The organism is Pseudomonas sp. CH235 (genome assembly GCF_004368175.1).
GTDB lineage: Bacteria > Pseudomonadota > Gammaproteobacteria > Pseudomonadales > Pseudomonadaceae > Aquipseudomonas > Aquipseudomonas paraglycinae.
The window spans coordinates 1-56,576 of record NZ_RRZJ01000031.1; the positions used below are offsets into that span (position 1 = coordinate 1).

Consider the following 56,576-nt stretch of genomic DNA (forward strand, 5'->3'; position numbering starts at 1 on the left):
CATCGCCTACGGTTTGCTTCGCTGCACCTCCTCTCGATGCATGCGGCTTCGCCGCACGGTCGCTGCGCTCCCACCCCCGGATAAATCCCTCCACTCAGCCTTCCGATGGGGCCGGCACGTCAAAAGCGGTACTCGAGCTAACGCTCATCGTGTTGAGTGGTGGGAAGCCAAAGCAGAGACGGAATGTGTGCTTTTTTAAAACCCGAATTCACCTCGGTGTGTCATATCGGCGTACTTCTCCCAAACAACTCGGTCGGTCCCCTCTCCCTTGGGAGAGGGCTAGGGTGAGGGGTTGGCGCCCTCCGTATTCCCCCATTTTTCAGGCCGGCCAAATCAATTCGCCATCCGCCCCCCCGCCAGACTCCCACTCATCTCATAAGCCGCCAACTCCGCCTGATGCCCCGCCAATATCTCTGGCAACGATCCACGCAGGTATTCAACCCAGGTCTTGATCTTCGCATCCAGATACTGCCGCGACGGGTAGATCGCGTACAGGTTCAGTTCCTGCGAGCGGTAGTTGGGCATGACCCGCACCAGCGAGCCATTGCGCAAGCCTTCAATCGCGGCGTACACCGGCAAAACACCGACACCCATGCCACTGGTGATCGCGCTTTTCATCGCGTCGGCGGAGTTCACCAGGAAGGGGGAGCTGTTGATGGTGACCATTTCCTGGCCGTCAGGGCCGTCGAAGGCCCATTTTTCCAGGGGGATCACCGGGCTCACCAGGCGCAGGCAGGCGTGGTTCAGCAGGTCGCTGGGTTTTTGTGCACAGCCGTTGGCTTTTACGTAGGCCGGGGAGGCGCAGACGATGCTGTAGGTGATGCCCAGGCGTTGCGAGACGAAGCCCGAGTCCGGCAGTTCGCGGGCGAGGACGATGGACACGTCGTAGCCTTCGTCGAGCAGGTCCGGCACGCGGTTGGCCATGGTCAGGTCGAAGGTCACGTCGGGGTGGGTCTTGCGGTAGCGGGCAATGGCGTCGATCACGAAGTGCTGGCCGATACCGGTCATGGTGTGCACTTTCAACTGTCCGGCCGGGCGGGCGTGGGCTTCGCTGGCTTCGGCTTCGGCCTCTTCGACGTAGGCGAGGATCTGCTCGCAGCGCAGCAGGTAGCGCTTGCCGGCTTCGGTGAGGGCGATCCGGCGGGTCGTGCGGTTGAGCAAGCGGGTTTGCAGGTGGGCCTCAAGGTTGGAGACCGCGCGCGAGACGTTGGCGGTGGTGGTGTCGAGTTGCACGGCGGCGGCGGTGAAGCTGCCGGCTTCGGCTACACAACTGAAGGCGCGCATGTTTTGCAAAGTGTCCATGGGGTGCTCTCAAGGGAGATGGCAAATTGTGACACGAAGTTTCAGGGGCTGAGACCCCCGACCAAGGGATTATCTCGTTAACGGTAACAAAGATTCACAGGATTCCCAGCTTATCGCCGTCATGGCACCCCCCTAGAATTGCGCCCACCTCGAAACATCTCCCACCTCAGGAATTCGCAGCAGTGCCGCGTCGCATCAACAGAGCGCTTTTGCCGCTCAGTGTTCTGGCTCTTTCGTTAGGTCTCGGCGGCTGCATTGGAACCGGAGGAATTGCCCCGCAGGGCAAGGCTCTGGAGGCCAATGAACTGGCCACCGACGAGGCCATCGCCCACGCCGCCCGTGACGCAAACTGGCCCACCGCCCAATGGTGGCAAGTCTACGGTGACCCGCAACTCAATCGCTGGATCGACCTTGCCGTGCAAGGCAGCCCGACCCTGGCCATGGCCGCCGCGCGCGTGCGTCAGGCCCGGTCACTGGCCGGTGTCGCCGAAGCCGCCGAGTCGTTGCAGATCAATGGCGAGTCGACCCTCAAGCGCCACAACTGGCCGACCGACCAGTTCTACGGTCCCGGTGAGCTGGCCAACAGCACCACCTGGGACAACAACGCCGCGCTGGGTTTCAGTTATGCCCTCGACCTCTGGGGGCGTGAAAGCAACAGCACCGAGCGGGCCGTCGATCTGGCGCACATGAGCGCGGCCGAGGCGCGTCAGGCGCAGCTCGAATTGCAGAACAACATCGTGCGCGCCTACATCGAGCTGTCGCTGCATTACGCCCAGCGCGACATCGTGGCGGCGACGCTCAAGCAGCAACAGCAGATTCTCGAGCTGGCGCAGAAACGCCTGAACGGCGGAATTGGTACGCACTTTGAAGTCAGCCAGGCCGAAACCCCGCTGCCGGAAACCCATCGGCAACTGGATGCACTGGACGAAGAGATCGCTCTGAGCCGCAACCAGATCGCGGCATTGGCCGGCAAAGGCCCGGGCGCCGGTGCGCAGTTGCAGCGTCCGACCCTGTCCCTCGGCGCGGCGTTGAAACTGCCGTCGGCATTGCCCGCCGAACTGCTCGGCCAGCGTCCCGACGTGGTCGCCAGTCGCTGGCAAGTGGCGGCGCAGGCGCGCGGGATCGAGGTCGCGCATGCCGGGTTCTACCCCAACGTCGATCTGGTCGGCAGCCTCGGCTACATGGCCACCGGCGGCGGGGCGCTGGAGTTCCTGACCGGCAAGAAGCTCAACTACAACGTCGGGCCGGCGATCTCGCTGCCGATCTTCGACGGCGGGCGACTGCGTGCCGAACTGGGCGAAGCCTCGGCGGGTTATGACATCGCCGTCGCGCATTACAACCAGACACTGGTCAATGCGCTGAAGAACATCTCGGACCAGTTGATCCGCCGCGAGTCGATGGACAAGCAGCAGACGTTCGCCGCCGAATCGGTGGCCACCGCGCAGAAGACTTACGACATCGCGATGATCGCCTACCAGCGCGGCCTCACCGATTACCTCAACGTGCTTAACGCCCAGACCCTGCTGTTCAAACAGCAGCAGGTCGAGCAGCAGGTGCAGGCGGCGCGCTTGAGCGCCCATGCGGAACTGGTGACGGCATTGGGTGGTGGCCTTGGTGCGGGTAAAGACGTACCGACAGCCGAGCAGACCGCTGCACCGAAAACCCCGGCCCTTCTTCAAGCCCTCGACCACTGAGCAAGACTTAATGACTCCCTTGCCCGCACCTTTGCGCTGGCTCTACTCCCTGGAATGGCGCCGGGGTTTCTTCGACTGGGCGCGCAGCGATGGCGTGACCTGGGTCTACATCTTCAAGGTGTTGATTGCCGCGTTCCTGACCCTGTGGCTGGCGATGCGCCTGGAATTGCCGCAACCGCGCACGGCGATGATCACCGTGTTCATCGTCATGCAGCCGCAAAGCGGTCAGGTGTTCGCCAAGAGTTTCTATCGCTTCCTCGGCACTCTGGCCGGGTCGGCGATGATGGTCACGCTGATTTCGCTGTTCGCCCAGAACACCGAACTGTTTCTCGGTTCGCTGGCGATCTGGGTCGGCATCTGCTCGGCCGGCGCCGCCCGCTGCCGCAACTTTCGCGCCTACGGTTTTGTGCTGGCCGGATACACCGCCGCGATGGTCGGTCTGCCGGCGCTGGCCCATCCTGACGGTGCGTTCATGGCGGCGGTGTGGCGGGTGCTGGAAATCTCGCTGGGTATTCTCTGTTCGACCCTGGTCAGTGCCGCGTTCCTGCCGCAAACCGCCAGCGCCGCGATGCGCAACGCCTTGTATCAGCGCTTCGGTGTGTTCGCGTTGTTCGTCACCGATGGCCTGCGCGGGCGCAGCAAACCGGAGTCGTTCGAGGCCAGCAACGTACGCTTCATCGCCGAAGCGGTAGGGCTGGAAGGGCTGCGCAGCGTGACCGTGTTCGAAGACCCGCACATGCGTCGACGCAACGGCCGGCTCAGTCGCCTGAACAGCGAGTTCATGGGCATCACCACCCGTTTCAACGCCTTGCACCAGTTGCTCGAACGCCTGCGCAACAACGGTGCCGATCATGTGGAAGCGGCGATCAAACCGGGCCTGCAGGACTTGGCCGAAGTGCTCGACGGCTTCAGTGGCCGCGCCCTGACCAGCCCGGATGCGGCGCGTCTGGTGCTGGCGCTGGCGGCGTACAAGGAAGGCTTGCCGGCGCGGGTGCGCAGTCTGCGGGCGATCTTCCAGGAGAGTGAACCGAGCGACGCCGAGCAACTGGATTTCCACACCGCGTATGAGCTGCTCTATCGCTTCGTCGACGACCTGCACAGTTATGCACAGACCCACGCGTCGCTGGCCGATCACAGCCACGAACGCGAGCGCTGGGACGAGCCGTTCACTCCGCAAACCAGTTGGTGGGCCGCAGCGGCTTCGGGGATTCGTGCGTCATTCATCCTGATCGTGCTTGGCAGTTACTGGGTCGCTACTGCGTGGCCGAGCGGCGCGACCATGACCCTGATCGCCGCGGCCACCGTGGGCCTTTCGGCGGCGACACCGAACCCGAAACGCATGGCCTTCCAGATGGCCTGCGGCACGTTCCTCGGGGCGTTGATCGGCTTCGTCGAGATGTTTTTCATCTTCCCGTGGATCGACGGTTTTCCGCTGCTGTGCATGATGCTCGCGCCGGTGATCGTGCTTGGATCGTTCCTCGCTTCGCGGCCGCAATACGCCGGTGTCGGCCTCGGGCTGCTGATTTTTTTCAGTACCGGTTCGGTGCCGGACAACCTGACGATCTACAACCCCTACACCTTCATCAACGACTACATCGCCATGGTCATGGGCATGCTGGTCTGCGCAGCGGCGGGCGCGATCATTCTGCCGCCGAACAGCCGCTGGTTGTGGCAGCGCCTGGAGCAGGACCTGCGCGGGCAAGTGGTGTACGCGATCAGCGGCAAACTCAAGGGCCTGGCGTCGAGTTTCGAAAGCCGTACCCGCGACCTGATGCATCAGGCTTATGGGCTGGCGGCCGGTCAGCCGCAGGTGCAGAAAAACCTGCTGCGCTGGATGTTCGTGGTGCTGGAAGTCGGCCACGCGATCATCGAGTTGCGCAAGGAACAGGCGATCCTGCCGGTGCATCCGGCGTATGCCGAATCCCAGCCATGGCGCCAGGCAATCCGGGTCATGGGGCGCTCGCTGGTGCGGCTGTTCCTGCAACCGAATTCGAGCAATCTCGAACGCGCGCTGGTCGCGGTCGATCACGCGATCAGCCGTGTCGCCGCCACCGACGAGCCGTTCGCACCGCACTTCGATACCTCGGCACTGCGGCGGGTGAAAAGCTACCTGCACTTCATCCGCACCTCATTGCTCGACCCGCAATCGCCCCTTGCTGCCTACGCCATCGCCAAGCCCGAAGGACTTGCCCATGCCTCGTGAAATCGCCTTCCACGGCGTGTACATGCCGACCATGACCCTGATGTTTTTCGTCGCTGCGGCACTGGCCTGGGCGCTGGACCGGTTTCTGTCGGGGTTCGATCTGTATCGCTTCTTCTGGCACCCGGCGCTACTGCGCCTGAGCCTGTTTACCTGTCTGTTCGGCGCGATGGCGCTGACTGTCTACCGTTGAGAACGTTCTGATGAAAAAGTTTTTCAGCCTGCTCGCGACCCTGCTGGTGCTGGCCCTGGCGTTGTGGATCGGCCGCACGTTGTGGGAGCACTACATGAACACGCCGTGGACCCGCGACGGCCGGGTCCGCGCCGACATCATCAACGTCGCGGCCGACGTCACCGGTGAAGTGGTCGACGTGCCGGTGCACGACAACCAGTTGGTGAAGAAAGGTGATCTGCTGATGCAGATCGACCCCGAGCACTATCGCCTGGCGGTGAAACAGGCGCAGTCGCTGGTCGCTTCGCGCAAGGCCACGTGGGAGATGCGCAAGGTCAACGCCCATCGCCGCGCCGACCTCGACAACCTGGTGATCTCCAAGGAAAACCGCGACGACGCCAGCAACATCGCCGACTCGGCGCTGGCCGATTACCAACAGGCCCAGGCACAACTGGAAGCCGCCGAACTCAACCTCAAGCGCACCGAAGTGCGGGCGGCGGTGGACGGCTACGTGACCAACCTTAACGTCCATCGCGGCGATTACGCCCGCATCGGCGAAGCGAAAATGGCTGTGGTCGACATGAACTCGTTCTGGGTCTACGGCTTCTTCGAAGAAACCAAACTGCCCCACGTGCGCGTCGGCGATAAAGCCGACATGCAGCTGATGAGCGGCGAAGTCCTCAAGGGCCACGTGGAAAGTATTTCCCGCGGCATCTACGACCGCGACAACCCGGAAAGCCGCGAGCTGATCGCCGATGTGAACCCGACCTTCAACTGGGTGCGTCTGGCCCAACGGGTGCCGGTGCGGATACACATCGATGAAGTGCCGGAAGGTGTGTTGCTGGCGGCGGGGATTACCTGCACCGTTGTTGTGAAGCAGGACACTGTCGAATGATTCGTTGGCGAGGGAGCAGGCTCCCTCGCCATAACCGGACGGTGTCAGCCCTGGCAAAACGTCTCGTGCAGATGCCGCCAGATCACCCGCCCGGATTCGGCTTTTTCAAACACCACGGTTGAACGCCGATCCGTGTGCAATCCGCTCGCATCGGTCTGCTGTTCGCGATAACTCACTGTCGCGCCGCGTTCATGCAAGGCAATTCCTTGAAGCTCGCCGAGCTCGATCCTGAACCCGCTCTTCTTGCCGCCCGCCATTTGAAACAGCGCACGCAAGGCCTCGAAATCCAGCACTCGCCCCAGTGGCGTCACCATGGAAAACCGGGGCGAAAACCGCGTCAGCAATCGCTCCAGTGCGGCCTCTTCTTCCTCCACGGCAAACCATCGTTCGATGGCCTCATGGGCCTGGATCACTTCGTCAAAATAGTCGGCGTAGTCAGTCATGTGGATTTTTCCTGAAGGTGAGATGAGCGCAGAAGGGCGAGTAATTTTGTCGAGTCGAAACGCAGCACGGCGGCCATCGGCAACAGCGTGAGCAGTGCAGCGGCGAGAAAGCAGTATTTGAAACCGTTGGCCCCCAACGCGCCCAACAATGAGCTGAGCAGCGCCGCGCCGAGGCAGAAACCGAGTTGGCGGTTGATATTCCACAGAGCGCTGGAGTGGCCCATTTTTTCCGGCGTGATACCGACAAACGCCAGGGTCTGCGCGGTGACGCTGCACAGACTGCCGCCCAACCCCATCAGGGCATAGGCGAGGATCAGCGGGCCGTTGGCGGGTTGATCGATCTGCATCAGCACGACGATGCCAAGGCATTGCAGCAGCATGCCGGCGATCAGCAATGGCTTGGGGCCGATCCGGTTGAAGCTGCGTTTACCCAGCATGATCGCCACGCCCGAAGCCGCCGCCCAGGACAGCATCAGCGCCCCGGTTTGTGCTGCACCGAAACCGAGGTCGTGCAGGTACAACACGGCGATCATGTTGGTGCCGGTAAAGATGCCGGGCACGAACAGATAGATCAGCATCGCCAGGCGCAATGATGGGTTCCTGATCAGTTGCAGATCAAGGACTGCACCCGGTTTGTTCCAGCCATCGCGCAGGTAGATCCAAAAGGTTATGGCACTGAGCAGCAGGACACCCATCGAGAGATGTCGGGTAGCGGATTCACTCGCCAGACTCACCGCAATCAATAACAGACTCAACGCAGACACGGCCAGCAGCAGACCGCGGGCGTCCAGTGTCGGGCGCTCACTCGCTGTCTGATCCGCTTTCAACCAGAGCAGGCCAAGACCGAAAGCGAAAAGCGCCACCGGCATGTTCAGGTAGAAAATCCAGCGCCACGACAGCGCCTCGACGATCAGACCACCCGCCGCCGGCGACAGGGCCGGCACCATCAGCGCCACCAGCAAAACCACGCCAGTGAAGTGTGCACGTTGTGTTGCCGGAAACTCCCGATAGGCCAGCGCCTGACCAACCGGAAGCAGCAACCCGCCACCCAACCCTTGCAGCAGTCGCCAGCCGATCAGGCTTTCAATCGACCCCGCCTGAGCGATAAGCCCGGAGGCAATCCCGAACACCAGCAGCGAACCGAGGATCAGCCGCCGCTCGCCAACCTTTGCCGCCAGCCAAACGCTCATCGGAATGATCAGCGTCAGCCCGAGCATGTAGGCGTTGGTAATCCACGCCAGTTGCGTCACCGAGGCCTGCAACTGCGCGGCAATGTCCGGGTAGGCAATGCTCGCGGCGAACATGTTCAGCAGGTCGAGGGCGAACCCCAACAGATACACCAGCGCGACTTTCGAGCGATAGGCCATGGCAGCTTCCCTGTGATGAGGCGTGCAGGGTAGGGCGTTGGTGGCGATAGAAATACGCTGGTTTGGCTGCTAGTTTGTCAAAATAATTTTGACAGGGGGCGCTGCGAAAATGGTCAGCCTGGATCGATTCGATACCTTCAAGGCCGTGGTCGAGGCCGGCTCGCTGACCGCCGCCGCTGACACGCTGGGGCAGACGCGGGCGGTGGTGAGCTTCAACCTCAAACGTCTTGAGGAAGAGTTGGGCGTCACCTTGCTCACCCGTAACACCCGGCAACTGGCCCTGACCGATGCCGGCGAACGTTTTTATCGGCGCTGCCTGCGCACGCTGGACGAAGCACGGTTGGCAATCGAGGAAGCACGTTCGGAGCACTCGCAACTCAAGGGCACCCTGCGCATCACCACGACCGTGGAGTTCGCGCTGGCTCAGGTGGTGCCGGCGCTTGAGGTGTTTCGACAGCAACAGCCGCAACTGAACATTCACCTGTCCACGTCCTCGACCCATGCCGATCTGATCTCCGAACGCTTTGACATGGCGATTCGCCTGGGACGCATGCACGACTCCAATCTGCGGGCGGTGCAGTTGTCGACGTTCGAGGTGTTTGCCGTGGCGGCGCCGGGGCTGGTCGAGCGATTTGTGCCGGTCGATACGCTGGCGGTGCTGGAGTCGATGCCGACGCTGGGGCATGGGCGAGTGCCGGAAATGACGGTCAGTGACCCGGCCGGCACCGAGCATGTCTACGAGCCGAAACCGGGAAACACTGCCATTGTTGCCGACAACTCCGCGACCCTGCGTGCCTTTGCACTGACCGGGCAAGGCGTCGCGATTCTGCCGCAGTGGCTGATTCAGGAAGACCTCGATGCCGGGCGATTACAGCGTTTGCTGCCGGATTACCGCTTCGCCCAGCAAGGGGTATACGCGTTGTACCCGGACACCCGGCACCTGCCGTTGAAGGTGCGGGCGTTCATTGATTTCATGAAGGGCTGGGGGTGAAGCTCTGCGGTGTCTGCACTGGCGCCATCGCGGGCAAGCCACGCTCCCACAAGTTTAGCGGGGCACTCAGATATCCAGTACGACACGAAAACCTGTGGGAGCGGGCTTGCCCGCGATGGGGCTGACGCGGTTTCAGAGTTGCCCGCGCAAGCCGAAGCGCTTCATCAACGTCGATTCCAGCAACCCTTTCGGCAGCAACGTCGCCAGCAGCGGCAACGCCCGGCTGCCATTGCCGATGCGGATCAGGCGTGGCGGCTTGCTCTGCTGCACAGCCTTGAGCAACTCGGCGGCAAAGTCGCTGGCCGGCGTCGGTTTGTCCTGCGAGGCCTTGGCCCGCGCCCGAATGCCTTCACGCAACGGAAACCACGGCGATTGTTCGTTGATCAGTTGTTCGGCTTCATGCCCGGCATTCTTGGCGAAGCTCGATTGAATCGCCCCCGGCTGCACTTCCAGCACGCGAATCCCGAACGGCGCCAGCTCCATGCGCAACGCATCGCTCAACGCGTGTACCGCCGCTTTCGACGCGCAATAGGCGCCGGCGAACGGGGTGACCAAAACTCCGGAGACGCTGCCGACATTCACCACCAGTCCCTTCGCCCGGCGCAGCACCGGGAACAGCGCACGGGTCACGCCGACAATCGAAAACACGTTGGTTTCAAACTGGCGCTGCATGGCCGGAACGCCGCCGTCGAGCAGCGGCCCCATGGCGCCGTAACCGGCGTTGTTGATCAGTACATCGAGGCCGCCATGTTGCTGGTTGATCCGTTCGGCGAGTTGTTCCAGCGCCGCGCTGTCATTGACGTCGAGCTGCACCGCCGTGAACCCGGCCGCGGCGAGTGCCGCGACATCTTCAGCCTTGCGCGCACTGGCCCAGACCTCGTAGCCGGCGCCTTTGAAGGCATCGGCGAGGGCGCGGCCGATGCCGCTGGAACAACCGGTAATCAACGCAACGGGCATGGCGCATTCCTTGTGCAAAGTGTGAGGGGAGGGATCAGTCGGAGAAACTACCCTGCAATCGCTCGGCGCGAAACTCCAGGGTCTGCGGGCGATAACCGGGACGCAACGGCGGCATCGGCAGACAGTCTTCCCAGTTGCCGCCGGGCTGCAATTCACCGGGGCCGCGATAGCGCGGGGCGGCGTATTGGTTGTCGGCCAGGTTCACGGTGTCGCCCGGCGCGTACGCCGCGATGCGCCAGCGCAGTTCGGTCAGCGGCACGTCGTTGCCGTTGTTCATCTTGAGCAGCAGCGGGCGGTCGGCGGGGCAGTGTTCGGGGGCATAGACGATGCGCAGTTCCAGGCGCGCCAGTTGCTTGACCTCGCGGTTGTCCAGCCACACCACCCACATCGCCACCAACCCGAGGCCAACGGCGGCGGCCATGGACACCGGCAAGGCCTTGGCCGGGTAGCGCAACAGCAGGATCAGCCAGGTGATGACCAGCAAGACGCCGATGAACATGTCGCGAAACCTCGTGGGCAGGGAAGGTTCATCCTACCTAAGCCTGGAGGCGGTTGGCGAAAAAAAAAGCCCCCGCCCAACCCGCTGCGGATAGGGGACGCAGCGGGCTGGACGGGGGACTTCTTGTTTTACGGAACGCTTACTGCGCGATGGTTTTCACCGACACGCCGCGTTCGATCGGGGTAGAGCGACCGTAGATATCTTCGAAGCGCTCGATATCGTCTTCGCCCAGGTACGAGCCCGACTGCACTTCGATGATTTCCAGCGGGATCTTGCCCGGGTTGCGCAGGCGATGCACCGAGGCGATCGGGATGTAGGTCGACTGGTTTTCAGTGAGCAGAAACACGTTCTCGTCGCAGGTCACTTCGGCGGTGCCGCTGACCACGATCCAGTGTTCGGCGCGGTGGTGGTGCATCTGCAGCGACAGGCATGCGCCCGGCTTGACCGAGATGTGCTTGACCTGGAAGCGGCCGCCCATGTCCACCGAGTCGTACGAGCCCCACGGACGGTACACCTCGCAGTGGTTCTGGGTTTCGCTGCGGCCCTGGGCGTTGAGGGTGTTGACCATCTGCTTGACGCCTTGGACCTTATCCTTGTGGGCGATCATCATGGCGTCCTTGGTTTCGACCACCACGATGTTTTCCAGACCGATCACCGACACCAGTTTGCCGTTGCCGTGGATCATGCAGTTTTTGCTGTCCTGGATCACCACGTCGCCCTTGCTGACGTTGCCGTTGGCGTCCTTCTCGTTGACTTCCCACAGCGACGACCAGCAGCCAACATCGCTCCAGCCGGCAGTCAGCGGCACCACGCAGGCGCGCTGGGTTTTTTCCATCACGGAATAGTCGATGGAGTTGTCCGGGCAGCAGGCGAAGGTGGCTTCGTCCAGGGTGACGGTGTCGGCATCCTGCTGGCTGCGCTCGAGGGTCAGCAGGCAGGTGTCGTAGATGTCCGGATCATGCTTTTTCAGCTCTTCGAGGAAGCGGCTGGCGCGGAACAGGAACATGCCGCTGTTCCAGTAGTAACCGCCGGACTCAACGTACTCGGTGGCGCGTTTGACGTCGGGTTTTTCCACGAAGTGCGAAACGCGGCTGACGCCTTCCGGCAGCAGCGAATCACCGGTGGACTTGATGTAGCCGTAACCGGTTTCCGGTTTGGTGGCCGGCACGCCGAACAGCACCATCTCGCCGTTTTCGGCGGCAACGGTGGCCAGAGCGAGGGCACGTTGCAGGGCTTTCTGGTCTTCCAGAACGTGGTCGGCCGGCAGCACCAGCATCAATTCGTCGCGACCTTCATTGACCAGCATCATCGCGGTCAGGGCCACGGCCGGCGCGGTGTTGCGACCGAACGGTTCCATCAGGATCCGCTGGCATTCCAGATTGCGGCTGGCCAACTGCTCGTTGACGATGAAGCGGTGATCCTTGTTGCAGACCACGATCGGGGTGTCCATGCCTTCGAACACCAGACGCTCGAGGGTTTGCTGGAACAGTGTGTGTTCGCCGGTCAGGGCGAGGAACTGCTTGGGAAACTGCTTGCGCGAAAGCGGCCAAAGACGTGAGCCGCTACCACCTGACAAGATCACCGGAATCATATTGTTTACTCCTAAAAATGCAGTTGGGAGCTGCAAGCTGCAAGCGGCGAGTTAGAAGCACTTCACTTGCAGCTTGAGGCTTGTAGCTGATAGCTCGAGCGATTAGCGAGTCGACACCGGGCGTTTCACCCAGACTGGCGACAGGTTGCTGCCGTTGCCGGTGACGTACAGCACGGCTGCTTCACCGCGCTCCAGGGCGACCGGTTTCACGTCGCCGACTTTCTTGTCGCCTTCGTACAGCGCCAGGCTGACTTTCACCGGGTTGATTTCACGCTCGCCACGGCCCTTGGCGGCCACGTTCGGCACCACGTCGGTCTTGCCGTCGGCGGTCTTCAGGGTCAGCGACTTGTCGCTGAGGTTCTGCACACGCACCAGGGATTTCTGCTTGTTCTTGAACGGCGGTTCTTCGATCAGTTGCGGCGCGCCGGAAGCGTTGTTGACCAGGGTGTAGTAGTGGTCACCGGCGAGTTTCACCGGCAGGGTCTGGCTGCCGACCTTGGCGCTGTAGTCGCCGCCCGGCATGAAGCTGAAGTCGCTGCTGGCCAGCGGCGCGACGTCGCTCAGATTGGTGCTGCCGACGGTGGCGCTGACTTCAGCGTTGCTGGCGTTGTAGACGCGCACGAAGGTCGAGCCTTTCGGTGCAGTCGGGCCGTACAGCGCAGCGTCGCCACCGGCGAAGGCCTGGACCGACAGCACGCTCAGACCGGCAACCAGAGCGAAGCGTTTGGCGAGACGACGAGGAGTTGTAGTGAAAGTCATGGTGTTACCTCTCTTTCAGTTTTGCGCCCGATCGGGCGTCTCGGATTTAGTGTTGATGGCTACGTTTTGTTGGCGAGCACCGGCTTGTTTAAGCTCTGCGACCCACTGCGGGTCGGCGTCGCCGATTTCGTTGTTCACAGGCAGATATCGTTCAGGAAACTCCCAGATCAGCACCTGTGGCGGGCTGTTCTTGAAGTCATCGCTTTTCAGGTAGCTGAGCATCGGCAGGATCGGGCCGTGGCCATCTTCTGCGTAATTGACCACGTCGCTGTGCAGCGCTTGCTTGAGCGCCCCGACGAAGTTCCAGTTCGGGTTGGCGCTGTAGCTGGTGCCGATCAGGGCCACCGGCACTTCGCTGTTGGCGAACAGGGCGTCGTCCCCGGCAGGCTGCTCGACGGCTACGGTGTTGCGCTTTTGCAGCGGTTCCTTGGCCGGCATCAGGTTTTCGAACAGCGGATCCAGCGGCAGGAACAGACGCAGGTCGCCCTTGTGTGTGACCTTCTCCGCCGGGGTGGTGACGAAACGCTGCGGCTCGCCGCTGAGCGGGAACTTGTCGGCGATGGTCTTGGCCAGGGTGTTGGCGGCGATTTCCGCGCCTTCAGGGGTCCAGTGGGTGTCGGTGCGCAGGAACACTTGCTGACCGTTTTGCTTGGCCGCTTGCAGCGGGCCGAGCAGGTCGGGGGCGAGGATCTTGTCCGCCGCGACACGGGCATGGAAGTCTTGATAGAGGTTGGCGTGGATGCTTGCCGGTTTCACTTCACCCAGGTGTTCCGGGTACAGGCGAGCCTTGGCCGGCACGATCGCCATCACCAGTTTCACGCCTTTCTCTTTCAGGGTCTGGCGCACGCCTTCGACCAGCGCGTAGTTGCCTTGCAGGTTCAGCTCTTCGTTGACGATCGGGTTGAATTCCTCATCGCTGTACAACCACTGATCGCGACCGAGCACCACGCCCGGACGACCTTCGTTGAACAGTTTGAAATCCAGCGCGGCCCAGAGATTGGTGCCCAGACGCTTGATCGGGAATTCGTCGTCGTAGTGGGTTTCCACGGCTTTGGTCCAGCGACCGTTGAGCACCGTCGCATCGGCGTTGGTGCTGAAGCCGAAGAAGCTGCGCACCGACCACAGACCGAGCACCAGCAGGGTCACCAGAAACAGTGCGATGTAGAAGATGCGTAATGAGCGGGTCATGTCAGATCCCTCAGAACTGGAAGTAAAGGAACGGCGAGAAGCTTTGCGCCGAGAGTTTGAGAATCGAGGCGATGAACAGCAGCAGGATCAGTCCGCGCATCACGTAGCGCGACCAGTCCGCGGTCCAGTAGGCCGGTTGCACCTGGGCTTCGACGCCGACGGTGTAGCCAGGCTCGTGGATGCTCGCCGGGTTTTCGCCCGGGGCTGCCTTGATCATTCCCGGAGTCGCTGTGGCCGGGCCATTGGCCTCGACGTTGACCTCAGGTTTGCTCTTGGCAGGCGGCTGATTGGTGTACAGATCGCGCAGGCCGAAAAACGCCAGAGTCACGTAAGCCACAACCAGGGTCGCGACTTGGAGGCCGGTGAGGCTGGCCTGATTGAGTTCCGACAGCGACCAGTCGCCGAAGCTGAACATCGCGCCGTACATGCGGCCGGCAACGTGCAGGTTCTCGGCGCGGAAGATCACCCAGCCCATGACCACCAGCAGGAAGGTCAGCGCCCAGCGAATCGGATTGAGGCTGCGCGGCGCGGTGTTGAGGCCGAGCATTTTTTCGATCGCCAGCCACATGCCGTGCCACGCACCCCAGACGATGTAGGTGATGTTCGCGCCGTGCCACAGACCACCGAGCAGCATGGTCAGGAACAGGTTGCGATAGGTCATCAGCGTGCCTTTACGGTTGCCGCCGAGGGTGATGTACAGGTAGTCACGCAGCCAGGTCGACAGGCTGATGTGCCAGCGGCGCCAGAACTCGGTAATCGACTGGCTGATGTACGGCTGCTTGAAGTTTTCCATGAAGCGGAAACCCATCATCAGGCCCAGGCCGATGGCCATGTCGCTGTAACCGGAGAAGTCGAAATACAGCTGTGCGGTGTAGGCCAGCGCGCCGAGCCAGGCATCGCCCGTGGTCGGGTTTTGCAGGGCGAAGCAATGGTCGGCCACCACGGCGAGGGTGTCGGCGATGAAGACCTTCTTGATGAAACCCTGCATGAACCGCGTGCAGCCCTCGGAGAACTTGTCGAGGGTGTGAGTGCGGTTGTTGAACTGATCGGCCAGGTCACGGAAGCGCAGCACGGGGCCGGCGATCAGGTGCGGGAAGATCGCCACGAACGCTGCAAAGTCGATCAGGTTGCGGGTGGCCGGAGTGTCGCCGCGGTAGACGTCGATGATGTAGCTGATCGACTCGAAGATGTAGAACGAGATACCGATCGGCAACAGTACGTGGGTCAGGATGAACGGCTCAAGTCCCATCGAGGTCATGATCGCGTTGATGCTGTCGACGCCGAAGTTGGCGTACTTGAAGTAGCCGAGGATGCACAGGTCCACCGCCACGCCGAGCAACAGCCAGCGCTGGGCCGGTTTGCTGCGCACGCCGGCGGCGCCGACTTTCAGGCCGATCCAGTAGTTCCACAGGGTGACGCCGGCGAACAGCGCCAGGAAGTCCACCCGCCACCACGCGTAGAACACGTAGCTGGCGATCAGCAGCAGCAGGTTGCGATAGCGTTGCCCGCTCAGGTAGTACAAGCCGAGAAAGATCGGCAAGAACAGAAACAGGAACACGTTGGATGAAAATACCATCCCGATCTCTCCATGTTTGAACCAACAGTCAAGGGCCAAAGCCCCCCCAACCCCCCCGTGATGTTGGAGGGGTGAAACGGTGTTTCTTCGACGGTTGTGGGTGGCCTTGCGACCGCAGCCCTCACCCCCCGCCCTCTCCCGGAGGGAGAGGGAGCCTGATCTCGGTTGTTGCCAAAATTGAGATCGGCTCGGTCTTTCCTATTGCAGCCAATGGCCCCTTGTTTCGATCGCTTTCAAAACCTGAGAACCACTCGGTAGCTCAGGTCGGCGGATCTCTCAAAAGCACCTCGGTCAGTCCCCTCTCCCTCCGGGCGGTCCGACGTTTCGGGAGGGCTAGGGTGAGGGGCTTTTGCCTTTCGCTTTTCACGATCCCTTGTTGCCCTTTTCATGGGACGGGTCGTAGACCTTGGTCAGGTCGCCGCCGAGGCGGAAGGTCTTGAACGGCTGCATGCCATGCTTTTTCTCGATCACATCCGGCGGGCAGGTGTAGAGGGTGCAGAACGGTTCCAGCCAGGCGAATTTCATGTCCTGTTTCAGGTCGGTCATGTCCTGCTCTTTGCCGTTCTTCTTCTCGAACTGATCCGGGTCTTTCACCCCGGCCAGCACCCGGTCACCCAGACGTTTCAGCGCGCCGTTGTTTTCCTGACGCAGATCCACACCGTTGACCTGGGCGAAACTGGCGATCATCGCCAGCGGCGGCAGGGCGTAGTTGTGATAGGCGAGGGCGCGTTGCTGGCGCTTGAGTTCGTTCGGCAGGAAACCGTCGGCATCGACTTGATTGACGCCGACCTTGTATTCCTTGACTGCCCAATCGAACAGGTCGCGGCGGTTGGTCGCGACCGACGTCGCCATCACCGACCAGGCTGCCCAGTACGAGTGGTTGTTGGTTTTTTCCAGCGGCAGGTTGTCCCAGTCGCTGACCACCTGATCGGCCATTTTGCTGAACCAGGCTTCGATCACCTGGGCTTCCTGCTGGTGCTGGGCCAGCGGATGGGAGTCGGAGAACTTCAGGCGAATGTACGAAGAGGCCATGCTGCCCAGCGCCCATTTGCGCATCGACTTGCCGGTGTGGTTGAAATCCTTCGACATCAACGCATCGGCCTTGGCCCAGGCAGTCAACCAATTCAGCGTGCAATCGAGCTGTTCCGGACGACCGTCGCGCATGAACTGCATCACCCGTTTGGCAGTGCCGCGCTCAAGTGTGGTGATGTCTTTGGTGGTGTCGCGAAAGGCTTTTTCCGACTGCACGTTCAGCGTCGCGCGGGCCTTGTCCGAGCCTTCGTATTTGCTGCGAAATTGCAGTGGCCCGGTGTAGGGCGTCGGCATTGCATCGCAGCCTTCGCTCTTGTCGCCGGTCTTGAATTTATCCACAGGCGCGAAGTAGCCCTGTGGCGGACGCAGTGGTGCGGCGGCCTGCGCAGTGCCGGCGAAGATCGCCAGCCCGAGCAGCGTCGGCGCCAGAAGAGTTTTCAGTTTCGGATTTCGCATAGCAGACCTCATTGCCCGACCTGAGCGGTTTGTGGCCCAGCGCCCGGGAATACGTTGCGTTTGCAGATTTTCGCTTCGACTTTCTGTGGCGCGGTGCCCGCTTCCGGGCCCTGGACTTCGACCGCCAGCAGGTTTTGCGAGGCCCAGTCTTCGTCCGTGCGCAACTCAAAGGCGAAACGACCGTCGGTGTCGGAGGTTTCCGGTTTCTCGATCTTGATGTCCTCGTGGCGACCGTTCATGTACCAGAGGGTGGCTTGCAGGGTTTTCACCGAGGTGTCGGCGAAGCGGATGTCGACCTGATGGCTGCTGTTCTGCAGGTTCAGGTTCTTGCTGTTGACCAGCAGTTCTTGTTTGCCGCCCGGCTTGAGCGTGGTGCTGGCGGACATTTGCGCCTCTTTGCCTTCGCAGCCGTTGTCGAGCAGCGCCATCATCTGGCGATAGATGGTTTCCTGGTCGAGGCGGTACAGCGGCGAGAATTCCCAGATGAGGATTTTCGGCGGCGTCTTCTGGAATTCGTCGCTGCCCAGGTACTGCAGCATCGAACCTTCCAGACCGCCGCCGGGGAAGGCGACGTTGAGAATGTCGGCGCCGATGGCTTCTTCAAGGAAGCCGGCGAAGTTGTAGTTCTTGCCGCTGTGCGACGTACCCACGAGGGTAATCTGCGGATTGCCGGAATCACCGAACAGGTCGCCGTCACCCGCTTCGCCCTTAGGCTCGGTGGTGAACTGGTCCATGTACTGGATCGCGTAACTGGTGCCGCACAGTTGCCCGGCCATGTTGTGCAGGGTGCCGGTCTTGCCCATGCGTCCGGAGCGTTTGGTTTCGAACTCACGCTTGGGAATGTCGGCGAAGGCCGGGATCTGCTTGACCTTCTCGGCGACGATTTTCGCCGTGCGCTGGGCACCGTACGGCGTCCAGTGCTGGTCACCACGAAAGTAGAAGTCGTGGGCGGGCAGGGTGTCCGGCAGCGACTCGTTGGTCAGCGGCGACAGGTCTGGCACCACGTAACCCATCTTGGCGAAACGGCCGAGCATGGTCTTGTAATTACCCAGTGCTTTCTCGTAATCGAACGCGGCTTTTTCCGCCGGGTTGAGCTTGTTGCGGTTCACCAGACCACGGGTTGGCTGGTAGACGATCACCAGTTCGACGCCTTTGGCCTTGAACGCATCGTGCAGCTGTTGCAGGCGTTTGTAGCCGGCCGGGGTGGTGTTGAACTCGGTGCGCAAATCTTCCTGGGTCCGGAACAGCCAGTCGCCCTGCGCCTGCACCAGAGTGGTGAAGTTCTGCTGGTAGCGGGTGGTGTAGTTCTTCGCGTCGTGGGCGGCCGGGCACAGGCTGCAGCACGGCTCGGCGGTGAACGTCGGCGCTTTCACTTCGTCCGCGCGGGCGCCGTTGCTGGCCGCCAGAATGCCCACGGTCAGGGCCGACAGGCTGAGTAATTTGATCAGGTGTGGGTGCATAAAATTATCCTCAGTCCTGCAATTCGGTCTGGCGTTCGACAGGGTCGATCAGCACGGCTTTCTGCTGGCGCACCAGCAGGTCGAGAATTTCATCCTGGCGCTCGCCGAGGATGCCGTTGAAGCTGATGCCGCTGGATTTGGTCGGCGCCAGCATCGACACGCGATACAGCTCGACACTCAACGGCGAATCGATCGACAGCGGGCCGCTGCCATTGGCCGCCAGTTCACCGCCGACCACGATCAGCGAGACCTGGGCGTCGAACGGGTCGAGCTTGATGTCACGGTCGGTGTCGGTCAGATCCTTGATGTGCCCGTAGACGCCGGTCAGGCCGTTGGCCATGGCGACGTTTTCGTAGAGGCGGATGTTCACGCTGTTACGAATGCGGATGCCGTGGCGCTTGTTGCTGATGACCTTGTTGCCCCACAGCAGGTTGTCGGCGGACTCGTAGAGGGTGATGCCGTCGGTGTGGTTCTTGTAGATCTCGTTGTAGGCAATGATGTTGTTGACGCTGTTACGGTCGATCACCAGGCCCGAGAGGTGGTTGTCGTAGCTTTTGTTGTTGAAGATGAAGCTGTCGTTCACTTCACGGGAAATGATGATCCCGTGCTTCTTCTTCGTGCCGTACACCGTGTTCTCGGCAATGATCAGACCGTGGGAACGGTCGTGCGGGTCGATGCCGTAGACGATGTTGTCCTTGTAGGTGTTGCCCTTGACCACGAAGTCGCGGGTCTCGTAGCAGTAGAAGCCGTACCACATGTCCGAGAACTCGGAGCCGACGATCCAGCCGGTCGGCTCGGGACGCTTGAGCACCTTGGCCATGTTCGGCGTGTACTGGGAAATACTCACGCCGTAGGACTTACTGTTGGCGTAGCCGAAGCTGGCCATCTTGCTGTTGACGATGTAGGTCTCGGTGCCACCCCAGGCCAGCAGGAACGGCCGGAATTCCTTCGGCGAACGGAAGGTTGCCGGGCCGTTGTCCTTCTCGCGCCAGCCGGTGACCTTGGTGTCACGCACGAACAGCTGTCCGTCGTTGACCAGGAACGAACCGGCCTCCTGGGACAGGCGCAACTCCTGGGTCTGGCCGTCGATTTCGAGGATGCCTTTGCGGCCGACCACGATCGGCAGCTTGGCCAGATACACGCCTGGCGAGGTTTCGCTGAAGTACTGCTTGGGCAGTTTCTGCGCCAGCTCTTTCAGGTTCATGTAGCCGTCGTCGACGAAGATCGCCTGCGGGATGCCGTGCTGACGCACTACCCATTCGGCCATCTTGTTGTCGCCGCCGATGAAGTCCTTCAGGGCGTCTTCCTGCATCATCCGGCGCACGCTGATCTTGCCCGGTTTGCTGCGCACGATTTTCGCGGCGGCGGCTTCGGCGGTGTAGCCGGAGAGGTCGGGCAATTTCGGCTTGGCCAGTTCCAGCGCTTCGGTCGGCGCGCTGCTGACGGTGTAGGTCTTGGCCTGTTGCAGCTCCTTGGCGGTGGTCGCGGGTTTGGCCGGTTCCACACTGGCGAAGGCGCCGGCCGAGGCCAGCAGCATCGCGCCGGCCAGCAGGCTGAGTGAGCCTTTGCGGGCACTGTTCATGTCGGGCACTCCCTTGGCGGTTTGCATCAGAAGCGCCAGATCACGTCGATGAACGCGCGGTGCATGTACGAATCGACCTGGCTGCCATAGGCATCACCCGGCTTGAACACACCGCCACGGAAACGTACCAGCGCCGACGGCTCGTCGATCGACTGGCTCAGCGCTGCCGGCAGCAAGCCTTGCTTGAAGTACTTGGTGACCACCAGATCCATTTCCTGGCCCAGATCCTTGTTGCCGTCCTGCAGTGGCAGCGAGGTGCTGGAGAGGATCGCGCCGGTGACGTCGTCGGTGTTGTTTTCCACGGCGTTGATGCCGTTGCTGCCCACCGGCTTGTTGCCGTCCACGCGCCAGAACTTGTGGTAGATCAGGCTGGCGTCGTACTGGTCGTTGAGCATCCACGAACCGAACAGGGTGGCGGTCTGCATGTTGTTCATTTCGCCACGGAAGGCTTCGCCGAATCGGTGTACGCGGGAGCGAGTACCGGTGTAGTTCGAGCGGTTGCTTTCCAGGCCGTTCTGTTCGTAATCGGCGCTGGCACGGGCATATGCCGCACCGACCTGCCATTGCGGATCGAGGCGCAGACGCACACCGATGTCGGTGGCCCAGCCGTCGACGTTGTCACTGCGCTTGGCTTGCGCCGGACGAGTGCCATCGGCGTTGAGGGCGTTGACCGTGTCGCGGTCGCCGCTCATGCCGGTGATGCTGCCCCAGTAGTTGACGGTGTTGGTGTTGCGCCAGTTATAGGCGTCGCTGTCGGCGGTCAGGCCGAGCCAGCTGATGTCGCCGTTTTCTTTCTTGTCCAGCGAATCGCCGGCCACGCCTGGCTCCGGATAGTCGAGCTTGCCGTCGTCATGGGTGTGGTGGCCGCGAATGCCGACCCAGTTGCCCGGCGTCCACTGGTAAGCGGCATCGGCGTAGGCGTGCAGGCGATCCTTGTCTTTCGGCGCCAGCTCTTTCAAGTCGGTGCGGTATTCGCTGAAGCGTTCGGCGACACCGGCGTTGGCCCGCAACAGGGTGGTGTCGAAGGTCCAGTTCAGCGCTTCGATGTTGGTGTCGCGCCACTGGCCGTCGTCGTTGCGCAGACGCTGGCGACCGAACTTGAGGATCTCGCCGGGGTAGGGCGTCAGGCCGCTGTAGCCGACCCAGAACTCGCGCATCGCCAGGTAGTTTTTCTTGGTCTTGCGGTCGCCGTTGTCGGTGGTCTGGGTGCCGTCGCTGTCGGACTGCTGCAGGGTGTCGGTCTCGATGATGTCGGTCGAGGTTACGGCCTGGCCCATGGCGTACGCGCTCCACGCGCCGCTTTCGCCGTAGACCCACGGACGCAGGTCGAGGCCGACACCGTTGACGTCGCCGCCGCTGGCGGTGCCGAGGTCGCGGTCGTCTTCGGACTGGCCGGTGATTTTCACCTCGAGGCCGAAGTTCTTCGATTCAGTCATCGCGGCCAGGGTCGGGCAAGACCAGATCAGCGCGAACGTGAGGCCAATGCCGGCCTTCACAAAGGGATTCAATTTCATAATTTTTCCTCGCCGTCTTCTTCTTGCAGGGCGTGCAGTTGCAGCGTGTTCTGGCTCAGGGCGCCACGGGTCGCCTGTTCCTGTTGCAGCAGACGCCGGGCTTCGGCCAGGCGCTCGGGCGGCAGTTGCGCGGCGAGGGTGGTCGCCAGCTCATCGGCTTGCGGAGTGTTTTGGGCTTTGGCCAACTGGCTGAACACGTAAGCGTTGACTGGGTCGGGCTTGGTGCCCTTGCCTTGGGAAAACAGCTGGGCGATGGCGAAGTCGGCGCTGTTCTGGCCGTTGCGCGCAGCGGTCAGGAGATGGTCGAGGGCCTTCTGTGGATAGACCTTGCCCAGGTAGCCACGGCGGTAGATCTGGCCGAGGTAGTAGTCGGCGGCGACTTCGCGGCCGACGGCTTTCTGGAAATGTTCCTCGGCGACTTTCGCGTCGGCCGGGACCAGTTTGCCTTCGTAGTAGAGCTTGCCCAGCAACAGCTCGGCGCGCGGCTGGTCGGCGGCGCGGCCGTTGTCCAGGTACTTCATCATCTGGTCGGTGTCGCCCAGTTCCGGGAAGTCGTAGAGCAGTTGCGCGAGGGTGACCCACGACGCCGGGTAGCCTGGAGCGATCGGTTCGAGCAGCGACTGCGCGGTTTTTTCGTCGGTCTTGCCCAGGGTCGAATCGGCCAGCACACGGGCCACGGAATCCACCCGTTGAGCACTGACGGTGCCGCGGCTGTAACCGGCCTGCAGTTGTTTGATCAGTTCGGCCTGTTGCTCCGGCGCGCCACGTTTCTGATAGACCGTGGCCAGCTCGACGTAGCAGATGTCGGTGGTGTTGAGCGCGGCCTTGCAGATTTTTTCCACGTCATCCAGATGCTGGTCGTAAGTGCCCTGGGTGCGATACAGCAGCACCTGAGCGAGACCGGCTTCCGGGTAACCGGATTTGCGCCATTGATCGATCTGCTGCTGGGCGTTGATGTTCGGGAAGCTGTGCGGGAATTGCAGGTACAGCATCGCGAGCGGGATCAGCGTGTTGCCTTCGCCACTGGCGGCGGCTTTCTTCAGCAGGCTTTCGGCTTCCTGATGTTCGGCTTCGGTGGAGCCAGGCTTGGCCACCAGCAAGCGGCCGAGTCGGGCCTGGGCACGCGGCGAAACACTGGCGGCGGCGCGGTAGGTGGCTTCGGCCTGTTTCATCTGTTCCGGGTCGCGGCTGTCGACCTGAATATCGGCGAGGCCCACCTGGGCTTCGCTGTAACCCAGGTCGGCCAGCGCACGGTAGTTCTGCGCGGCGGTCGCGGTGTCACCGCGCTTGAGCGCTTCGTTGGCCAGACGCTGGTCGGGCAGGCCGGCGCAACCGGCCAGGGCGATTGCCATGGCCAGGGTCAGCGGGACCGGCAGGATTCTGATAGGGCTCGTCACGGGCATGTCCTCGACTTAAAGACCGGCAGCCATGGCTTTGTCGATCAGCCAGTTCAGGTTCGGACCACGGTCGCTGTTGACTTCCACCGGGCGGCCGGCGAAGCGGCTGTCCAGCGGCTCGTCAGGCTGGATCTGCACACGGATGTCGGAGGACAGGTCAGCGCTTTTCAGGCTGGTGCTGCTGACGATCTTGCCGGTGCGGGTCTTGTCTTCGCCGGCGATCTGGAAACTCACCGGGGTGCCCGGACGCACGTCGCCGAACTGGCGATAGGAGAAGCGCGCATCGACGGTGGCCTGGGTGTTGCGCGGCACCAGTTGGAAGATCACGTCGCCCTTGCTCGCGTATTGACCGTCGGCCACCAGTTGCTGGGCCACGGTGCAATCGCAGGGCGAGGTCAGGGTGCCGGTCATCTGCTTGCCGAACAGTTCTTCAACCTTGGCCGGGGACAGTTGATCTTCTTCCAGGTGACCTTTGAGTACGTCGAGCATGCTGGTGCTGAACGTCGCCAGCGGTGCGCCTTTTGCGGCGACGCCGTCGGACTTCACCAGGCTCTGTACGGTGCCGTCGCGCGGCATGGTGATGTTCATGCCCGGCACGCTGACCAGACCGGCCTGGGCGTGGCTGACGAAGTACATGCTGTACACCGATTTGAAAATGAAACCCGCCGCCACCAGGCCGACCGCGAAGATACCGGCGCTGAACGTCACCGCTTTCAGACGCCCGAACGGGGTCATGCCGGAGTCGCCGTCCTTGACCTTGCGGGCCTTGGTAAAGTTGTCGCGCTGCAGGGTCGCCAGCACTTCACCGATGCTGACGATGTCGCCGGCCAGGTGCGAAGTGATCAGGTGACGCAGGGTCGAAATGTCCTGCGGTTCAAGGTTCTGGAACTGGCAGCCAGCACGACCCGTCTGGCGGTCGAAGGAGCGCACTTGCAGTTCAACGTCCATGGCCAGGCCGAGGTTGTCGATGACGAACTGCAGACGCGCCTTGTACACCTCGCCGACGGTCAGCGGCAGTTGTCCGGCGTTGAACGCCAGACCACCGGCGGACAGGTCGAGGACCCGCGCTTCAACCGGAGTCCGGTCGGGGCCGAAGAAACGCAGCTTGGCCGGGATTTTCACACGGGCGTGCTGGCGCTGGGCTTCGGATTCATGCACTACGTTGGCGTTGACGGCGGTATTCATGGGGGCGATTTCCTTGTTAATTCAATAGGGGCAGGTCAGACCATCATCAGCAGCACGGCGACGAAAATGCTGCCGGCGGAGAAGGTCATGGTCCGAGACGACCAGGTGTTGAACCAACGTTGAAAGCTGGCGAGATCACGGGTCAGGGAAGTGGGTTGTCGGGTCCAGGATTGTTGGTCGAGGCGGAAGAACACGTAGATCTTCACCAGCGCGCCGACGATCTGGTTGTAATAGAGAATCGCCGGGTAGGCCGGACCGATCCGGTGGCCCGAGCAGGACAGCAACAGCGTCAGAATCAGACGGGTGATGCCGATCCACAGCAGGTAAACCAGGATGAACGCGGTGCCGTACTTGAAGCTGGCGATGATTGCCACGGTCAGGCCGAGCAAGGAGGTCCACATCGATACGCGCTGGTCGAACAGCACCACCGAGGTGAAGGCGCCGAGGCGTTTCACGCCCAGGCCCAGCGCTCGCGAGTTCTGCCGCAGGTTGTTGCCGTACCAGCGGAACATCAGTTTGCGGCTGGCCTTGATGAAGCTCTTTTCCGGCGGGTGTTCAACGGTGTTGATCGCGGCATCCGGCACGTAGAAGGTGTCGTAGCCCAGGCGCATCAGGCTGAACCAGCTCGACTTGTCGTCGCCGGTCAGGAACTTGAAACGGCCCAGACGCCAGTGTTGCAGCGAGTCGCTTTCAACGTCGGCGATGAATTCCGGGTTGGTGACCACGGTGGCGCGGAACACCGACATGCGCCCGGTCATGGTCAGCACGCGTTTGGACAGGGCCATCGAGCACATGTTGATGTGGCGCTGGGCGAAACGCAGCTTGTGCCATTCGCTCATGATGTAGCCGCCGCGCACTTCGCAAAATTCGTTGGTGGTCAGGCCGCCGACGTTGCCGAACATCTGGAACCACGGCACGGTTTTGCGCACGACGCCTTCGCCGAGCACGGTGTCGCCGTCGATCACGGCCACCACGGCGCGGTCGTCCGGCAGGTGACGGGAGATCGCGCGGAAACCATAGGCCAGGCCATCGCGTTTGCCGGTGCCGGGAATGCGCACGAAGTCGAGTTTCACCCGGTCTGGCGGATTCATCCGTGCCCACAGTGCCTTGACCAGCAGCTCATCGGACATTTCGACGATCGAGCAGACCACGGTGGTCGGCAGTTCGCAGTCGATGGCTTCGCGGATCACCGAGCTGTAGACCTGCGCGGTGGTCAACGCGTCGATGCGGAAACTGGTGACCATCAGAAACACATGGGACGGGTCCGCCGCTTTACCCAGCTTGCGAACCTTGCGGCGCAGGTGCGGGTAGACGATGTAGAGGAAAATCATGCCGCGCACAAAGTGCGTGGCACCCATCGAGTAGCGCCAGATACCTACGGCGCCAATCAGGAAAATGAAGTCCTTCGACTCGGAGTCGAACGTGGACGTGGGCAGCATCAGGGCCAGGCCCATCAGCAGGCTCAGAAACAAAAGCCAGCCGGCGGATTGCAGAAAAAAATGTTTGAGCTTGGACATGACCGTCATCCGAAGGTGATGGGGGCTTTAAGCGACAAGCTTCAAGCTTCGAGCTGCAAGTGAAACGCTTTGGCTTGCAGCTCGAGGCTTGTCGCTTAGGGCCGAGTTACCAGCAGATGCCTTCAGTGCGGCTACCGGCACTGGTGGCCTTGGACATGAAGCCCACCAGGTCGATCACCTGCTTGCCCTGCGGCGCTTCTTCGGCCAGGGCGCGGAACTTCTCGTCGCGGTTGCCGAGGATGATCACGTCGGAGTTGTCGATCACCGAATCGAAGTCCGAATTGAGCAGGGACGATACGTGCGGGATCTTCGACTCGATGTAGTCCTTGTTCGCGCCGTGGACACGAGCGTACTGGACGTTGCTGTCGTAGATGCTCAGGTCGTAACCCTTGCCGATCAGCATCTCGGCCAGTTCCACCAGCGGACTTTCGCGCAGGTCGTCGGTGCCGGCCTTGAAGCTCAGGCCCAGCAGGGCGACTTTGCGTTTGTCGTGGCTTTCAACGATGTCGAAGGCGTTCTGCACTTGCGATTCGTTGCTGCGCATCAGCGAGTTGAGCAGCGGCGCTTCGACGTCCAGGGAACCGGCGCGGTAGGTCAGGGCGCGCACATCTTTCGGCAGGCACGAACCGCCGAAGGCGAAGCCCGGGCGCATGTAGTACTGGGACAGGTTGAGGGTCTTGTCCTGGCAGACCACGTCCATCACTTCGCGGCCATCGACGCCCACGGCTTTGGCGATGTTGCCGATCTCGTTGGCGAAGGTCACTTTGGTGGCGTGCCAGACGTTGCAGGTGTACTTGATCATCTCGGCAACGGCGATGTCCTTGCGGATGATCGGTGCGTCGAGTTCTTCGTACAGCGATTGCAGAACGTCACCCGACGCCTTGTCGAACTCGCCGATGACGGTCATCGGTGGCAGGTCGTAGTCGGCGATCGCGGTGGATTCACGCAGGAACTCAGGGTTCACGGCGACACCGAAATCAACGCCGGCTTTTTTGCCGGAGCAGTCTTCGAGGATCGGGATGACAACGTTTGCCACGGTGCCCGGCAATACGGTGCTGCGCACCACGATGGTGTGGCGGGTGGACTTTTCACGCAGGACAAAACCGATCTCGCGGCATACCGCTTCGATGTAGTTCAGTTCCAGGTCGCCGTTCTTTTTGCTCGGCGTACCGACGCAGATCATCGACAGGTCGGTGTCGCGAATCGCTTCGGCGAAGTTGGTCGTGCCGCGCAGACGACCGGTCTGAATACCTTGTGCCAGCAACTCGCCCAGGCCCGGTTCGACAATGGGAGATTTGCCAGCGTTGATCATGTCGATCTTGTCTTTGGCAACATCGACGCCCACTACGTCGTGGCCCCGAGCAGACAGGCAACCGGCACATACTGCGCCAACGTAACCCAAACCAAATATGCTGATGCGCATCGCAATTACCTCTGTATATATCAGGCCTTAGAGGGCCGGAGTTAATGGTGTTCAGCGTTCATTAGTGCACTCGAAAGTGCGGCATACAGGCGCCACAATGCCGTGTGCAGGCATACTTAAGTTCCGAGTGTCTAAATAAGTGCACTCAAGATGTGCGCAACCAGGCCTTGTTGTTATGACGTGCCCTGTTATGCAGCCGATCTTCTTTGGAGAAGACTCTTGTGCAATCGTCTTGCGCGCTCGATGTCAGGATGAAAGTCCCGTAAATCAAGCGGTTGGGTGCTCAGGTGAGCACGTTTATAAGGGCGCGGCCATGGCCTTTGTAGGGGATATTAATGGTGCGTATCTCCTGTCCATCGTCTGCTTTGAGACTAGTTAGTCATCTAGGCAAGTTGCTGTGACAACTTGGTTACATGGCTATCTGCTCCGCGTAAGTTATCTCGTACAAACTCGGCGAGAATCGTTACCGGTGGTATGAGCTATGCATTCGGACGAAGTTCCTGTCCGCTCATCGCGAAATCTGAAATTTCTTGAAATATTGTCAGAGATGGCACCAGTATCAATTTGATAGCAGTTTCGTTTTCGACCTTTAATAACAGGCGAAAAATCACGTTAGATAGTTTTGTGCCACTACGGTGAAAAAATTTAGGTGCCACTACTGAAAAAAATGATCAGTGTCGAGTGAAACTAATCTTAGAAAAGACAGGGATGTTTTTCTGGCGCCAGTAAAATGGCGAAATGTGGCGGGGGTTTTTTGACATCGTGCGAGCTGCACGACTCTTCATATAAAGAGTCGTGCATTAGGCATGCTTTATTCGGGGGCGTGATCGCGTAGAAACACCAGATTATCCGGTTTCGATTGCTCGGCGCTGTAGCGATAACCCTGCACATCGAACTGCTTGAGCAGGGCCGGATCGTTGATTTTTTCCTGGATCACGAAGCGGCTCATCAGGCCCCGGGCTTTCTTGGCGTAGAAGCTGATGATCTTGTACTGGCCGTTTTTAAGGTCCTTGAATTCGGTGTTGATGATCCGCGCATTCAAGGCTGTGCGTTTGACCGCCGAGAAGTATTCGTTGGACGCCAGGTTGAGCAGCACGTCGTCGCCCTGGTCGGCCAGCGCTTCGTTCAGCCATTCGCTGATGCGCGTGCCCCAGAAGGCGTACAAGTCCTTGCCACGGGCGTTGGCCAGTTTGGTGCCCATTTCCAGGCGATACGGCTGCATCAGGTCGAGCGGCCGCAGCAGGCCGTAAAGGCCGGAGAGCATGCGCAGGTGCTGTTGCGCGTAATCGAAGTCGGCTTCGCTGAACGACTGGGCATCAAGCCCGGTGTAGACGTCGCCCTTGAAGGCCAGCAGTGCCTGTTTGGCGTTTTCCGGGGTGAACGCCGGTGTCCAGCTGCCGAAACGCGCGGCGTTAAGGCCGCCGATCTTGTCGGACACGTGCATCAGTTCGCTGATCTGCGCCGGGCTCAGTTCGCGCAGTTGCTGGATCAGTTCCTGGGAATGGTCGAGGTATTGCGGCTGGGTGAAGCGCTGGGTCGCCGGCGGTGTTTCGTAATCGAGGGTCTTGGCGGGGGAAATCACCATCAGCATGAAGTCGTCTCCTTTAATCGTGGGGGCGATTCTAGGGGGTTGGGGCGGATGACTCCAGCTATCGCGTCCATAGGTGATCGGCGGTTTACGAGCCGGATCGGCTATAGTGCGGCGCGGGTTTTGTTATGGAGACACCCTTTGCGCATTGTTCTTTTTTTCACCGCGTGGCTGTTGAGCGTCGGTGCCGTTGCGGCGCCGGGCGATATCGCGACGCTGGATCGCAGCACCTGGCCGGAAAAACTCGACAATCCGACCCTGTTCGATGTCGCCTCGCGGGCGGAAATCCTGATGTTCGCCCGAGGCCTGCTCGGCACCGAAGCGCTGGACGAAGCGGCGCTCGCCCAGCGTCTGGGGCTGCGCACGGTCAATCTGGATGCAATCAACAGCCTGCGCGAGCGCCTGTGGCAGCGGCTGCTGGCCAACTACAACTTTGCCCAGCAAAGCTGCGATCAGGACGCCTCGTTCTGCTTCCTCGTCGAAGACCTGCCGACCCTGCGCGAGCAGGCCGCCAAATTCGTGGTCAGCGACGAAAGCTATTACACCAAGTGGGCCGAGCCGAGCCGGATCTTCCACCTGCAATACCTCGATGAGCTGATGCGCAAGGCTGCGCTGTCGCCGCAGACCAGCAGCGAACTCGATCATTTCGGAGACTACGAGCGCAACGGCGACGACATGCATGATCGCTTGTTTCTGCTGAGTTTCGACAGCGCCGCCAACCTGCAACCGGACAACACCGACTGGCTCGCCGAGTACCTGCGCAAGTCGAACCTGAGCGGCACCTTTTTCATGCTGGGCAAGGATGTTCAGGCGCGGCTGGCCGACCGTTCCGTCAGCAGCCTGCAAGCGGCGTTTTCGCAGCAGTGCGTCGGCGTGCAGGGCTGGGAGTTCCGCTCCCACAGCCACTGGCAGGACTGGCAGGATTCGGTGCGGCGCAGTGCCGATCTGGTCAAGAACAAGTTGCCGGAGAACTACGTGCCGCTGTTCCGTCCACCGGAAGGGCAACGTCGTAGCGATGCCCGGAGCTTTTTCAACAGCCAGGGCCTGCAAGTGGCGCTGTGGGACATCGATGCCCAGGACGGCGCCGGCAAGCTCAAGGGCGCTCCGAGCGCGCAGCGGGTGCTGACCCTGATGCTGCTGTGGCGGCACGGGGTGATCAATTTCAACATGAAGCAGGATGCGGTGAAGACTGCGTTGCCGTGGCTGATCGCGCAAACCGCGCAAAGCGGCATCGGCTGGGAAGACTGTCAGGACGCGTTTCGCTGAAAAACGGCAAGAGCCCGGAAACATTGGGCTTGGGGTGAATTTTTTGCAGAATTCGATGCAGGCGGACTTCCGACTCTAACGGGGGCAGGGCGGTCCGCCAAGGGCTTTTCGTCACTTTGCAAAATAAACTTCAAAAAAGCGTCAAAGTGCTTTTTTCTGTCACGGGTTTTGGAGTATTACGAAGTCAGACCGCCGAAACCTGCAACACAGGTGGCGTCTTCCAAGACCCATTTTGTGTGCGGTTCACCTGCTATCCCGACAAAAGCTGTGCAGGTGGATTCGGCAGTCACTTCGAGGCGCAGCACCGCCGAGGTATTGCGTCGAATGGCTCCCACAAAGGTGACCGAGTATGGATGATCACGGACGTAGCCCTTCCTCCAACCAGCCAATCCTTTATGTACTCGATACCAACGTACTGATTCACGATCCAAACGCCCTGCTGAATTTCGAAGAACACCACGTCGCGATCCCGATGACCGTGCTTGAAGAGCTGGACAAGCTCAAGAGCGGGCATCACAGCGTGGCCGCCGAATGCCGTCAGGCTATCCGGCTGATCGACAAGACCCTGGGCGATGCTTCACCCGATGATGTCGAACAGGGCGTGCCGATCCAGCGCGGCAAGGGCGGCCCGAAGGGCTTGCTGTCGATTCTGATGAGCAAGCAGGCCGAATCGAACCTGATTCTGCCCGAGCATCTGAACGACAACAAAATCATCAACCAGCTGATCGACCTGCATACCCGCGACCCGAAAAAACCGGTGGTGCTCGTTACCAAAGACATCAACATGCGCCTCAAGGCGCGCGCCTGCGGGATCGACGCCGAGGACTACAGCACCGACCAGTTGGTTGACGACGTGTCCCTGCTGCCCAACGGCTATCACAACATGACCGGCTCCTTCTGGGACCGCGTGAGCAAGGTCGAAACCCGTCAGGACCACGGCCGCACCTGGCATCAGGTACAGCTGATCGACAACCTGCCTGCCGTGCACATCAACGAGTTCATCATCGATGAGCAGGGCTTCGTCGGCTGGATCAAGGAGATCGAAGAAGACAAGCTGCTGATCCTCGACCTGCACCAGGAACCGCTGTTGCATCAGGAAGCCTGGGGCCTCAAGCCACGGGACATCTACCAGAGCCTGGCGCTGTACGCGCTGCTGGATCCGGATATTCACCTGGTCAACCTGTCCGGCGCCGCCGGCTCGGGTAAAACCATTCTGGCGCTGGCCGCGGCGATCGAGCAGACCATGGTCAGCAAGCGCTATCGCCGCATCATCGCCACCCGCAGCGTGCAGGGCCTGGACCAGGAAATCGGCTTCCTGCCCGGCACCGAGGCGGAAAAAATGGAGCCGTGGCTGGGCGCCATCACCGACAACCTCGAAGCCTTGCACATGGATGACGAAAACACCCATGGCAGCGTCGACTACATCCTCAGCAAAGTGCCGTTGCAGTTCAAATCGCTCAACTACATTCGCGGTCGCAGCTTCCAGCAGAGCCTGATCCTGATCGACGAATGCCAGAACCTCACGCCGCACCAGATGAAAACCATCATCACCCGGGCCGGCGCCGGTTCCAAAGTGGTGTGCCTGGGCAACCTGGCACAGATCGACACCCCTTACCTGTCCGCGACCAGTTCCGGGCTGACCTACCTGACCGAACGCTTCAAGGATTTCCCCAACGGTGTGCACATCACCCTGCAAGGGGTGCCTCGCTCGATCCTGGCCGAATACGCCGAATCGCATCTGTAACCGTCAAACCGAACCGGGCGACTGCAAAGTCGCCCGGTTTTTTATGTGCGCAATTCTGACCCCCAGGTTTACAATCGACGCTCCTGATCAGGAGTAATCCCGTGCTGACTCATCTCGATTCCCAAGGTCGCGCCAACATGGTCGACGTCACCGAAAAAGCCGTGACGTTCCGTGAAGCGACGGCCCAAGCGCTGGTGCGCATGCTGCCCGACACCCTGCAGATGATCGTCAGCGGTGGCCATCCCAAGGGCGACGTGTTCGCCGTGGCGCGCATTGCCGGCATTCAGGCGGCGAAGAAAACCAGTGACCTGATTCCCCTGTGCCATCCGTTGATGCTGACCGGCGTCAAGGTCGAACTCAGTGCCGAAGGCGATGACGCGGTGCGCATCGTGGCCCGTTGCAAACTGTCCGGGCAGACCGGCGTCGAGATGGAAGCGCTGACCGCCGCCAGCGTCGCCGCCCTGACCATCTACGACATGTGCAAGGCCGTGGATCGTGGCATGACCATCGAAAGCGTACGTCTGCTGGAAAAGGTTGGCGGCAAGAGCGGGCATTTCCAGGCGGAGCAGCCATGAACCTGACCGTGAAGTTTTTTGCCCGTTACCGCGAGGCGCTGGGCGTGGATTCGGTGAAGGTCGAAGGTGATTTCGCCACCGTCGATGACGTTCGTGCGTTGCTGGCGCAGCGTGAGGGCGCCGAGGTGCTGAGCGAACAGAACCTGATGTGCGCGCGCAACGAAGACCTCTGCCAGCTCGACGAACCGGTGGTCGATGGCGACGAAGTAGCGTTTTTCCCTACCGTGACCGGAGGCTGAGACATGGGCATTCGGGTGCAGTCCGAGCCGTTCGATCCCGGCGCTGAAGTCAACGCGATGCACGCGGCCAATGTCGGGGTCGGCGCGGTGGTGAGTTTTGTCGGTTACGTGCGCGACTTCAACGATGGCCTCGATGTCGCCGGGATGTTCCTCGAACACTATCCGGGAATGACCGAAAAAGCCCTCGGCAAGATCGCCGTTGAAGCCGAGGAGCGCTGGCCGCTGTTGAAACTGGAAGTGCTGCACCGCATCGGCGCGCTGGAACCGGGCGAGCCGATCGTGTTCGTCGCCGCCGCCAGTGCCCATCGCCAGGCGGCGTTCGACGCCTGCGCCTTCGTCATGGATTACCTGAAAACCCGCGCACCGTTCTGGAAGAAAGAAAACACCAGCGACGGCCCGCGCTGGGTCGAAGGTCGCGACAGCGATCATGCGGCGGCGGATCGCTGGAAGCAGTAATTCCTTTCCCAATCAATCTCCCCTCGACTCCCGACCATCGGCTGACGCCGATGGCGTTTGTCCAATTGACGGTTTGTACGTAAAAGTCCAGTATGGATTTACAAGTACAAAAAAGTCTTTCCCCGTTTCCAGCTTTTTCTTCTGTCTTGCCAAACCAACAACAACCCGCGAGAGAACGAACATGAAGAAATTCCCCCTCATCACCGGTCTGGCACTGAGCCTGTTGGCGTGCAGCAGCGCGTTCGCCGCCGAGAAAACCCTGCGCATCGGTATCGAAGCGGCTTATCCGCCCTTCGCCTCGAAAACCGACAAGGGTGAAATCGTCGGTTTCGACTACGACATCGGCAATGCCCTGTGCGCGCAGATGCAGGTCAAGTGCGTGTGGGTCGAGGGCGAGTTCGACGGTCTCATTCCTTCCCTGAAAGTGAAGAAAATCGACATGGCGCTGTCGTCCATGACCATCAATGAAGACCGCAAGAAGTCGGTGGACTTCACCCACAAGTACTATTTCACCTCGTCGCGGCTGGTGATGAAGGAAGGCGCGAGCGTCGATGACCAGTACGCCAGCCTCAAGGGCAAGACCGTCGGCGTGCAGCGTGCGACTACCACCGACCGTTACGCCACCGAGGTGTTCGAGCCCAAGGGCATCAACGTCAAGCGCTACGGCAACAACGAAGAAATCTACATGGACCTGGCGGCCGGGCGTCTCGATGCGATTTTCGCCGACACCATCCCGCTGACCGACTTCCTGTCGATGCCGCGCGGCAAGGGTTACGCCTTCGTCGGGCCTGAGCTGAAGGATCCGAAATACGTGGGCGAGGGCGCGGGGATTGCGGTGCGCAAGGGCAACACCGAACTGGTCAGCCAGTTGAACACTGCCATCGACGGCATTCGCGCGAGTGGCGAGTATCAGAAAATTTCCGAGAAGTACTTCAAGTCGGACATCTACGGCGACTGAGTCTGAAGACCGTGCAGCCTTCGCAGGCTGCACGGTTTCAGCCCTTCAATTCCTTCAAGTGCTTGTACACCGTCGCCCGCCCCATGTTCAGTACATTGGCTACATAGTTCGAGGCGCTCTTGCCCTTGAACGCTCCCTCGGCGTGCAGCGCCAGCACCAGTTCGCGTTTGTGATCGCGGGTCAGCAAATTCAGGCTCAGTTGCCGCTCGCGTAGCCAGGCGTGCAGGAAAGTGTTGATGCGCTCCTGCCAGTCATCGCGAAACAGCGAGTCCGGTTGCGGGATCAGTTTGCTCGGCGAGAGGAACAGGTCCAGCGCAGCCTTGGCATTTTCGAACAGCGAAATATTCAGATTGATGCACAGCACCGCCAGCGGATGACCTTCGCTGTCGCGCAGCACGGTGCTCAGGCTGCGAATCTTCTGGCCGTCCCAGTTGAGCTTTTCGTACGGACCGATGTTCCGTTCGCTGACGTCGTCGCTGAGCATGTCTTCCAGCGACGATTCATCGCCGATCACCCGTTTCGACAGGTTGTTGGCGATGTAGTCGACCTTCTGCGTGCGCAGGTCGTGCAGCACCACTTCGGCGTGGGGAAAGAACAGCGTGGCAATGGCGTCGGCGATGGCGTGGTAGTTGTCCAGCGCGGCGTCATTCAGCTCGGGCGTGTGTTCGGGGGCGGTCATAACTGTGGAGCTCCAGGCAACGTCAACGCCCCCGTGATCCGGGGGCGTTGCGAGTGTGCCGCAATCCGTCGGGCGCGTCATCCGGGCGGACGGTCAGGCCAGGCGGGCAGGGGCGAGCATGGCGGCGGTCAGGCCGAATTGCTTGAGATGGTCGGGCAACGATTCGCCACGTACCAGTGCCGCGCTGGCCATGCCCATCGCCGGCGAAGTCTGGATGCCGTAGCCACCCTGGGCCGCGACCCAGAACAGCCCCGGCACCTGAGGATCGAAGCCGGACAGCAAATCGCCATCGGTGACGAAACTGCGCAGGCCGGCCCAGGTGCGGGTCGGGCGGCGGATGGTCAGCGTCGTCGCTTCCTCGATCTGGTAAATGCCCATGGCAATGTCCAGTTCTTCCGGTTGCACATCGTGGGGTTCGACCGGGTCGGCATTGGCCGGGGAGCCGAGGAACATCCCGGCGTCGGGCTTCATGTAGAACGATTCGTCGAGGCTGACCAGCATCGGCCAGTGATGAATGTCCACGCCTTCCGGGCCGGCGAAGATGAACGCCGCGCGGCGTTTCGGTTGCAGGCCCAGCGGCTTGGCGCCGGCGAGGGCACCGATCTTGTCGGCCCAGGCGCCTGCTGCGTTGATCACGATGGGCGCGCTGAAAGTCTGGCCGTTGGTCTGCACGTGCCAGATGCCGTCGGCGTCGCGGCTCAGTCCGAGCACTTCGCAATCGGTCTGCACCTGGCCGTTGTTGCGACGGATGCCGCGCAGATAACCCTGATGCAGGGCATCGGTGTCGATGTCGCTGGCGGTCGGGTCGTAGATCGCGCCATGGACTTTTTCCCGGCGCAGGATCGGCAGCCGCGCGCAGGCTTCATCCGCGCTGAGCAACTGCATCTCCGGCACCGTGGCTTTGGCGCTGAGGTATTGATTGTTCAGCTCGGCGACGTCGCCGGTGAAGTCCACGGTCATTTCCCCGCGCGGGGTCAGCAGCGGGTGCTCGCAGAAGCCGCTGGGCGGATGGTCGAAGAATTCGCGGCTGGCCAGGGTCAGCGCCCGGACCTGCGCAGTGCCGTAAGCAGCGGTGAACAGCGCAGCCGAACGCCCGGTGGAGTGATAGGCCGGGTGCGACTCGCGCTCCAGCACCACGACCTTGCCGTGCTGCGACAGCCAGAAACCGGTGGACGCGCCGGCAATCCCGCCGCCGATGATGATGAAATCTGCATGACTCATGAAAATCTCCGGTGTCAGCGCTGCAATTGATAGACGGCGTTGGCCAGGGCGATGTCTTCCAGGCCCAGACCGATGGAGCGGAAAAACACGTGACGGTTGTAATCGGGACGCTGCACTTTTTCGCTGAGCAGATCCGCCAAGTCACCGAGGATCGTGTTGTTGTCCCAGCCATGTTGTTCGCGGGCGATCAGCATCTCGCCGGCCGAGCCCGGGGTGGTCAGACGATAGTCGCAGAACACCTGCATGTCGTTGAGGCTTTGCGGCGGCACTTCGTGGGCGCGCGGTGCGTTGGTGCTGATCGAGGTGATCAGCGCCGGTTTGCTCAAGGTTGCCGGGTCGATCACGGGGCCTGCGGACGAGGTGCAGAGCATGATCACGTCGGCTTCGGCGATGGCGGTTTCGCGGCTGTCGGCGATGTTCACCCGTGGATCGAGGGCTTGCAGTTGGCGGGCGGTGGCCGGGTCTTCGCTCAAGGTCGGCGAGTACACACTGATGCTCTGCCAGTCGCGCAACGCTTTGACGTAATGCAGGTGCGCCTGGGCGACCTTGCCACTACCAATGATTGCCAGGCGCGCGGCCTTTAACGGGGCGAGGGCATCGACCGCCACGGCGGTGGTCGCAGCTGTGCGGGCAGTCGTCAGTTCGCCGGCATCGCAGAGCAGCAGCGGTTGACCGGTCTGCATCGACATTAGCAGTGTCCACGCGGTCACCAGCGGGCCTTGTTCGCGAACGATGTAAGGCGAAGTCTTGACCCCGTACACGCCGTCTTCCGCCAGCACGCCCAGATAGTTGATGAAGTCCCCGGCACCCTGAGGGAATTCCACCAGTTGCTGCGCCGGTTGCACCGCATGCCCGGCCGCCAGATCGCGGAACAGCTTGCGCAGGATCTGCGGCACATCGATCCGGGCCAACAGCTCGCGGGCCTGGGTTTGGTCGATCACGTAAGGCGTACTGGACATGTCAGACTCCGGAGACTGTTTCTAAACTAATTTGTCCATTATGGACTTTTAGTTTTGTTGAACAATATCCGGGTGAAAAAAAAGCGCAGTCCGTTGCCGGCTGCGCTTCTCTTTATGGCGTCGCTTACTGTGGACGCTTGCGCTCAACCGCCCGCAACAGATGGGTCGGCGGCGTTTCACAGCTGATCTTGCGACCGAGTTTTTCTTCGATGGACGGCAACTGATAGGAGTCGTCTTCACCGGCAAAGCTGATCGACACACCGTCGGCGCCAGCACGACCGGTACGACCAATGCGGTGCACGTAGTCGTCCGGGACTTCCGGCAGGGTGAAGTTGATCACGTGGCTGATGCCGTCGATGTGGATACCGCGACCGGCCACGTCGGTGGCGACCAGTACCCGGATCTTGCCTTCGCGGAAGCCTTCGAGCGTCTTGATCCGCTTGTGCTGCGGCACGTCGCCGGACAGCTGCGCGGCGTTGATGCCGTCACGCACCAGGCGTTCCTCGATACGGCGCACTTCGTCCTTGCGGTTGGCGAACACGATCACCCGCTCCCAGCCGTTGTCGTTGACCAGGTTGAAGAGCAGTTTGTATTTGTCGGCACCGGCCACCGCGTAGATGTGCTGTTCGACGTTTTCGTTGGCCACGTTGGTGACCTCGATTTCGACGATCGCAGGATCGGTGGTCCACTGCTTGGCGAGGTTCATCACGTCATCGGTGAAGGTCGCGGAGAACAGCAGGGTCTGACGTTCGCTTTTCGGCGGGGTCTGGCGAATGATCTGACGAACCTGCGGGATGAAGCCCATGTCGAGCATGCGGTCGGCTTCGTCGAGCACCATCACTTCGACCATGTCCAGATGTACGTCACCGCGCTGGTTGAAGTCGAGCAGGCGGCCCGGGGTCGCGACGAGGATGTCGCAATGGCGCGCTTCGAGGTGCTTGAGCTGCTTGTCGAAATCCATGCCGCCGACGAACGTCATGACGTTGAGGCCGGTGTACTTGGTCAGGTCGGCGGCGTCCTTGGCGATCTGCACCACCAGCTCGCGGGTCGGCGCGATGATCAGCGCCCGTGGCTCGCCCATGTAGCGCTCTTTCGGCGGCGGGGTCTGCAACAGCTGGGTGATGATCGAGATCAGGAACGCGGCGGTCTTGCCTGTGCCGGTCTGGGCGCGGCCGATGGCGTCTTTGCCGGCGAGGGTGTAACCCAGCACCTGAGCCTGGATCGGCGTGCAATACGGGAAACCCAGGTCGTGGATGGCGTGCATCAGTTCCGGGGCGAGCTTGAAATCGTGGAAGCGGGTCTTGCCTTCCTGGGGCTCGACGACGAAGTCTTCGAGTTTCCAGGGAATCACCGGCGCCTTGGGCTTGGGTTCGCGACGTGGTCTGGCCGGTTTTGGTGCTTCGCTGCGGGCTGGCTCGGTGGCGGGCACGGCAGCTGGAGCGGGTTTCGGTTCGCGTTTGGGCGTCGTGGCGGGCGTCTGGCGGTCGGCCTGGCTGGCATCGCTGCGATGACCGGGGGCGTGCGACGGCGCAGTGGGGACTGGCGCGAGCTGCTCAGCCTCGCTTTTACCGAACATTTTCTTGAGTGCTTTGAGCACGGTCATCTCATCAATTGGTTAAGGAATGTACGCCGGCCAGTGTAATGCAAGAAACGGGCGCGGCGTAGTGGGATGATCAAAGGGCGACCCCTGTCGCAATTGTCAGCGCAGGCGTTCGCTCAACCATGTGCCGATGTCGCGAATTTCTTCGGGTAACACTTCGTGCTCCATTGGGTATTCCTGCCATGTCACGGTGACACCATGGGCCTTGAGATACTCATAAGCCGTGCGTCCCATCGAGTTCTGCACCACGTTGTCGAACTGGCCGTGCAGCGACAGCACCGGAATCCGCTGCTGGCTGGCGGACAACTCCAGTTCATCGCTGAACGTCGGCGCGTATGTCGATAATGCCAGCACCCCGCCCAACGGCCCCTGCCATTTCAGAAACGCGGTGTGATAGACCACAGCGCCACCCTGGGAGAACCCGGCGAGGAAAATCCGCGAGGCGTCTATTCCGCTGCTTCGCTGTTCTTCGATCAATTCGATGATGCGGTCGGCGGACGCTTCCAGCTCATCGCGGTCGATTGCCCGGGCCGGGCTCATGGCTTTGATGTCGTACCAGCTCGGCATGGCATATCCGCCATTTATTGTCACCGGACGGGTCGGCGCCTGGGGCAGGACGAAACGCGTGCTCAGCAGGCTTTCCTGAAGCGCTTCGGCCACCGGCAGAAAGTCGTAGCGGTCGGCGCCGAGGCCGTGCAGCCAGATCACGCAGGCGTCTGCGGGCTTAACAGGCTGAAGAATCAAGGGCTCGGTCATGGCTGCTCCAATTGTGTGCGGGCGCTCTCATTGAGTGCGTGATTTGCGTGCGCGCCCGGTTGATCCGTTAAGAAGATGTCGCAAGGCTGCAAGTTTTGCTATTGACCTGTCACTCAATCGCTTCAGCAGCCGGTGTGGTACGGGCTTTGCTATGAGGTAGTCGTGCAATCGATCTCGCGCCTGGCGGTAACACTATCAGTGAACGCCTGGCGACGGGATAGCAAAGAATCCGGTGATGGATGTTCGCCAATGGCCGCAACGGGCTTAGCGAACGTGAAAGGGCTACCGCCCGTTCGGCCGACTGGTGAGAAGTGAGTTGTCCATGATGTGGATTTTCTCCTACTAGACTCATAGCGAAGGTCCTGCGTCGGTTGACCCCAAAAAAAGCCAACACGGGTCAACAACGCCTCAAAAGGGTGCGACTGGACTCAAGCTCCGACACAACAAGAGCAAAACTGGAGGTTTGAATGAAGATGTTGAAATCCACTCTGGCGATCGTGACTGCTGCTGCAGTACTGGGTGTCAGCGGGTTCGCTCAGGCGGGTGCAACCCTGGATGCAGTGAAGAAGAAAGGATTCGTGCAGTGCGGCGTCAGTGATGGCTTGCCAGGCTTCTCGGTTCCGGATTCCACCGGCAAGATCGTGGGTATCGATGCTGACGTCTGCCGCGCTGTGGCGGCTGCCGTGTTCGGCGACGCGACCAAGGTCAAGTTCAGTCAGTTGAACGCCAAGGAGCGTTTCACCGCGCTGCAGTCGGGCGAGATCGACATCCTGTCGCGCAACACCACCATGACCAGCTCCCGTGACGCGGGCATGGGGCTGAAATTCCCGGGCTTCATTACCTACTACGACGGTATCGGCTTCCTGGTAAACAACAAGCTGGGCGTGAAGAGTGCCAAAGAGCTGGACGGTGCAACCATCTGCATCCAGGCCGGTACCACCACCGAGCTGAACGTTTCCGACTACTTCCGCGGCAACGGTCTGAAATACACCCCGATCACTTTCGACACCTCCGATGAAAGCGCCAAGTCGCTGGAATCCGGTCGTTGCGACGTGCTGACCTCCGACAAGTCCCAGCTGTTCGCCCAGCGCAGCAAGCTGGCTTCGCCGAAGGACTATGTGGTTCTGCCGGAAACCATTTCCAAGGAACCACTGGGCCCGGTCGTGCGTAACGGCGACGACGAGTGGCTGGCCATCGTGCGTTGGGTTGGCTACGCGCTGCTGAACACCGAAGAAGCGGGCATCTCTTCGAAGAACGTCGAAGCGGAAGCCAAAGCGACCAAGAACCCGGATGTCGCTCGTATGCTCGGCGCAGACGGCGAATACGGCAAAGACCTGAAACTGCCGAAGGACTGGGTCGTACAGATCGTCAAGCAAGTCGGCAACTACGGCGAAATCTTCGAGAAAAACCTCGGCAAGAGCACTCCGCTGGAAATCGACCGCGGCCTGAACGCGCTGTGGAACAACGGCGGCATTCAATACGCACCACCAGTGCGCTGATGGTTCTGTCACCCGGCAGGCCAACTGCCGGGTGACGTTCTGTTCCATTATTTCCGGGGCACTTCATGCAAAATTCAATCGGCGCACCAAAGCAGAGGCTCAGCCTCAGCGATCCACGAGTGCGTGCGTGGGTATTTCAGATCATCACCATCGTGGCGGTGGTCTCCCTGGGCTGGTATCTGTTCGATAACACCCAGACCAACCTGCAACACCGGGGTATCACTTCGGGGTTCGACTTTCTGGAGCGCAGTGCCGGGTTCGGCATCGCTCAACACCTGATCTCCTACACCGAAGCGGACAGTTATGCCCGGGTGTTTGTCATCGGCCTGCTCAACACGCTGCTGGTGACTTTCATCGGTGTGATCCTGGCCACGATCCTCGGCTTCATCGTCGGCGTCGCGCGCCTGTCGAAGAACTGGATCATTTCCAAACTGGCAACGGTGTACGTGGAGGTTTTCCGTAACATCCCGCCACTGCTGCAGATCCTGTTCTGGTACTTCGCGGTGTTCCTGACCATGCCGGGGCCGCGCAACAGCCACAACTTCGGCGATACCTTCTTCGTCAGCAGCCGTGGCCTGAACATGCCGGCCGCGCAAATGGCCGACGGCTTCTGGGCGTTCATGGTCAGCATCGTGGTGGCCATCGTCGCCATCGTGCTGATGAGCCGCTGGGCCAACAAGCGCTTTGAAGCAACCGGCGAGCCATTCCACAAGTTCTGGGCAGGCCTGGCGCTGTTCCTGGTGATCCCGGCGCTGTGCGCGCTGATCTTCGGTGCACCTGTGCACTGGGAAATGCCGAAGCTGCAAGGCTTCAACTTCGTCGGTGGCTGGGTGCTGATTCCGGAACTGCTGGCCTTGACCCTGGCGCTGACGGTTTACACCGCGGCGTTCATCGCCGAGATCGTGCGTTCGGGCATCAAGTCGGTCAGCCACGGCCAGACCGAGGCGGCGCATTCGCTCGGCCTGCGCAACGGCCCGACTCTGCGCAAGGTGATCATTCCGCAAGCGCTGCGGGTCATCATCCCGCCGCTGACCAGCCAATACCTGAACCTGGCGAAGAACTCCTCGCTGGCGGCCGGTATCGGTTATCCGGAAATGGTTTCGCTGTTCGCCGGCACCGTGCTGAACCAGACCGGTCAGGCGATCGAAGTCATTGCCATCACCATGAGCGTGTACCTGGCGATCAGTATCAGCATTTCCCTGCTGATGAACTGGTACAACAAGCGCATCGCGCTGATCGAGCGGTAAGGAATAGCGCATGAGTACTCATACTTTCAAACCCGACATGCCACCGCCGGCCAAGGTCTTCGGCCCGATGGCGTGGATCCGCGCGAACATGTTCTCCAGCTGGCTCAACACCCTGCTGACCCTGTTCGCGTTCTACCTGATCTACCTGGTGATTCCGCCGATCCTCAGCTGGGCGATCATCGATGCCAACTGGGTCGGCACCACCCGCGCCGACTGCACCAAGGACGGCGCCTGCTGGGTCTTCATCCAGCAGCGTTTCGGCCAGTTCATGTACGGCTACTACCCGCCGGAACTGCGCTGGCGCGTGGACCTGACCGTGTGGCTGGCGGTCATCGGCGTGGCGCCACTGTTCATCAAGCGCGTGGCGCACAAGGCGGTATACGGCCTGAGCTTCCTGGTGGTCTACCCGATCGTTGCCTGGTGCCTGCTGCATGGCGGCGTCTTCGGCCTCGACACCGTGGCGACCAGCCAGTGGGGCGGTCTGATGCTGACCCTGGTGATCGCCACTGTCGGCATCGCCGGTGCATTGCCGCTGGGGATTGTCCTGGCGCTGGGCCGGCGTTCGAACATGCCGGCGATCCGAGTGGTCTGCGTGACCTTCATCGAGTTCTGGCGCGGCGTGCCGTTGATCACGGTGCTGTTCATGTCCTCGGTGATGCTGCCGCTGTTCCTGCCCGAAGGCATGAACTTCGACAAGCTGCTGCGGGCGCTGATCGGCGTGATCCTGTTCCAGTCGGCGTACGTCGCCGAGGTGGTGCGCGGCGGTCTGCAAGCGATCCCCAAAGGTCAGTACGAAGCCGCGGCCGCGATGGGCCTCGGTTACTGGCGCGCCATGGGCCTGGTGATTCTGCCGCAAGCCCTGAAGCTGGTGATTCCCGGCATCGTCAACACCTTCATCGCGCTGTTCAAGGACACCAGCCTGGTGATCATCATCGGCCTCTTTGACCTGCTCAACAGCGTCAAGCAAGCCGCTGCCGATCCGAAATGGCTGGGCATGGCCACCGAAGGCTACGTGTTCGCCGCCCTGGTGTTCTGGATTTTCTGTTTTGGCATGTCGCGCTATTCCATGCACCTGGAACGCAAGCTCGACACTGGCCACAAGCGTTAGGAGTTTTTTCGATGAGCGAAGCAATCAAAAAGCCAGTGGGCCCTGAAGGCATCATTCAGATGCAGGGCGTGAACAAGTGGTATGGCCAGTTCCACGTGCTGAAAGACATCAACCTCAACGTGCGTCAGGGCGAGCGTATCGTGCTGTGCGGCCCGTCGGGTTCCGGCAAGTCCACCACCATCCGCTGCCTCAACCGTCTGGAAGAGCACCAGCAGGGCCGCATCGTGGTCGATGGCGTGGAGCTGACCAACGACCTCAAGCAGATCGAAGCGATTCGCCGTGAAGTCGGCATGGTATTTCAGCACTTCAACCTGTTCCCGCACCTGACCATCCTGCAGAACTGCACCCTGGCGCCGATGTGGGTGCGCAAGATGCCCAAGCGCAAGGCCGAGGAAATCGCCATGCATTACCTGGAACGCGTACGCATTCCGGAGCAGGCGCACAAGTACCCGGGGCAATTGTCCGGCGGTCAGCAGCAGCGTGTGGCGATCGCCCGCGCGCTGTGCATGAAACCGAAAATCATGCTGTTCGACGAACCGACCTCGGCACTCGATCCGGAGATGGTGAAAGAGGTGCTCGACACCATGATCGGCCTGGCCGAAGACGGCATGACCATGCTCTGCGTGACCCACGAAATGGGCTTCGCCCGCACCGTGGCCAACCGCGTGATCTTCATGGACAAGGGCGAAATCGTTGAACAGGCGGCGCCGAACGACTTCTTCGACAATCCGCAGAATGATCGGACGAAGCTGTTCCTGAGTCAGATCCTGCATTGAGATCTGATGAATAAAATGAACCCGGCCTTGTGCCGGGTTTGTTTTTTTGGGGTCAGGAAACGGTGAGGGTTTCGTGTTCTTTGTGCTCGGTATACTTGAAGGCGTTCCTCAAATCCGCCCCTTCACCCAAGGCTTTCGCATCGGCGAGCAAGTGCGGATAGCGATCGAGCAGGCGCATCAGCAGCATCAACGCCTTCGGCGGAAGCACTTCGCCGCGCTCATAGCGGGAAAATGCGTTGTGTCCGCCACCTGACAACAGTTGCACCGTTTCTTTTTGCGTCAGGTGCAATTTGCGCCGGATGCGCTTCATTTCGTTACCGATCATTTGTCGGGCAGCTATTACCAGATCATCACCGGCTTGCGTGTAGCGTTCTGCACTATCGGTATCGGCGTCCCACTCGACCTCACCGCATTTGCGACATTCCCAGCCAGCAAGGTCATCGATACGACGTTCCATGCCTTTGACACTGATGGTTTCGCCGCGGCCTTCGAAATGTGTCATTCCCTCACGTGCACCGCAGCTGAAACATTGCCGGGTTTTCATTGGTTTTTCTCCTTGAAGGAGATTACCGGTGGGCCACCTTCGGGGCGGTATGTCACCTTGATGTAAATCTCCAGATCGTGTGAGTGCGTGTGATAAACGTCTTGCCAGACTCGATGATCGTCATAGGTGGTCATCGACTTGTACAACATCCTGTTCTGCAGTTCGAAAACGATTTCTTGCATCTCTATGATGCTGAAGCCGAGATCCAGTCCGGTTTTTTCTGCGCTCTTGGTGAATGCCTGTCTTCCCCGTCGCCTGACCTCAGCCTTGATCACCACCAAGTCGTAATGGGGTGTCTACTTTTCCATAAGAAACCAAAACCCTGTCCCTGAAATTACCCTTAAAGGGTAATTTTGACCAATCGAAAATCCCGCTCCATTTGCCCCTCTCTGACCCTAGGTGGTTGCTGTCCTACAAGGAGCTGACTAACATGTCAGAAAATTCATCCCATGATTGGATGAAAGGGCGAATCCAATGTCAGACATTTCTCCACTTATTAAGCGATCCCTGGTCGATCAGGCCCTGGATCAATTGCGCCAGCGCATCACCGATGGCACGTGGCAGGTCGGTCAGCGTTTGCCGACCGAGCCCGAGCTGTGTGCCGAGCTCGGCATCAGCCGCAACACCGTGCGCGAGGCGATGCGGGTGCTGGCGTTTTCCGGGTTGATCGAAATCCGTCAGGGTGACGGCAGTTACCTGCGGGCGGTGGTCGATCCGATGGACACGCTCAAGGCGCTGTCCAAATGCTCGCTGGACCAGGCCCGGGAAACCCGGCACATCCTTGAAGTCGAGGCCATCGGCCTGGCGGCCTTGCGCCGGACCGATGAAGACCTCGTCGCGTTGCGCGAGGCGCTGGGTGTCGCCGGCAGCCACTACCACGGCGACCTCGACAGTTACATCCGCTGCGATCTGGTCTTCCACCGCCGTCTGGTGGATGCCGCGCACAACCCGACCCTCAGCGAGCTGTATCGCTATTTTTCCAGCATCGTTGGCGCGCAATTGCGCCAGACCCTGAACATCGTCCCCCGTCGACAGGAAGTCTTCGATTTGCACGTCGCCTTGCTTGAGGCCGTCGAGCAGCGCGATCCGGAGCGGGCCAAAGCCCTGTCGAGGCAGTTGATCAATGAACCTTGAAACCGAGAAAACCATGTCCCGCCCAGAAGCCTCCCCAGCACCCGTTCGCAAGGCCGAGCTCGAAGAGTTGTTGATCGACGCCGAAGCCGATGACGAGCAGGTGCAGCAAAGCCATCCGCTGGTGCGTCGCCCGTGGCTGTTGCTGCTGGGGTTGATTCTGGTGGCGCTGAACCTGCGACCGGCGCTGTCGAGCATGGCGCCGCTGCTCAGTGAGGTGTCGAAAAGCCTTGGCTTGTCAGCTGCTCAGGCAGGATTGCTGACGACATTGCCGGTGCTTTGCCTCGGTCTGTTCGCTCCGCTGGCCCCGATACTTGCGCGGCGTTTCGGTGCCGAGCGGGTGGTCTTGGGAATTCTTCTGACACTGGCCGGCGGCATCATCCTGCGTAGCAATTTCGGTGAAATCGGTCTGTTCGCCGGCAGCGTACTGGGCGGCGCGAGCATCGGCATCATCGGCGTGTTGCTGCCGGGCATCGTCAAGCGTGACTTCGCCAAGCATGCCGGCACCATGACCGGTGTCTACACCATGGCTCTGTGTCTGGGCGCGGCGATGGCGGCGGGCTCCAGCGTGCCGCTGAGCGAGCACTTCGACCACAGCTGGGCCATGGGTCTGGGTTTCTGGGTGATTCCGGCGCTGGTGGCGGCAGTGTTCTGGCTGCCGCAAATCGGCCAGAAGCACGGCGCGCACAATGTCGCGTATCGAGTGCGTGGTCTGTTGCGTGATCCGCTGGCCTGGCAGGTGACCTTGTACATGGGCCTGCAATCGTCGCTGGCCTACATCGTGTTCGGCTGGTTGCCGTCGATCCTTATCGGTCGCGGGCTGACGCCGACCCAGGCCGGCCTGGTGCTGTCCGGTTCGGTGATCATCCAGCTCGCCAGCTCCCTGGCGGCACCGTGGCTGGCCACGCGCGGCAAGGATCAGCGGCTGGCGATCGTGGTGGTGATGGCGCTGACCCTCGGCGGTCTGTTCGGTTGCCTCTATGCGCCGATCGAAGGGTTGTGGGGCTGGGCGATCCTGCTGGGCCTGGGGCAGGGCGGTACGTTCAGCCTGGCGCTGACCCTGATCGTGCTTCGCTCACGGGATTCCCATGTCGCGGCGAACCTGTCGAGCATGTCCCAGGGCTTCGGTTACACCCTCGCATCCATGGGGCCGTTCGCGGTCGGCGTGGTGCATGACTGGACCGGAGGCTGGAACGCCGTGGGCTGGATCTTCGGCATTATCGGTGCCGGGGCAATCCTCGCCGGCCTCGGTGCCGGACGTGCGTTGTACGTGCAGGTGGTCAGCGAAAAGGTCTGATACGCACACACTGTCGGTATTCGGAATGCGAATGCCGATAGTGTTTCGGGCGTTTGCGGATTATCGTGCTGGCAATCTGTACCTTTCCTGGAGATTGCCCATGAGTGAAGAAGCCCACAGCGCCCTGATCACCCGTTTCTACCAGGCTTTCCAGCGCCTCGACGCCGAGGCCATGGCCGCCTGCTACACCGACGACGTTGTGTTCAGCGATCCGGCCTTCGGCGAGTTGCGCGGCCGCGATGCCGGCGACATGTGGCGCATGCTCACTACCCGGGCCAAGGACTTCTCCCTGACCTTCGACAACGTCCGCGCCGACGAGCGCAGCGGCGGCGCCCACTGGGTAGCGACGTACCTGTTCAGTCAGACCGGCAACATCGTCATCAACGACATCCAGGCACGTTTCGTCTTCCGTGACGGCAAGATCTGCGAACACCACGACTACTTCGACCTGTGGCGCTGGTCGCGCCAGGCGCTGGGCTTCAAGGGCCTGCTCCTTGGCTGGACGCCGCTGGTGCGCAACGCCGTCCGCGCCCAGGCGCTGAAAGGGCTGAAGGCTTTTCAAGCAAGTCGCTGATAAGATCGCGGCCTGTTTTCCTCACGCCTGAATTGTCCCGTGACCAGCCTTAGCGAAAATCCTCTCGATGCCGACGTTCCAGTGAGCAAGTCCTGGTTCGTCTACCTCGTACGCGCCGCCAACGGTTCGCTGTACTGCGGGATCAGCGATGATCCCGTGCGCCGTTTCGCCAAGCACCAGAGCGGCAAGGGCGCACGGTTCTTTCTCTCAAGCCCGGCGATGGCGCTGGTCTACACCGAGCGTTGCCGCGACAAGGGTGACGCGTTGCGCCAGGAGCGGTTGATCAAGAAGCTCAGGAAGAGTGCGAAGGAATGTCTGGTGGCGTCTTATCGGCACGACTGAATGAGCCCTCGAACTTTTAGATATCCCTCTCGTGGAGGCGGCACGTTGCATAAACGACAGGCAAGAAAAAACCGCCCTTGCAGGCGGTTTTTTCTATAAACCTCGGTTTGCGGCCGGGGGTTATTGCATCTCACTGGATACACTGGCGCAGCTGAAGACTATTCGCCTTTGCGCCCATTATCAACCTGACTGATCAGTTCCCATCAGCCGGATCCGTAGGCTGCGAACGAATTGCGCGCTAAGCTGCTGGCTCACTTTCTGTGCGGCGGAGCCGAGCATGTCCGAGTTGATTCTGCATCATTACCCGACCTCTCCATTCGCCGAAAAGGCCCGGCTGCTGTTGGGTTTCAAGGGCCTGTCCTGGCGCTCGGTGCACATCTCGCCGGTGATGCCGAAACCGGACCTGACCGCCCTGACAGGTGGCTACCGCAAGACTCCGGTGCTGCAGATCGGCGCCGACATCTATTGCGACACCGCGCTGATCGCCCGCCGCCTCGAGCAGGAGAAGGCTCAGCCTTCGTTCTTCCCGGAAGGTCAGGAAATGATTGCCGCCAGTTTTGCCGCCTGGGCCGATTCGGTGGTGTTCCAGCACGCGGTGAGCCTGGTGTTCCAGCCGGAATCGGTGGCAGTGCGTTTCGGCAAATTGCCGCCGGAAGCGATCAAGGCGTTCCTTGTCGATCGGGCCGGACTGTTCAGTGGTGGCAGCGCAACCAAGCTTTCAGCGGAGCAGGCCAAGCACAATTGGCCGACACTCATGGCGCGTCTGGAGCAACAGTTGCAGCGCGAAGACGGTGACTTCCTGTTCGGCGAGCCGTCGATTGCCGACTTCGCCATGGCCCATCCGCTGTGGTTCCTCAAGGCCACGCACGTGACGGCACCGTTGGTGGATGCTTACCCGGCAGTGTCGGCGTGGCTGGGGCGTGTGCTCGGCTTCGGCCATGGCGCGGCCAGCGAGATGAGCTCGGAGGAGGCACTGGAGATCGCGCGCAGCTCGACGCCGGCGGCGTTGCCGGACGAAGAGTTCACTGATCCGAACGGGTTCTTGGCAGGTCAGCAGGTGCTGGTCGCAGCGACAGACTACGGTGTAGATCCGGTGGCCGGTGAGCTGGTGTTTGCCGGTCGCGAGGAGCTAATCCTGCGCCGTGAAGACGAGCGAGGCGGGTTGGTGCATGTGCACTTCCCGCGTTTCGGTTTCCGGATCGAGAAACGCTGAAACAACTGAGGGAGCCGATTGGCTCCCTCGTTCATTTCAGTGCAGCGAGAATCTCGTCCGGATCAAATCCGCGAATCAACGTGCCATTGACGTCGATCAGCGGGATCCCGCGCCCGCCCAGCGCTTCGTACACCTTGCGTGCCTCGGCATCCTTCTCGATATCGAATTCCTTGAACGGAATGCCTTTCTGATCGAGAAAGCGCTTGGTCTGCTTGCAGTAGCCGCACCAGTCCGTGGCGTACAGCACGACATGGGCGTTGGCGCGGACTTGCTCGGACGCCATCTGCGACGGGTTGAAGACCCGCTCGATCTTGCCCCAGTTCTGATAGACCACGACCACCAGCAGAACCAGCAGAACCTTTTTCAGCACATTGCCGAGCATCAGTTGCGACGCTTCAACTGATCGGTGAGCGAGGTCGGCAGGCCTTTGATGACCAGCGTCCCGGCCTCTTCGTCGTATTCGATCTTCGAGCCCAGCAGGTGGGCTTCGAAGCTGATCGACAGGCCTTCGGCGCGACCGGTGAAGCGGCGGAACTGGTTGAGCGTGCGTTTATCCGCCGGAATCTCCGGCGACAGGCCGTAATCCTTGTTGCGGATGTGATCGTAGAAGGCTTTCGGGCGCTCTTCGTCGATCAGCTCCGAGAGTTCTTCCAGGCCCATGGGTTCGCCAAGCTTGGCCTGGCTGCTGGCGTAGTCGACCAGGGTCTTGGTCTTCTCGCGGGCGGAATCTTCCGGCAGGTCTTCGCTCTCGACGAAGTCGCTGAAGGCCTTGAGCAGGGTGCGGGTTTCGCCCGGGCCATCGACGCCTTCCTGGCAGCCGATGAAGTCGCGGAAGTACTCCGAAACCTTCTTGCCGTTCTTGCCCTTGATGAACGAGATGTACTGCTTGGACTGCTTGTTGTTCTGCCACTCTGAAACGTTGATCCGCGCCGCCAGGTGCAGTTGACCGAGGTCGAGGTGGCGCGACGGGGTCACGTCCAGTTGATCGGTCACCGCCACGCCTTCGCTGTGGTGCAGCAGGGCGATGGCCAGGTAATCGGTCATGCCTTGCTGATAGTGGGCGAACAACACATGGCCGCCGACCGACAGGTTCGACTCTTCCATCAGCTTTTGCAGGTGTTCGACCGCGACTTTGCTGAACGCGGTGAAGTCCTTGCCGCCTTCCATGTACTCCTTCAGCCAGCCGCTGAACGGGAACGCACCGGACTCCGGATGGAACAGGCCCCAGGCTTTGCCCTGTTTGGCGTTATAGCTCTCGTTGAGATCGGCGAGCATGTTCTCGATGGCTGCGGACTCAGCCAGTTCGGAGTCACGGGCGTGCAGGACTGCGGGTGTGCCGTCGGGTTTTTTGTCGATCAAATGGACGATGCAATGACGGATCGGCATAGGCTTCTCGGCTGGTGGAAGGGAGGAGGGCGGGCTCCCCCGAAAAAGCGCTCAGTGTACCGCAACCACTGGATTTGGCGCGGGGTGAAGGGCAAATCCGGGTCACCCGACGACCCTTATGCATTTATTTACCGATTTAGCGCAATAAACCTGACCATTTGGCTAGCTAGAGGCGGATATTTCCTTGTCTCTGTGCTAGTTTTGCCCGGTCTTGTGCGAAGTCACCGCGACAAGCATGCATTCAGCTTTTGTCAGGTCGAACCAAACCTTGATTTCGGCATCTATAACCCCGACTCGTCGTGGTTATCGCCGAGGGTGCCAGATCCAGAAGATCGGGCTCGATGGCTGACACTGCACTCTGCAATCCATATGAATTTGATAGGGAAGGAACACTACATGGCTCTTACTAAAGACCAACTGATCGCCGACATCGCTGAAGCTATCGACGCGCCGAAAACCACCGCGCGTAACGCTCTGGACCAACTGGGCCAAATCGTTGCCGATCAGCTGGAAAACGGCGGCGAAATCACCTTGCCAGGTATCGGCAAGCTGAAAGTGACCGAGCGTCCTGCCCGCACTGGCCGTAACCCATCGACTGGCGCTGCCATCGAAATCCCTGCCAAGAAAGTGATCAAGCTGGTTGTGGCCAAAGGCCTGACCGACGCTGTGAACAAGTAAGACGCAGCGATAAAAAAACCGTGCACCGGAGCGATCCGGGCACGGTTTTTTTGTGCCTGCCGATTGTGTTTCAGCAGTGGCGGCGGCTGCTTTGCGCTCAAGCGCCGCCCCGGTTGAAACGTCTTACTTGCGAACCCAGCGTTCGCGCCGCCAGATCTGCTGTTCGGACTTGGTCTGGAAGGTCCAGGCGACGAAGCGACTCTGTTTCTGCCCCTGGGACATTTCCACCACCTGGCTTTCCAGCGCGCCGGCCTTTTTCAGTGCGGTTTCGATGGCAGGCAGGTTCGAAGCTTTCGAGACCAGGGTGCTGAACCACAACACCTTGTGCGCAAAATTCGCACTTTCGGCGATCAGTTGCGTCACGAAACGCGCTTCGCCGCCCTCACACCACAGCTCGGCCGACTGACCGCCGAAGTTCAGCACCGGCAGTTTGCGTTTCGGATCGGCCTTGCCCAGGGCTCGCCATTTACGCTCGCTGCCCTTGGTGGCTTCTTCCATCGATGCGTGGAACGGCGGGTTGCACATGGTCAGGTCAAAGCGCTCGCCGGGCTCCAGCAGGCCGATCAGGATGTGCTTGCGGTTCTCCTGCTGGCGCAACTGGATGACCTTGTTCAGGTCGTTGGACTGGACGATGGCCCTGGCAGCAGCCACGGCGGTCGGATCGATCTCCGAGCCGAGAAAGTGCCAGCGATATTCGCTGTTACCGATCAGCGGGTACACGCAATTGGCGCCCATGCCGATATCCAGCACGTTGACGATGGCACCGCGCGGAACCACGCCGTCGTTGTTGCTGGCCAGCAGGTCAGCCAGGAAGTGGATGTAGTCGGCGCGGCCCGGCACCGGCGGGCACAGATAATCGGCCGGGATGTCCCAATGCTGGATGCCGTAGAACGATTTGAGCAACGCCCGGTTGAACACACGCACTGCATCGGGACTGGCGAAGTCGATGCTTTCCTTGCCGTACGGGTTGGTGATCACGAACTTCGCCAGTTCCGGCGTGGTCTTGATCAGCGCCGGGAAGTCGTAACGACCCTGATGGCGATTGCGCGGGTGCAGGCTGGCCTCTTTACGCGGCGCCACGGGCTTGGCCGGGGTGGCGGAGTCAGGCTTCTTGCGCGCAGGTTTTGGTGTACGTGGGGCGTTCATGGGCGTGGTCGATTCGGGTAGGGCTGAAAGTGGCGGCTATTGTCCCACAGGGAGCCGTGTTGTTGGCCGGAAAAGTGCCGGGCACAAAAAAGGGAGGCCATTGCGGGCCTCCCTTTTTCAGTGCGATTTGCCGTTACAGGCTGGCAATCCGCGCGTGCTGCTCGGCCAGCTTGGCCAGAGCCTGCTCGGCTTCGGCCAGTTTGGCGCGTTCCTTCTCGATGACTTCGGCCGGGGCCTTGTCAACGAAACCGGCATTGGACAGCTTGCCGCCAACCCGCTGGACTTCGCCCTGCAGACGCAGGATTTCCTTGTCCAGACGCGCCAGCTCGGCGTTCTTGTCGATCAGACCGGCCATCGGCACCAGCACTTCCATCTCGCCAACCAGCGCGGTGGCGGACAGCGGCGCTTCTTCGCCGGCGGCCAGTACGGTGATCGATTCCAGACGCGCCAGCTTCTTCAGCAGCGCTTCGTTCTCGGTCAGGCGGCGCTGGTCTTCAGCGGTGACGTTTTTCAGGTAGATCGGCAGCGGTTTGCCCGGGCCGATGTTCATTTCGCCACGGATGTTACGCGTGCCGAGCATCAGGCCCTTGAGCCATTCGATGTCGTCTTCGGCCGCCGGATCGATGCGCTCTTCGTTGGCCACCGGCCACGCTTGCAGCATGATCGTCTTGCCCTGAATGCCGGCCAGCGGCGCAATGCGCTGCCAGATTTCTTCAGTGATGAACGGCATGAACGGATGCGCCAGACGCAGCGCCACTTCCAGTACGCGAACCAGCGTGCGGCGAGTGCCGCGCTGACGCTCGACCGGCGCGTTTTCGTCCCACAGCACTGGCTTGGACAGTTCCAGGTACCAGTCGCAGTACTGGTTCCAGATGAACTCGTACAGCGCTTGCGCCGCCAGGTCGAAACGGAACTGATCCAGTTGACGGGTCACTTCGGCTTCGGTGCGTTGCAGTTGCGAGATGATCCAGCGGTCCGCCAGCGACAGCTCGTAGGCTTCGCCGTTCTGGCCGCAGTCTTCGCCCTTGTCCAGAACATAACGCGCGGCGTTCCAGATCTTGTTGCAGAAGTTGCGATAGCCTTCGACGCGGCCCATGTCGAACTTGATGTCGCGGCCGGTGGACGCCAGCGAGCAGAAGGTGAAGCGCAGGGCGTCGGTGCCGTAGCTGGCGATGCCGTCGGCGAACTCGTCGCGGGTCTGCTTCTCGATCTTCTTCGCCAGTTTCGGCTGCATCAGACCGGAAGTGCGTTTCTGCACCAGGGTTTCGAGCTCGATACCGTCGATGATGTCCAGCGGGTCCAGGACGTTGCCCTTGGACTTGGACATCTTCTGGCCTTGGCCATCACGCACCAGACCATGCACATAAACGGTCTTGAACGGAACCTGCGGCGTGCCATCCTCGTTCTTGATCAGGTGCATCGTCAGCATGATCATCCGGGCAACCCAGAAGAAAATGATGTCGAAACCGGTGACCAGCACGTCGGTGGAGTGGAATTTCTTCAGGAACTCGGTCTTTTCCGGCCAGCCCAGCGTGGAGAACGTCCACAGGCCCGAACTGAACCAGGTGTCGAGAACGTCGTTGTCCTGTTGCAGCGCAACGTCCGGACCGAGGTTGTGCTTGGCGCGCACTTCGGCTTCGTCGCGACCGACGTAGACCTTCCCTGACTCGTCGTACCAGGCCGGAATCCGGTGGCCCCACCACAGCTGACGGCTGATGCACCAGTCCTGGATGTCGCGCATCCACGAGAAGTACATGTTTTCGTACTGCTTCGGCACGAACTGGATACGGCCGTCTTCAACGGCAGCAATCGCAGGCTCGGCCAGCGGCTTGGTGGAAACGTACCACTGGTCGGTCAGCCACGGCTCGATGACGGTGCCGGAGCGGTCGCCTTTCGGTACTTTCAGGTTGTGGTCGTCGACGCTCACCAGCAGGCCGGCGGCGTCGAATGCGGCAACGATCTGCTTGCGCGCTTCGAAACGCTCGAGACCGGCGTATTCGGCCGGAATCTTGCCGTCGATGCTGTCGTTCAGCGTGCCGTCGAGGTTGAACACTTGCGCTGCCGGCAGCACGTTGGCGTTCTTGTCGAAGATGTTCAGCAGCGGCAGGTTGTGGCGCTTGCCGACTTCGTAGTCGTTGAAATCGTGGGCCGGGGTGATTTTCACGCAGCCGGTGCCGAATTCAGGATCGCAGTAATCGTCGGCGATGATCGGGATGCGGCGGCCGACCAGCGGCAGCTCGACAAATTTGCCGATCAGGGCTTTGTAGCGCTCGTCGTTCGGGTTCACCGCGACGGCGGAGTCGCCGAGCATGGTTTCCGGACGGGTGGTCGCGACGATCAGGAAATCGTTGCCTTCAGCGGTTTTCGCGCCGTCGGCCAGCGGGTATTTCAGGTTCCACAGGAAACCTTTCTCGTCGTGGTTTTCCACTTCGAGGTCGGAAATCGCCGTGTGCAGTTTGGTATCCCAGTTGACCAGGCGCTTGCCGCGATAGATCAGGCCGTCTTCGTGCAGGCGCACGAAGGCTTCTTTAACGGCTTCCGAGAGGCCGTCGTCCATGGTGAAGCGCTCGCGGCTCCAGTCCACGGACGAGCCGAGACGGCGGATCTGACGGCTGATGTTGCCGCCGGACTGATCCTTCCACTCCCAGACTTTCTCGAGGAATTTTTCCCGGCCCAGATCGTGGCGGTTCTGGCCCTGGGCTTCGAGTTGACGCTCCACCAGCATCTGCGTGGCGATACCGGCGTGGTCGGTGCCCGGCTGCCACAGGGTGTTGCGACCCTGCATGCGACGGAAACGGATCAGGGCGTCCATGATCGCGTTGTTGAAACCGTGACCCATGTGCAGGCTGCCGGTGACGTTCGGCGGCGGGATCATGATGGTGTAGGAGTCGCCCGCGCCTTGCGGGGCGAAGTAGTTCTCGGACTCCCAGGTGTTGTACCAGGAAGTTTCAATGGCGTGCGGCTGGTAGGTCTTATCCATGCGCGGCGGGACCCTATTGGCATTTATTCAGGAAAAGCCGGGAAGTATAGCGGGGCATGGGGCGCAGGGCGAGCGGGGCGGGCCGGGTGGAGACTTAAATGTGGGAGCAGGCTTACCAGCGATGCAGGCGCCGCGGTTTTTCAGGAAAACCGCAGTGATGCTATCGCTGGCGGGTCAGCTCCCACAGGAGATTGGGGATTATTCGTATTGGCTGAGAAGCCGTTCCATCCGCGCCTCGAGGCGACGTTTGATTTCCGTTTCGATGTGCGGAGCGAAGTCGTCGATCACGTCCTGCATGATCAGTTGCGCCGCGGCGCGCAGTTCGCTGTCCAGGTGCAGCAGGGCGTCAGGGCCTTTATCCACAGGCGCAGCGGCAGGCTGCGGGGCTGGCGTCGGCGCGGGTGCAGCTTCGACGGCTTGCGGTGCGTTGTCGACCGAATCGAACAACATCGGAATCTGTTCCTGTTCGCCATCATCGACCGTGTCGGTCAGCAGTGGCGGTTGCAGGTTGTCATCCCCGAGCAGCTGGCGGATCGACTCGAGGTCATCCAGCAGGTGCGCGGGTTTTTGCAGCGGTTTTGGAGTGTCCATCGGCGTACTCAGAGTCGCTGTAAACGGTGGTCTTGCAGAGGATAGCCCTGTTCGCGGTAGAAACGGAAACTCTCCCGCGCCGCAGTGCGAATCGCCGGATCTTCCACCACAACCTCCGCCACCCGGGCGAATTGGTTGGCGAAAACCGGGACTTTCAGATCGAGGTTGACCAGCAAGTCCGCGTGCTGGCCACAGTCCTCGCCCAGTCCCAACACGATCAGTCCTTCCGGTTCGCTTTCAGCCGGGCCGTGAGGCACGAAGGTTTCGCCCTTGAAAGCCCACAGTCGCGCATCGAGATCATCACGCTGGGCGGCATCGCTGCAATGCAGGTAGATGCGATGGCCCATGCGCCAGGCTTTATCGGTGAGCTTGCAGGCAAAGTCCAGGCGAGCCGAAGGATCGGCGCTGGGCAGGATGTAAAAGTCGACTTTGGTCATTGCGGTTCCTGAGCTGCAAGCAGCGCCCCTCAAGAGAGGCGCCGCTCGCAGTCATCGGTTTCAGGCTTTGGCGCGGTCCAGCAGGTACTGGGTCAGCAGCGGAACCGGACGGCCAGTGGCGCCCTTGTCCTTGCCGCCGCTAGTCCAGGCGGTGCCTGCGATGTCCAGGTGCGCCCAGTTCAGGTTTTTGGTGAAGCGCGACAGGAAGCAGGCAGCGGTGATGGTGCCGGCCTTAGGACCGCCGATGTTGGCGATGTCGGCGAACGGACTGTCCAGCTGCTCCTGGTATTCATCGAACAGCGGCAGTTGCCAGGCGCGGTCGTCGGCAGCCTTGCCGGCGCTCAGCAGTTGCTCGATCAGCTCGTCGTTGTTGCCCAGCAGGCCCG

General features: G+C 61.0%; 53 protein-coding genes (1 of these 53 running past the window's edge). 21 read left to right on the top strand and 32 right to left on the bottom strand.

Going from position 1 to position 56,576, the window contains the following annotated elements; genetic code table 11:
* Window positions 1-333 precede the first annotated feature (333 nt).
* Window positions 334-1,302 carry a LysR family transcriptional regulator gene (locus EIY71_RS23815; protein WP_134023404.1) on the bottom strand — a complete coding sequence of 323 codons (969 nt, stop codon included), beginning with the start codon at window positions 1,300-1,302 and terminating at the stop codon, window positions 334-336.
* Window positions 1,303-1,484: 182 nt separating this feature from the next.
* On the opposite strand from EIY71_RS23815, the gene EIY71_RS23820 reads away from it, so the two are divergent.
* The 4 genes from EIY71_RS23820 to EIY71_RS23835 are packed head-to-tail and all read left to right on the top strand — an operon-like array spanning window position 1,485 to window position 6,263.
* Entirely contained in the window at window positions 1,485-2,996 is a 1,512-nt protein-coding gene (locus EIY71_RS23820; RefSeq protein ID WP_085746980.1) for an efflux transporter outer membrane subunit, read from the top strand.
* A 10-nt stretch (window positions 2,997-3,006) separates the two neighbouring features.
* Complete coding sequence (locus EIY71_RS23825; RefSeq protein WP_134023406.1) at window positions 3,007-5,199, top strand: FUSC family protein; 2,193 nt, start codon at window positions 3,007-3,009, stop codon at window positions 5,197-5,199.
* A complete protein-coding gene (locus EIY71_RS23830) occupies window positions 5,189-5,389 on the top strand; it encodes a DUF1656 domain-containing protein (protein ID WP_003221811.1) in 201 nt (66 codons plus the stop codon). Before EIY71_RS23825 ends, EIY71_RS23830 begins: the two co-directional genes overlap by 11 nt.
* Before the next feature lie 10 nt (window positions 5,390-5,399).
* Window positions 5,400-6,263: an HlyD family secretion protein gene (locus EIY71_RS23835; protein WP_134023408.1), complete on the top strand. Its 864-nt coding sequence runs from the start codon at window positions 5,400-5,402 to the stop codon at window positions 6,261-6,263.
* A gap of 44 nt (window positions 6,264-6,307) precedes the next feature.
* Here the strand turns inward: EIY71_RS23835 and EIY71_RS23840 are convergent, their stop codons facing one another.
* Together EIY71_RS23840 and EIY71_RS23845 are read right to left on the bottom strand one after the other, a co-directional pair.
* Window positions 6,308-6,706 carry a DUF4440 domain-containing protein gene (locus EIY71_RS23840; protein WP_129972987.1) on the bottom strand — a complete coding sequence of 133 codons (399 nt, stop codon included), beginning with the start codon at window positions 6,704-6,706 and terminating at the stop codon, window positions 6,308-6,310.
* Window positions 6,703-8,073, bottom strand: coding sequence for an MFS transporter (locus EIY71_RS23845; protein WP_134023410.1), 1,371 nt, complete (start codon window positions 8,071-8,073; stop codon window positions 6,703-6,705). Before EIY71_RS23845 ends, EIY71_RS23840 begins: the two co-directional genes overlap by 4 nt.
* Before the next feature lie 109 nt (window positions 8,074-8,182).
* Here EIY71_RS23845 and EIY71_RS23850 point away from each other — a divergent pair, with 109 nt between their 5' ends.
* Window positions 8,183-9,064: a LysR family transcriptional regulator gene (locus EIY71_RS23850; RefSeq protein ID WP_134023412.1), complete on the top strand. Its 882-nt coding sequence runs from the start codon at window positions 8,183-8,185 to the stop codon at window positions 9,062-9,064.
* Between the two features lie 132 nt (window positions 9,065-9,196).
* Here the strand turns inward: EIY71_RS23850 and EIY71_RS23855 are convergent, their stop codons facing one another.
* From EIY71_RS23855 to yaaA, 15 genes are all read right to left on the bottom strand, one after another.
* Complete coding sequence (locus tag EIY71_RS23855) at window positions 9,197-10,021, bottom strand: SDR family oxidoreductase (RefSeq protein WP_134023414.1); 825 nt, start codon at window positions 10,019-10,021, stop codon at window positions 9,197-9,199.
* Window positions 10,022-10,055: 34 nt separating this feature from the next.
* Window positions 10,056-10,520 (bottom strand): hypothetical protein, encoded by a 465-nt coding sequence (locus tag EIY71_RS23860; RefSeq protein WP_007957299.1) that lies wholly within the window; start codon window positions 10,518-10,520, stop codon window positions 10,056-10,058.
* A 139-nt stretch (window positions 10,521-10,659) separates the two neighbouring features.
* On the bottom strand, window positions 10,660-12,111 hold the full coding sequence (locus EIY71_RS23865) for a mannose-1-phosphate guanylyltransferase/mannose-6-phosphate isomerase (RefSeq protein ID WP_011332549.1): 1,452 nt from the start codon (window positions 12,109-12,111) through the stop codon (window positions 10,660-10,662).
* Window positions 12,112-12,213: 102 nt separating this feature from the next.
* A complete protein-coding gene (locus EIY71_RS23870) occupies window positions 12,214-12,870 on the bottom strand; it encodes an alginate O-acetyltransferase AlgF (protein ID WP_064593524.1) in 657 nt (218 codons plus the stop codon).
* A gap of 15 nt (window positions 12,871-12,885) precedes the next feature.
* Window positions 12,886-14,058: an alginate O-acetyltransferase gene (locus EIY71_RS23875; protein ID WP_039769444.1), complete on the bottom strand. Its 1,173-nt coding sequence runs from the start codon at window positions 14,056-14,058 to the stop codon at window positions 12,886-12,888.
* A gap of 10 nt (window positions 14,059-14,068) precedes the next feature.
* Window positions 14,069-15,634: an MBOAT family protein gene (locus tag EIY71_RS23880; protein WP_011332552.1), complete on the bottom strand. Its 1,566-nt coding sequence runs from the start codon at window positions 15,632-15,634 to the stop codon at window positions 14,069-14,071.
* Window positions 15,635-15,997: 363 nt separating this feature from the next.
* A complete protein-coding gene (locus EIY71_RS23885; protein WP_134023416.1) occupies window positions 15,998-17,122 on the bottom strand; it encodes a mannuronate-specific alginate lyase in 1,125 nt (374 codons plus the stop codon).
* 8 nt (window positions 17,123-17,130) lie between these two features.
* Window positions 17,131-18,582 (bottom strand): alginate O-acetyltransferase, encoded by a 1,452-nt coding sequence (locus tag EIY71_RS23890; RefSeq protein WP_134023418.1) that lies wholly within the window; start codon window positions 18,580-18,582, stop codon window positions 17,131-17,133.
* Window positions 18,583-18,592: 10 nt separating this feature from the next.
* Window positions 18,593-20,164 (bottom strand): mannuronan 5-epimerase AlgG, encoded by a 1,572-nt coding sequence (algG, locus tag EIY71_RS23895; protein ID WP_134023420.1) that lies wholly within the window; start codon window positions 20,162-20,164, stop codon window positions 18,593-18,595.
* Window positions 20,165-20,190: 26 nt separating this feature from the next.
* On the bottom strand, window positions 20,191-21,678 hold the full coding sequence (locus tag EIY71_RS23900; RefSeq protein WP_007957309.1) for an alginate export family protein: 1,488 nt from the start codon (window positions 21,676-21,678) through the stop codon (window positions 20,191-20,193).
* The gene (algK, locus tag EIY71_RS23905; RefSeq protein ID WP_134023422.1) at window positions 21,675-23,081 is read right to left on the bottom strand and encodes an alginate biosynthesis TPR repeat lipoprotein AlgK; all 1,407 of its coding nucleotides are present in this window, start codon (window positions 23,079-23,081) and stop codon (window positions 21,675-21,677) included. Before algK ends, EIY71_RS23900 begins: the two co-directional genes overlap by 4 nt.
* Before the next feature lie 9 nt (window positions 23,082-23,090).
* The gene (locus tag EIY71_RS23910) at window positions 23,091-24,260 is read right to left on the bottom strand and encodes an alginate biosynthesis protein Alg44 (protein ID WP_102717124.1); all 1,170 of its coding nucleotides are present in this window, start codon (window positions 24,258-24,260) and stop codon (window positions 23,091-23,093) included.
* 35 nt (window positions 24,261-24,295) lie between these two features.
* Window positions 24,296-25,777, bottom strand: coding sequence for a mannuronan synthase (gene alg8, locus EIY71_RS23915; RefSeq protein WP_163974069.1), 1,482 nt, complete (start codon window positions 25,775-25,777; stop codon window positions 24,296-24,298).
* Between the two features lie 106 nt (window positions 25,778-25,883).
* Entirely contained in the window at window positions 25,884-27,200 is a 1,317-nt protein-coding gene (locus tag EIY71_RS23920; protein ID WP_011332560.1) for a nucleotide sugar dehydrogenase, read from the bottom strand.
* 811 nt (window positions 27,201-28,011) lie between these two features.
* Entirely contained in the window at window positions 28,012-28,791 is a 780-nt protein-coding gene (gene yaaA, locus EIY71_RS23925) for a peroxide stress protein YaaA (protein WP_064382456.1), read from the bottom strand.
* A 138-nt stretch (window positions 28,792-28,929) separates the two neighbouring features.
* Here yaaA and EIY71_RS23930 point away from each other — a divergent pair, with 138 nt between their 5' ends.
* From EIY71_RS23930 to EIY71_RS23955, 6 genes are all read left to right on the top strand, one after another.
* The gene (locus EIY71_RS23930; protein WP_102717123.1) at window positions 28,930-30,054 is read left to right on the top strand and encodes a polysaccharide deacetylase family protein; all 1,125 of its coding nucleotides are present in this window, start codon (window positions 28,930-28,932) and stop codon (window positions 30,052-30,054) included.
* A gap of 349 nt (window positions 30,055-30,403) precedes the next feature.
* The gene (locus tag EIY71_RS23935) at window positions 30,404-31,798 is read left to right on the top strand and encodes a PhoH family protein (RefSeq protein ID WP_007957320.1); all 1,395 of its coding nucleotides are present in this window, start codon (window positions 30,404-30,406) and stop codon (window positions 31,796-31,798) included.
* Window positions 31,799-31,899: 101 nt separating this feature from the next.
* A complete protein-coding gene (gene moaC / locus EIY71_RS23940) occupies window positions 31,900-32,373 on the top strand; it encodes a cyclic pyranopterin monophosphate synthase MoaC (protein ID WP_007957321.1) in 474 nt (157 codons plus the stop codon).
* Complete coding sequence (locus EIY71_RS23945; protein WP_085608143.1) at window positions 32,370-32,612, top strand: MoaD/ThiS family protein; 243 nt, start codon at window positions 32,370-32,372, stop codon at window positions 32,610-32,612. The genes moaC and EIY71_RS23945 overlap by 4 nt, the downstream gene beginning before the upstream one ends.
* A gap of 3 nt (window positions 32,613-32,615) precedes the next feature.
* Window positions 32,616-33,068 (top strand): molybdopterin synthase catalytic subunit MoaE, encoded by a 453-nt coding sequence (gene moaE / locus EIY71_RS23950; RefSeq protein ID WP_085746993.1) that lies wholly within the window; start codon window positions 32,616-32,618, stop codon window positions 33,066-33,068.
* A 181-nt stretch (window positions 33,069-33,249) separates the two neighbouring features.
* Window positions 33,250-34,026, top strand: a complete 777-nt coding sequence (locus EIY71_RS23955) for an ABC transporter substrate-binding protein (protein ID WP_011332566.1) — start codon at window positions 33,250-33,252, stop codon at window positions 34,024-34,026.
* 37 nt (window positions 34,027-34,063) lie between these two features.
* Here the strand turns inward: EIY71_RS23955 and EIY71_RS23960 are convergent, their stop codons facing one another.
* The 5 genes from EIY71_RS23960 to EIY71_RS23980 form a co-directional block, all read right to left on the bottom strand.
* Entirely contained in the window at window positions 34,064-34,705 is a 642-nt protein-coding gene (locus EIY71_RS23960) for a transcriptional regulator (protein WP_085729709.1), read from the bottom strand.
* A gap of 93 nt (window positions 34,706-34,798) precedes the next feature.
* Complete coding sequence (locus tag EIY71_RS23965; protein ID WP_085746994.1) at window positions 34,799-35,926, bottom strand: FAD-binding oxidoreductase; 1,128 nt, start codon at window positions 35,924-35,926, stop codon at window positions 34,799-34,801.
* A 14-nt stretch (window positions 35,927-35,940) separates the two neighbouring features.
* Complete coding sequence (locus EIY71_RS23970; protein WP_134023424.1) at window positions 35,941-36,885, bottom strand: ornithine cyclodeaminase family protein; 945 nt, start codon at window positions 36,883-36,885, stop codon at window positions 35,941-35,943.
* A 124-nt stretch (window positions 36,886-37,009) separates the two neighbouring features.
* Entirely contained in the window at window positions 37,010-38,488 is a 1,479-nt protein-coding gene (gene rhlB, locus EIY71_RS23975; protein ID WP_085746996.1) for an ATP-dependent RNA helicase RhlB, read from the bottom strand.
* A gap of 96 nt (window positions 38,489-38,584) precedes the next feature.
* A complete protein-coding gene (locus tag EIY71_RS23980; protein ID WP_085690612.1) occupies window positions 38,585-39,241 on the bottom strand; it encodes an alpha/beta hydrolase in 657 nt (218 codons plus the stop codon).
* Window positions 39,242-39,708: 467 nt separating this feature from the next.
* Between EIY71_RS23980 and EIY71_RS23985 the strand changes: the two genes are divergently transcribed.
* The 4 genes from EIY71_RS23985 to EIY71_RS24000 all read left to right on the top strand — a co-directional run bounded on the left by EIY71_RS23985 (window position 39,709) and on the right by EIY71_RS24000 (window position 43,871).
* Entirely contained in the window at window positions 39,709-40,740 is a 1,032-nt protein-coding gene (locus EIY71_RS23985; protein WP_007957332.1) for an amino acid ABC transporter substrate-binding protein, read from the top strand.
* 65 nt (window positions 40,741-40,805) lie between these two features.
* Window positions 40,806-41,987: an amino acid ABC transporter permease gene (locus EIY71_RS23990; RefSeq protein WP_134023426.1), complete on the top strand. Its 1,182-nt coding sequence runs from the start codon at window positions 40,806-40,808 to the stop codon at window positions 41,985-41,987.
* A gap of 10 nt (window positions 41,988-41,997) precedes the next feature.
* The gene (locus EIY71_RS23995; RefSeq protein WP_007957335.1) at window positions 41,998-43,095 is read left to right on the top strand and encodes an amino acid ABC transporter permease; all 1,098 of its coding nucleotides are present in this window, start codon (window positions 41,998-42,000) and stop codon (window positions 43,093-43,095) included.
* An 11-nt stretch (window positions 43,096-43,106) separates the two neighbouring features.
* On the top strand, window positions 43,107-43,871 hold the full coding sequence (locus EIY71_RS24000; protein WP_007957337.1) for an amino acid ABC transporter ATP-binding protein: 765 nt from the start codon (window positions 43,107-43,109) through the stop codon (window positions 43,869-43,871).
* 52 nt (window positions 43,872-43,923) lie between these two features.
* Here EIY71_RS24000 and EIY71_RS24005 read toward each other — a convergent pair whose 3' ends face one another.
* Together EIY71_RS24005 and EIY71_RS24010 are read right to left on the bottom strand one after the other, a co-directional pair.
* Window positions 43,924-44,415 (bottom strand): type II TA system antitoxin MqsA family protein, encoded by a 492-nt coding sequence (locus EIY71_RS24005; RefSeq protein WP_007957339.1) that lies wholly within the window; start codon window positions 44,413-44,415, stop codon window positions 43,924-43,926.
* The gene (locus EIY71_RS24010; protein WP_372239296.1) at window positions 44,412-44,690 is read right to left on the bottom strand and encodes a type II toxin-antitoxin system MqsR family toxin; all 279 of its coding nucleotides are present in this window, start codon (window positions 44,688-44,690) and stop codon (window positions 44,412-44,414) included. Before EIY71_RS24010 ends, EIY71_RS24005 begins: the two co-directional genes overlap by 4 nt.
* Window positions 44,691-44,889: 199 nt before the next feature.
* Here EIY71_RS24010 and EIY71_RS24015 point away from each other — a divergent pair, with 199 nt between their 5' ends.
* The 5 genes from EIY71_RS24015 to EIY71_RS24035 all read left to right on the top strand — a co-directional run bounded on the left by EIY71_RS24015 (window position 44,890) and on the right by EIY71_RS24035 (window position 48,972).
* On the top strand, window positions 44,890-45,549 hold the full coding sequence (locus EIY71_RS24015; protein ID WP_007957343.1) for a FadR/GntR family transcriptional regulator: 660 nt from the start codon (window positions 44,890-44,892) through the stop codon (window positions 45,547-45,549).
* Window positions 45,539-46,843: a CynX/NimT family MFS transporter gene (locus tag EIY71_RS24020; RefSeq protein WP_134023428.1), complete on the top strand. Its 1,305-nt coding sequence runs from the start codon at window positions 45,539-45,541 to the stop codon at window positions 46,841-46,843. Before EIY71_RS24015 ends, EIY71_RS24020 begins: the two co-directional genes overlap by 11 nt.
* A gap of 100 nt (window positions 46,844-46,943) precedes the next feature.
* Entirely contained in the window at window positions 46,944-47,417 is a 474-nt protein-coding gene (locus EIY71_RS24025) for a nuclear transport factor 2 family protein (RefSeq protein ID WP_085747002.1), read from the top strand.
* 39 nt (window positions 47,418-47,456) lie between these two features.
* The gene (locus EIY71_RS24030; RefSeq protein WP_085747003.1) at window positions 47,457-47,759 is read left to right on the top strand and encodes a GIY-YIG nuclease family protein; all 303 of its coding nucleotides are present in this window, start codon (window positions 47,457-47,459) and stop codon (window positions 47,757-47,759) included.
* A gap of 277 nt (window positions 47,760-48,036) precedes the next feature.
* Complete coding sequence (locus EIY71_RS24035) at window positions 48,037-48,972, top strand: glutathione S-transferase family protein (protein ID WP_129973003.1); 936 nt, start codon at window positions 48,037-48,039, stop codon at window positions 48,970-48,972.
* A 31-nt stretch (window positions 48,973-49,003) separates the two neighbouring features.
* Here the strand turns inward: EIY71_RS24035 and EIY71_RS24040 are convergent, their stop codons facing one another.
* Together EIY71_RS24040 and yejK are read right to left on the bottom strand one after the other, a co-directional pair.
* Entirely contained in the window at window positions 49,004-49,354 is a 351-nt protein-coding gene (locus EIY71_RS24040; protein ID WP_085747005.1) for a glutaredoxin family protein, read from the bottom strand.
* Window positions 49,354-50,358 carry a nucleoid-associated protein YejK gene (gene yejK, locus EIY71_RS24045; RefSeq protein ID WP_007957356.1) on the bottom strand — a complete coding sequence of 335 codons (1,005 nt, stop codon included), beginning with the start codon at window positions 50,356-50,358 and terminating at the stop codon, window positions 49,354-49,356. Before yejK ends, EIY71_RS24040 begins: the two co-directional genes overlap by 1 nt.
* Before the next feature lie 396 nt (window positions 50,359-50,754).
* Here yejK and EIY71_RS24050 point away from each other — a divergent pair, with 396 nt between their 5' ends.
* Window positions 50,755-51,036 (top strand): HU family DNA-binding protein, encoded by a 282-nt coding sequence (locus EIY71_RS24050; protein ID WP_003221909.1) that lies wholly within the window; start codon window positions 50,755-50,757, stop codon window positions 51,034-51,036.
* 123 nt (window positions 51,037-51,159) lie between these two features.
* Here EIY71_RS24050 and rlmF read toward each other — a convergent pair whose 3' ends face one another.
* The 5 genes from rlmF to EIY71_RS24075 form a co-directional block, all read right to left on the bottom strand.
* Window positions 51,160-52,182, bottom strand: a complete 1,023-nt coding sequence (gene rlmF / locus EIY71_RS24055) for a 23S rRNA (adenine(1618)-N(6))-methyltransferase RlmF (RefSeq protein ID WP_085747006.1) — start codon at window positions 52,180-52,182, stop codon at window positions 51,160-51,162.
* A gap of 133 nt (window positions 52,183-52,315) precedes the next feature.
* Window positions 52,316-55,162 (bottom strand): valine--tRNA ligase, encoded by a 2,847-nt coding sequence (locus EIY71_RS24060; protein WP_085688963.1) that lies wholly within the window; start codon window positions 55,160-55,162, stop codon window positions 52,316-52,318.
* Window positions 55,163-55,360: 198 nt separating this feature from the next.
* Window positions 55,361-55,753: a DNA polymerase III subunit chi gene (locus EIY71_RS24065; RefSeq protein WP_134023430.1), complete on the bottom strand. Its 393-nt coding sequence runs from the start codon at window positions 55,751-55,753 to the stop codon at window positions 55,361-55,363.
* A gap of 8 nt (window positions 55,754-55,761) precedes the next feature.
* Entirely contained in the window at window positions 55,762-56,190 is a 429-nt protein-coding gene (locus EIY71_RS24070; protein ID WP_085747008.1) for a DNA polymerase III subunit chi, read from the bottom strand.
* 60 nt (window positions 56,191-56,250) lie between these two features.
* Window positions 56,251-56,576, bottom strand: partial view of a leucyl aminopeptidase gene (locus EIY71_RS24075; protein WP_085747009.1) — the final stretch only. It continues 1,165 nt past the right edge of the window; 326 of the gene's 1,491 nt are visible here — the last part of the coding sequence; its start codon lies off the right edge, out of view; the stop codon is at window positions 56,251-56,253.

Bases quoted from the DNA above. Each gene is read 5' to 3' on its own strand.
- EIY71_RS24020 (WP_134023428.1), top strand. From the start codon at position 45,539: ATGAACCTTGAAACCGAGAAAACCATGTCCCGCCCAGAAGCCTCCCCA.
- EIY71_RS24005 (WP_007957339.1), bottom strand. From the start codon at position 44,415: ATGAAAACCCGGCAATGTTTCAGCTGCGGTGCACGTGAGGGAATGACA.
- EIY71_RS23885 (WP_134023416.1), bottom strand. From the start codon at position 17,122: ATGCGAAATCCGAAACTGAAAACTCTTCTGGCGCCGACGCTGCTCGGG.
- EIY71_RS23900 (WP_007957309.1), bottom strand. From the start codon at position 21,678: ATGAAATTGAATCCCTTTGTGAAGGCCGGCATTGGCCTCACGTTCGCG.
- EIY71_RS23835 (WP_134023408.1), top strand. From the start codon at position 5,400: ATGAAAAAGTTTTTCAGCCTGCTCGCGACCCTGCTGGTGCTGGCCCTG.
- EIY71_RS23825 (WP_134023406.1), top strand. From the start codon at position 3,007: ATGACTCCCTTGCCCGCACCTTTGCGCTGGCTCTACTCCCTGGAATGG.
- EIY71_RS24070 (WP_085747008.1), bottom strand. From the start codon at position 56,190: ATGACCAAAGTCGACTTTTACATCCTGCCCAGCGCCGATCCTTCGGCT.
- EIY71_RS23910 (WP_102717124.1), bottom strand. From the start codon at position 24,260: ATGAATACCGCCGTCAACGCCAACGTAGTGCATGAATCCGAAGCCCAG.
- moaE (WP_085746993.1), top strand. From the start codon at position 32,616: ATGGGCATTCGGGTGCAGTCCGAGCCGTTCGATCCCGGCGCTGAAGTC.
- EIY71_RS23945 (WP_085608143.1), top strand. From the start codon at position 32,370: ATGAACCTGACCGTGAAGTTTTTTGCCCGTTACCGCGAGGCGCTGGGC.
- EIY71_RS23970 (WP_134023424.1), bottom strand. From the start codon at position 36,885: ATGTCCAGTACGCCTTACGTGATCGACCAAACCCAGGCCCGCGAGCTG.
- EIY71_RS24035 (WP_129973003.1), top strand. From the start codon at position 48,037: ATGTCCGAGTTGATTCTGCATCATTACCCGACCTCTCCATTCGCCGAA.
- EIY71_RS24060 (WP_085688963.1), bottom strand. From the start codon at position 55,162: ATGGATAAGACCTACCAGCCGCACGCCATTGAAACTTCCTGGTACAAC.
- EIY71_RS24050 (WP_003221909.1), top strand. From the start codon at position 50,755: ATGGCTCTTACTAAAGACCAACTGATCGCCGACATCGCTGAAGCTATC.
- EIY71_RS23830 (WP_003221811.1), top strand. From the start codon at position 5,189: ATGCCTCGTGAAATCGCCTTCCACGGCGTGTACATGCCGACCATGACC.
- EIY71_RS23845 (WP_134023410.1), bottom strand. From the start codon at position 8,073: ATGGCCTATCGCTCGAAAGTCGCGCTGGTGTATCTGTTGGGGTTCGCC.
- EIY71_RS23850 (WP_134023412.1), top strand. From the start codon at position 8,183: ATGGTCAGCCTGGATCGATTCGATACCTTCAAGGCCGTGGTCGAGGCC.
- algG (WP_134023420.1), bottom strand. From the start codon at position 20,164: ATGAACAGTGCCCGCAAAGGCTCACTCAGCCTGCTGGCCGGCGCGATG.
- EIY71_RS23880 (WP_011332552.1), bottom strand. From the start codon at position 15,634: ATGGTATTTTCATCCAACGTGTTCCTGTTTCTGTTCTTGCCGATCTTT.
- EIY71_RS23865 (WP_011332549.1), bottom strand. From the start codon at position 12,111: ATGATTCCGGTGATCTTGTCAGGTGGTAGCGGCTCACGTCTTTGGCCG.
- EIY71_RS23960 (WP_085729709.1), bottom strand. From the start codon at position 34,705: ATGACCGCCCCCGAACACACGCCCGAGCTGAATGACGCCGCGCTGGAC.
- alg8 (WP_163974069.1), bottom strand. From the start codon at position 25,777: ATGTCCAAGCTCAAACATTTTTTTCTGCAATCCGCCGGCTGGCTTTTG.
- rlmF (WP_085747006.1), bottom strand. From the start codon at position 52,182: ATGAACGCCCCACGTACACCAAAACCTGCGCGCAAGAAGCCTGACTCC.
- EIY71_RS23935 (WP_007957320.1), top strand. From the start codon at position 30,404: ATGGATGATCACGGACGTAGCCCTTCCTCCAACCAGCCAATCCTTTAT.
- algK (WP_134023422.1), bottom strand. From the start codon at position 23,081: ATGCCCGTGACGAGCCCTATCAGAATCCTGCCGGTCCCGCTGACCCTG.
- EIY71_RS24065 (WP_134023430.1), bottom strand. From the start codon at position 55,753: ATGGACACTCCAAAACCGCTGCAAAAACCCGCGCACCTGCTGGATGAC.
- EIY71_RS23955 (WP_011332566.1), top strand. From the start codon at position 33,250: ATGAAGAAATTCCCCCTCATCACCGGTCTGGCACTGAGCCTGTTGGCG.
- EIY71_RS23920 (WP_011332560.1), bottom strand. From the start codon at position 27,200: ATGCGCATCAGCATATTTGGTTTGGGTTACGTTGGCGCAGTATGTGCC.
- EIY71_RS24000 (WP_007957337.1), top strand. From the start codon at position 43,107: ATGAGCGAAGCAATCAAAAAGCCAGTGGGCCCTGAAGGCATCATTCAG.
- EIY71_RS23890 (WP_134023418.1), bottom strand. From the start codon at position 18,582: ATGCACCCACACCTGATCAAATTACTCAGCCTGTCGGCCCTGACCGTG.
- EIY71_RS23965 (WP_085746994.1), bottom strand. From the start codon at position 35,926: ATGAGTCATGCAGATTTCATCATCATCGGCGGCGGGATTGCCGGCGCG.
- EIY71_RS23990 (WP_134023426.1), top strand. From the start codon at position 40,806: ATGCAAAATTCAATCGGCGCACCAAAGCAGAGGCTCAGCCTCAGCGAT.
- EIY71_RS23815 (WP_134023404.1), bottom strand. From the start codon at position 1,302: ATGGACACTTTGCAAAACATGCGCGCCTTCAGTTGTGTAGCCGAAGCC.
- EIY71_RS23985 (WP_007957332.1), top strand. From the start codon at position 39,709: ATGAAGATGTTGAAATCCACTCTGGCGATCGTGACTGCTGCTGCAGTA.
- yejK (WP_007957356.1), bottom strand. From the start codon at position 50,358: ATGCCGATCCGTCATTGCATCGTCCATTTGATCGACAAAAAACCCGAC.
- EIY71_RS23875 (WP_039769444.1), bottom strand. From the start codon at position 14,058: ATGACCCGCTCATTACGCATCTTCTACATCGCACTGTTTCTGGTGACC.
- EIY71_RS23855 (WP_134023414.1), bottom strand. From the start codon at position 10,021: ATGCCCGTTGCGTTGATTACCGGTTGTTCCAGCGGCATCGGCCGCGCC.
- EIY71_RS23980 (WP_085690612.1), bottom strand. From the start codon at position 39,241: ATGACCGAGCCCTTGATTCTTCAGCCTGTTAAGCCCGCAGACGCCTGC.
- EIY71_RS23995 (WP_007957335.1), top strand. From the start codon at position 41,998: ATGAGTACTCATACTTTCAAACCCGACATGCCACCGCCGGCCAAGGTC.
- EIY71_RS24025 (WP_085747002.1), top strand. From the start codon at position 46,944: ATGAGTGAAGAAGCCCACAGCGCCCTGATCACCCGTTTCTACCAGGCT.
- EIY71_RS23870 (WP_064593524.1), bottom strand. From the start codon at position 12,870: ATGACTTTCACTACAACTCCTCGTCGTCTCGCCAAACGCTTCGCTCTG.
- EIY71_RS24040 (WP_085747005.1), bottom strand. From the start codon at position 49,354: ATGCTCGGCAATGTGCTGAAAAAGGTTCTGCTGGTTCTGCTGGTGGTC.
- EIY71_RS23860 (WP_007957299.1), bottom strand. From the start codon at position 10,520: ATGTTCATCGGCGTCTTGCTGGTCATCACCTGGCTGATCCTGCTGTTG.
- EIY71_RS23840 (WP_129972987.1), bottom strand. From the start codon at position 6,706: ATGACTGACTACGCCGACTATTTTGACGAAGTGATCCAGGCCCATGAG.
- EIY71_RS24015 (WP_007957343.1), top strand. From the start codon at position 44,890: ATGTCAGACATTTCTCCACTTATTAAGCGATCCCTGGTCGATCAGGCC.
- yaaA (WP_064382456.1), bottom strand. From the start codon at position 28,791: ATGCTGATGGTGATTTCCCCCGCCAAGACCCTCGATTACGAAACACCG.
- rhlB (WP_085746996.1), bottom strand. From the start codon at position 38,488: ATGACCGTGCTCAAAGCACTCAAGAAAATGTTCGGTAAAAGCGAGGCT.